General features: G+C 43.2%; 48 protein-coding genes, 5 tRNA genes and 1 pseudogene (2 of these 54 only partly in view). 18 read left to right on the top strand and 36 right to left on the bottom strand.

The features are described from left to right. The 10 genes from FNC98_RS06845 to dnaQ form a co-directional block, all read right to left on the bottom strand. On the bottom strand, positions 1-138 hold the 5' portion of the coding sequence (locus FNC98_RS06845) for a GNAT family N-acetyltransferase (protein WP_260680540.1). Its footprint begins 12 nt before the window's first position; the window shows 138 of its 150 coding nt (coding positions 1-138); the start codon lies at positions 136-138; its stop codon lies beyond the left edge, outside the window. Between the two features lie 36 nt (positions 139-174). Next, a complete protein-coding gene (locus FNC98_RS16780) occupies positions 175-339 on the bottom strand; it encodes a hypothetical protein (protein WP_185968086.1) in 165 nt (54 codons plus the stop codon). 36 nt (positions 340-375) lie between these two features. Further along, positions 376-1215: a phytanoyl-CoA dioxygenase family protein gene (locus FNC98_RS06840; RefSeq protein WP_143580540.1), complete on the bottom strand. Its 840-nt coding sequence runs from the start codon at positions 1213-1215 to the stop codon at positions 376-378. A gap of 468 nt (positions 1216-1683) precedes the next feature. Further along, positions 1684-3354, bottom strand: coding sequence for a glutamine--tRNA ligase (gene glnS, locus FNC98_RS06835; protein WP_143580539.1), 1671 nt, complete (start codon positions 3352-3354; stop codon positions 1684-1686). Positions 3355-3978: 624 nt separating this feature from the next. Beyond that, positions 3979-4055 (bottom strand) — tRNA-Asp (locus tag FNC98_RS06825). Between the two features lie 38 nt (positions 4056-4093). Further along, positions 4094-4170 (bottom strand) — tRNA-Asp (locus FNC98_RS06820). A gap of 38 nt (positions 4171-4208) precedes the next feature. Further along, positions 4209-4285: transfer RNA gene (locus FNC98_RS06815), tRNA-Asp, on the bottom strand. 26 nt (positions 4286-4311) lie between these two features. After that, positions 4312-4388: transfer RNA gene (locus FNC98_RS06810), tRNA-Asp, on the bottom strand. Positions 4389-4416: 28 nt separating this feature from the next. Beyond that, positions 4417-4493: transfer RNA gene (locus FNC98_RS06805), tRNA-Asp, on the bottom strand. 166 nt (positions 4494-4659) lie between these two features. Beyond that, positions 4660-5400, bottom strand: coding sequence for a DNA polymerase III subunit epsilon (gene dnaQ / locus FNC98_RS06800; RefSeq protein WP_143580538.1), 741 nt, complete (start codon positions 5398-5400; stop codon positions 4660-4662). Between the two features lie 144 nt (positions 5401-5544). Here dnaQ and rnhA point away from each other — a divergent pair, with 144 nt between their 5' ends. Then, the gene (gene rnhA, locus FNC98_RS06795; RefSeq protein ID WP_143580537.1) at positions 5545-6006 is read left to right on the top strand and encodes a ribonuclease HI; all 462 of its coding nucleotides are present in this window, start codon (positions 5545-5547) and stop codon (positions 6004-6006) included. A gap of 42 nt (positions 6007-6048) precedes the next feature. After that, positions 6049-6909, top strand: a complete 861-nt coding sequence (locus FNC98_RS06790; protein ID WP_143580536.1) for an MBL fold metallo-hydrolase — start codon at positions 6049-6051, stop codon at positions 6907-6909. Between the two features lies 1 nt (position 6910). Here the strand turns inward: FNC98_RS06790 and FNC98_RS06785 are convergent, their stop codons facing one another. Together FNC98_RS06785 and FNC98_RS06780 are read right to left on the bottom strand one after the other, a co-directional pair. Then, complete coding sequence (locus FNC98_RS06785; protein ID WP_143580535.1) at positions 6911-7426, bottom strand: DUF2919 family protein; 516 nt, start codon at positions 7424-7426, stop codon at positions 6911-6913. A 17-nt stretch (positions 7427-7443) separates the two neighbouring features. Then, positions 7444-8163: a DUF599 domain-containing protein gene (locus FNC98_RS06780; RefSeq protein WP_143580534.1), complete on the bottom strand. Its 720-nt coding sequence runs from the start codon at positions 8161-8163 to the stop codon at positions 7444-7446. A 255-nt stretch (positions 8164-8418) separates the two neighbouring features. Between FNC98_RS06780 and FNC98_RS06775 the strand changes: the two genes are divergently transcribed. Both FNC98_RS06775 and FNC98_RS06770 read left to right on the top strand, forming a co-directional pair. Then, positions 8419-9396 carry a carbohydrate binding family 9 domain-containing protein gene (locus tag FNC98_RS06775; protein ID WP_143580533.1) on the top strand — a complete coding sequence of 326 codons (978 nt, stop codon included), beginning with the start codon at positions 8419-8421 and terminating at the stop codon, positions 9394-9396. Positions 9397-9428: 32 nt separating this feature from the next. After that, positions 9429-10772: a hypothetical protein gene (locus FNC98_RS06770; RefSeq protein WP_143580532.1), complete on the top strand. Its 1344-nt coding sequence runs from the start codon at positions 9429-9431 to the stop codon at positions 10770-10772. 414 nt (positions 10773-11186) lie between these two features. Here the strand turns inward: FNC98_RS06770 and FNC98_RS06765 are convergent, their stop codons facing one another. The 3 genes from FNC98_RS06765 to FNC98_RS06755 form a co-directional block, all read right to left on the bottom strand. Further along, positions 11187-12542 carry an RDD family protein gene (locus FNC98_RS06765; protein ID WP_260680539.1) on the bottom strand — a complete coding sequence of 452 codons (1356 nt, stop codon included), beginning with the start codon at positions 12540-12542 and terminating at the stop codon, positions 11187-11189. Positions 12543-12711: 169 nt separating this feature from the next. Then, entirely contained in the window at positions 12712-13884 is a 1173-nt protein-coding gene (locus tag FNC98_RS06760) for a vWA domain-containing protein (protein WP_143580531.1), read from the bottom strand. A gap of 3 nt (positions 13885-13887) precedes the next feature. Continuing rightward, positions 13888-14727 carry an AAA family ATPase gene (locus tag FNC98_RS06755; protein WP_143580530.1) on the bottom strand — a complete coding sequence of 280 codons (840 nt, stop codon included), beginning with the start codon at positions 14725-14727 and terminating at the stop codon, positions 13888-13890. 311 nt (positions 14728-15038) lie between these two features. On the opposite strand from FNC98_RS06755, the gene cysK reads away from it, so the two are divergent. Further along, positions 15039-16007: a cysteine synthase A gene (gene cysK, locus FNC98_RS06750; protein ID WP_143580529.1), complete on the top strand. Its 969-nt coding sequence runs from the start codon at positions 15039-15041 to the stop codon at positions 16005-16007. A gap of 643 nt (positions 16008-16650) precedes the next feature. Here the strand turns inward: cysK and ggt are convergent. Together ggt and FNC98_RS06740 are read right to left on the bottom strand one after the other, a co-directional pair. Next, complete coding sequence (gene ggt, locus FNC98_RS06745; protein WP_144035490.1) at positions 16651-18351, bottom strand: gamma-glutamyltransferase; 1701 nt, start codon at positions 18349-18351, stop codon at positions 16651-16653. A gap of 162 nt (positions 18352-18513) precedes the next feature. Next, positions 18514-19104: a tRNA-uridine aminocarboxypropyltransferase gene (locus tag FNC98_RS06740; protein WP_143580528.1), complete on the bottom strand. Its 591-nt coding sequence runs from the start codon at positions 19102-19104 to the stop codon at positions 18514-18516. A gap of 56 nt (positions 19105-19160) precedes the next feature. On the opposite strand from FNC98_RS06740, the gene rrtA reads away from it, so the two are divergent. After that, the gene (gene rrtA, locus FNC98_RS06735) at positions 19161-19766 is read left to right on the top strand and encodes a rhombosortase (protein WP_143580527.1); all 606 of its coding nucleotides are present in this window, start codon (positions 19161-19163) and stop codon (positions 19764-19766) included. A gap of 311 nt (positions 19767-20077) precedes the next feature. Here the strand turns inward: rrtA and FNC98_RS06730 are convergent, their stop codons facing one another. Continuing rightward, a complete protein-coding gene (locus tag FNC98_RS06730) occupies positions 20078-22594 on the bottom strand; it encodes a S9 family peptidase (RefSeq protein WP_143580526.1) in 2517 nt (838 codons plus the stop codon). 293 nt (positions 22595-22887) lie between these two features. Between FNC98_RS06730 and FNC98_RS06725 the strand changes: the two genes are divergently transcribed. Both FNC98_RS06725 and FNC98_RS06720 read left to right on the top strand, forming a co-directional pair. Beyond that, positions 22888-25113, top strand: a complete 2226-nt coding sequence (locus FNC98_RS06725) for a YgiQ family radical SAM protein (protein ID WP_143580525.1) — start codon at positions 22888-22890, stop codon at positions 25111-25113. 294 nt (positions 25114-25407) lie between these two features. Continuing rightward, positions 25408-26646 carry a TIGR02281 family clan AA aspartic protease gene (locus FNC98_RS06720; protein WP_143580524.1) on the top strand — a complete coding sequence of 413 codons (1239 nt, stop codon included), beginning with the start codon at positions 25408-25410 and terminating at the stop codon, positions 26644-26646. Between the two features lie 127 nt (positions 26647-26773). Here FNC98_RS06720 and FNC98_RS06715 read toward each other — a convergent pair whose 3' ends face one another. Beyond that, entirely contained in the window at positions 26774-27058 is a 285-nt protein-coding gene (locus FNC98_RS06715) for a hypothetical protein (RefSeq protein ID WP_143580523.1), read from the bottom strand. A 93-nt stretch (positions 27059-27151) separates the two neighbouring features. Then, positions 27152-28042: a LysR substrate-binding domain-containing protein gene (locus FNC98_RS06710; RefSeq protein WP_143580522.1), complete on the bottom strand. Its 891-nt coding sequence runs from the start codon at positions 28040-28042 to the stop codon at positions 27152-27154. An 819-nt stretch (positions 28043-28861) separates the two neighbouring features. On the opposite strand from FNC98_RS06710, the gene FNC98_RS06705 reads away from it, so the two are divergent. Beyond that, positions 28862-29530 (top strand): NAD(P)H-binding protein, encoded by a 669-nt coding sequence (locus FNC98_RS06705; RefSeq protein ID WP_143580521.1) that lies wholly within the window; start codon positions 28862-28864, stop codon positions 29528-29530. A gap of 1264 nt (positions 29531-30794) precedes the next feature. Here the strand turns inward: FNC98_RS06705 and FNC98_RS06700 are convergent. The 4 genes and pseudogenes from FNC98_RS06700 to smc all read right to left on the bottom strand — a co-directional run bounded on the left by FNC98_RS06700 (position 30795) and on the right by smc (position 37880). Further along, positions 30795-31040: a DUF2164 domain-containing protein gene (locus FNC98_RS06700; protein ID WP_143580520.1), complete on the bottom strand. Its 246-nt coding sequence runs from the start codon at positions 31038-31040 to the stop codon at positions 30795-30797. A gap of 81 nt (positions 31041-31121) precedes the next feature. After that, positions 31122-33157 (bottom strand): annotated as a pseudogene (ligA, locus tag FNC98_RS06695) (NAD-dependent DNA ligase LigA). A gap of 73 nt (positions 33158-33230) precedes the next feature. Next, on the bottom strand, positions 33231-34385 hold the full coding sequence (gene zipA / locus FNC98_RS06690) for a cell division protein ZipA (protein ID WP_143580519.1): 1155 nt from the start codon (positions 34383-34385) through the stop codon (positions 33231-33233). A gap of 12 nt (positions 34386-34397) precedes the next feature. Next, positions 34398-37880 (bottom strand): chromosome segregation protein SMC, encoded by a 3483-nt coding sequence (smc, locus tag FNC98_RS06685; protein WP_143580518.1) that lies wholly within the window; start codon positions 37878-37880, stop codon positions 34398-34400. Between the two features lie 195 nt (positions 37881-38075). Between smc and cysZ the strand changes: the two genes are divergently transcribed. Both cysZ and FNC98_RS06675 read left to right on the top strand, forming a co-directional pair. After that, positions 38076-38825, top strand: coding sequence for a sulfate transporter CysZ (gene cysZ / locus FNC98_RS06680; RefSeq protein ID WP_143580517.1), 750 nt, complete (start codon positions 38076-38078; stop codon positions 38823-38825). A 216-nt stretch (positions 38826-39041) separates the two neighbouring features. Next, positions 39042-40082 carry an IS110 family transposase gene (locus tag FNC98_RS06675; protein WP_260680384.1) on the top strand — a complete coding sequence of 347 codons (1041 nt, stop codon included), beginning with the start codon at positions 39042-39044 and terminating at the stop codon, positions 40080-40082. Positions 40083-40555: 473 nt separating this feature from the next. Here the strand turns inward: FNC98_RS06675 and FNC98_RS06670 are convergent, their stop codons facing one another. Continuing rightward, positions 40556-41434: a RimK family alpha-L-glutamate ligase gene (locus FNC98_RS06670; protein WP_260680527.1), complete on the bottom strand. Its 879-nt coding sequence runs from the start codon at positions 41432-41434 to the stop codon at positions 40556-40558. A 201-nt stretch (positions 41435-41635) separates the two neighbouring features. Here FNC98_RS06670 and FNC98_RS06665 point away from each other — a divergent pair, with 201 nt between their 5' ends. Then, positions 41636-41983, top strand: coding sequence for a hypothetical protein (locus FNC98_RS06665; protein WP_143580516.1), 348 nt, complete (start codon positions 41636-41638; stop codon positions 41981-41983). A gap of 107 nt (positions 41984-42090) precedes the next feature. Then, positions 42091-42756 carry an OmpA family protein gene (locus FNC98_RS06660; protein WP_185968085.1) on the top strand — a complete coding sequence of 222 codons (666 nt, stop codon included), beginning with the start codon at positions 42091-42093 and terminating at the stop codon, positions 42754-42756. An 86-nt stretch (positions 42757-42842) separates the two neighbouring features. Here FNC98_RS06660 and FNC98_RS06655 read toward each other — a convergent pair whose 3' ends face one another. Next, complete coding sequence (locus FNC98_RS06655) at positions 42843-44654, bottom strand: M1 family metallopeptidase (protein WP_185968106.1); 1812 nt, start codon at positions 44652-44654, stop codon at positions 42843-42845. Positions 44655-44943: 289 nt separating this feature from the next. Here FNC98_RS06655 and rnt point away from each other — a divergent pair, with 289 nt between their 5' ends. Next, on the top strand, positions 44944-45642 hold the full coding sequence (rnt, locus tag FNC98_RS06650) for a ribonuclease T (RefSeq protein ID WP_143580514.1): 699 nt from the start codon (positions 44944-44946) through the stop codon (positions 45640-45642). A 26-nt stretch (positions 45643-45668) separates the two neighbouring features. Here the strand turns inward: rnt and FNC98_RS06645 are convergent, their stop codons facing one another. From FNC98_RS06645 to fadR, 5 genes are all read right to left on the bottom strand, one after another. Next, complete coding sequence (locus FNC98_RS06645; protein ID WP_143580513.1) at positions 45669-45902, bottom strand: hypothetical protein; 234 nt, start codon at positions 45900-45902, stop codon at positions 45669-45671. Positions 45903-46185: 283 nt separating this feature from the next. Then, entirely contained in the window at positions 46186-46593 is a 408-nt protein-coding gene (locus tag FNC98_RS06640) for a hypothetical protein (protein ID WP_143580512.1), read from the bottom strand. Positions 46594-46756: 163 nt separating this feature from the next. Continuing rightward, complete coding sequence (locus FNC98_RS06635) at positions 46757-47362, bottom strand: peroxiredoxin (RefSeq protein ID WP_143580511.1); 606 nt, start codon at positions 47360-47362, stop codon at positions 46757-46759. Positions 47363-47468: 106 nt separating this feature from the next. After that, positions 47469-47798, bottom strand: a complete 330-nt coding sequence (locus tag FNC98_RS06630; protein ID WP_143580510.1) for a Grx4 family monothiol glutaredoxin — start codon at positions 47796-47798, stop codon at positions 47469-47471. Positions 47799-47974: 176 nt separating this feature from the next. Next, entirely contained in the window at positions 47975-48685 is a 711-nt protein-coding gene (gene fadR / locus FNC98_RS06625; RefSeq protein WP_143580509.1) for a fatty acid metabolism transcriptional regulator FadR, read from the bottom strand. Positions 48686-49187: 502 nt separating this feature from the next. On the opposite strand from fadR, the gene nhaB reads away from it, so the two are divergent. Together nhaB and dsbB are read left to right on the top strand one after the other, a co-directional pair. Beyond that, a complete protein-coding gene (gene nhaB / locus FNC98_RS06620) occupies positions 49188-50774 on the top strand; it encodes a sodium/proton antiporter NhaB (protein ID WP_143580508.1) in 1587 nt (528 codons plus the stop codon). Positions 50775-50804: 30 nt separating this feature from the next. Then, on the top strand, positions 50805-51335 hold the full coding sequence (dsbB, locus tag FNC98_RS06615; RefSeq protein WP_143580507.1) for a disulfide bond formation protein DsbB: 531 nt from the start codon (positions 50805-50807) through the stop codon (positions 51333-51335). Positions 51336-51404: 69 nt separating this feature from the next. On the opposite strand, the gene FNC98_RS06610 is transcribed toward dsbB, so the two are convergent. The 4 genes from FNC98_RS06610 to FNC98_RS06595 all read right to left on the bottom strand — a co-directional run bounded on the left by FNC98_RS06610 (position 51405) and on the right by FNC98_RS06595 (position 55187). After that, positions 51405-51713, bottom strand: a complete 309-nt coding sequence (locus FNC98_RS06610; protein ID WP_143580506.1) for a DUF2845 domain-containing protein — start codon at positions 51711-51713, stop codon at positions 51405-51407. A gap of 352 nt (positions 51714-52065) precedes the next feature. Then, positions 52066-53439: an SLC13 family permease gene (locus FNC98_RS06605; RefSeq protein ID WP_143580505.1), complete on the bottom strand. Its 1374-nt coding sequence runs from the start codon at positions 53437-53439 to the stop codon at positions 52066-52068. A 29-nt stretch (positions 53440-53468) separates the two neighbouring features. After that, positions 53469-54503, bottom strand: coding sequence for a beta-N-acetylhexosaminidase (gene nagZ, locus FNC98_RS06600; RefSeq protein ID WP_143580504.1), 1035 nt, complete (start codon positions 54501-54503; stop codon positions 53469-53471). A gap of 60 nt (positions 54504-54563) precedes the next feature. Further along, a complete protein-coding gene (locus FNC98_RS06595) occupies positions 54564-55187 on the bottom strand; it encodes a TetR/AcrR family transcriptional regulator (RefSeq protein ID WP_143580503.1) in 624 nt (207 codons plus the stop codon). A gap of 808 nt (positions 55188-55995) precedes the next feature. Between FNC98_RS06595 and FNC98_RS06590 the strand changes: the two genes are divergently transcribed. Then, positions 55996-56529 carry a hypothetical protein gene (locus FNC98_RS06590; protein ID WP_143580502.1) on the top strand — a complete coding sequence of 178 codons (534 nt, stop codon included), beginning with the start codon at positions 55996-55998 and terminating at the stop codon, positions 56527-56529. A 166-nt stretch (positions 56530-56695) separates the two neighbouring features. Here the strand turns inward: FNC98_RS06590 and FNC98_RS06585 are convergent, their stop codons facing one another. Beyond that, complete coding sequence (locus FNC98_RS06585; RefSeq protein ID WP_143580501.1) at positions 56696-56944, bottom strand: hypothetical protein; 249 nt, start codon at positions 56942-56944, stop codon at positions 56696-56698. Positions 56945-57511: 567 nt separating this feature from the next. Here FNC98_RS06585 and FNC98_RS06580 point away from each other — a divergent pair. After that, positions 57512-57671 carry the 5' portion of a polysaccharide lyase family 7 protein gene (locus FNC98_RS06580; RefSeq protein ID WP_260680519.1) on the top strand. It continues 1097 nt past the right edge of the window, so 160 of the gene's 1257 nt are visible here — the first part of the coding sequence; it begins with the start codon at positions 57512-57514; its stop codon lies beyond the right edge, outside the window.

The raw sequence follows: 57671 nt of genomic DNA, 5'->3' as shown, positions 1-57671 counted from the left end.
GTATAATGCATAGGATTTTAACCACGCTAACATTTGCTGTCCAAAGCCCTGCCCCCGGCAATTTTCATCGGTAACTAAATCATCCAGATAGATATGTTTTCGCCAGGCAAGTTTGTCACTGATAACAAACCCTGCCAAAGTCTTCGGCTCGTTACCCTGCAATAAAACCGCTAATTAATAACCCTGCTGCGTCTGTGCCTTAATCGATGCTAATAGGGGTTGCTGACAATACTGAGTTCGTAGCATCCGCATAAGCTTGACGACGTCCTCTAACAAACGCTCAGAATGTCGGTTGATATTGTCTTTATTTAGTAACAAAAAGGAAATTGGTTGTGACATTACTTCATCCCTGATAATTAATAAAAGGTAACTCGTTTAATCAATGACCTTGTAATATTGTCTGGCACGATCAAACCACTGAGTACGGTCAATATAAGTCATATCTTTATCTTGCGGCAAGTGTTTGATATCAAGGTATTTAATCGTTTTCGAATGCGGGTTTCCAACACATAAATCCAGCGCTAATCGCTCTCCCCGACTATAGTTTCCACGATGAATCATATTGGCACTGAAAACCAGGGCATCGCCAGCTTTTAACGGGAGCAATCGTGCATTCGATAAGCTATGGTGGTTTTTCTTATCCTTTAATTCAAAACGCACGTCATATTCTTCCTGGTTATCCCATCGCGAATGACTACCCGGAACAAGTTCTATGCCCTCTTCATCCATCAAAGGAATGCGAATATGTAAACTGAGCATAGATTGCAAATAGCTTTGTTGAGTTGTTTCAGGCTCGCCGTTGTACTGTAGGTCGCGATGCCAATAGGGCTTACGGCGATTTTTGTAAGGATTAAAGAACAACTGGGTGTTATGAAAATACAGTTCATCGCCAAATACAGATTCCATGATTTCATGCAGTTTCTGAGGTATCAGCTTGTTAAATAACCCACCGCGTTTTCTATGATCAATACTTTGATTTTCAATTTGGAAATATTCAGGATCCGTTAATCCATGCATGTTGATTAGCGCATGATGTTTGTAATTAGAATAGTTAGCTTTCAACCAGAGTTGATAGATTCGCTGAACGTCCTCAATTAACGATGTTAACTGAGTATTAGAAAAACATTCGGATATCACAAAATAACCATCCTGCAAATAGCTTTGCCGATACTCAGCTATGTGGGGGCTGTTATTACCCTTTGCTTGCCCGGTCATTGTTTTGATTTACCTTCACTTGTCTCTATACACAATATCATCATCCATCTATTTTAAGCCAGGGTCCAGTCTTGCATTACAAGTACTTCAGCGATTACACCGTCATCTATCAAGACACACACTGTTAAACGCAACTTATCAAGACACCCATCGTTTGATGAGAACCATGGGTGTCTTAATAAAGCCAAAACCGGAGAATTACAGTGGGTGTCTTAATTAAGCAAAAACTAGAGAGTTACAGTGGGTGTCTTAATTAAGCAAAAACTAGAGAGTTACAGTGGGTGTCTTAATTAAGCAAAAACTAGAGAGTTACAGTGGGTGTCTTAATAAAGCAAAAACTAGTGAGTTACAGTGGGTGTCTTAATAAAACGAAAACCAGAGAATTACTGTGGGTGTCTAAATTAATGTTTGAATAAAAAAACGGAACCGTATAGGTTCCGTTTTTATTTGAGAATGTTGGCTGAAGAATTAGCCTTCGATCTTAGCCCAGGTATCTCGTAGTCCAACGGTTCGGTTGAATACCAGGTTATCCTTGCAGCCTTCCTTGCTATCCAGGCAGAAGTAACCTTGACGTTCAAACTGGAATGCTTGTTCTGCAACGGCATTTACCAGAGATGGTTCAACCTTAGCACCTTTAATCACTTGCAATGACTCTGGGTTCAATACGCTGTGGAAGTCTTCAGCTGCCGCCGGGTTTGGTACGGTGAATAGGCGATCGTATAAACGAACTTCCGCATCCAGGCTCTCGCTTGCACTTACCCAGTGAATTACGCCTTTTACTTTACGACCATCGGCAGGGTTTTTACCCAATGTGTCAGCGTCATAAGTACAGTAAATGGTTGTAATGTTACCATCTGCATCTTTTTCACAGCGTTCGGCTTTAATGACATAGGCGCCGCGCAAACGTACTTCTTTACCTAACACAAGACGCTTGTACTTCTTATTTGCTTCTTCACGAAAATCTTCTGCTTCGATAAATACTTCGCGGGTAAATGGTACTTCACGAGAGCCTTTTGAATCATCATTTGGGTGATTCTTAACGTTTAAAGTCTCAACCTTACCTTCATCAAAATTTTCAATGACTACACGAACTGGATCTAATACGGCCATGGCACGTGGTGCTTTTTCGTTTAAGTCTTCTCGAATACAGGCTTCCAATACGCCCATTTCAACGGTGTTGTCCATCTTGGTCACACCGATGCGCTTACAAAACTCGCGGATAGAGGCTGGTGTATAACCACGGCGGCGGAAACCAGCAATTGTCGGCATACGAGGATCATCCCAGCCATGAACCAGTTTCTCTTCAACCAAGGCATTAAGCTTACGCTTACTCATTACCGTGTATTCAAGGTTCAGACGAGAAAACTCATACTGACGCGGTTGAGTTTCAATGGAAATATTATCGATAACCCAGTCATACAAACGACGATTATCCTGAAACTCAAGCGTACACAAAGAGTGAGTAATCTCTTCGATGGCATCAGAAATACAGTGGGTAAAGTCATACATCGGATAGATGCACCACTTATCACCAGTTTGATGATGATGGGCAAACTTAACCCGATAAATCACGGGATCGCGCATACACATGAAACTTGAAGACATATCAATTTTCGCGCGCAGAGAACACTCACCTTCTTTGAATTCGCCGTTCTTCATTTTTTCAAATAAAGCCAGGTTTTCTTCAACCGGTGTGTCACGGTAAGGACTATTCTTGCCTGGTGCAGTCAAAGTGCCACGGTATTCGCGCATCTCTTCGGCATTTAAAAAGTCGACATAAGCCAGTCCTTTCTCGATAAGCTCAACGGCATAACCGTGCAATTTTTCAAAGTAATCAGAGGAATAACGGACATCACCAAACCATTCAAAGCCAAGCCACTTCACGTCTTCCTGAATAGAATTTACGTAATCAATGTCTTCTTTTTCAGGGTTAGTATCATCAAAACGTAAATTACATTGGCCTTTATAATCCTGGGCAATACCAAAATTCAGACAAATAGATTTCGCATGACCAATGTGCAGATAACCATTTGGCTCAGGAGGAAAACGGGTATGTACGCCAGTGTGCTTGCCTGATTCCAGGTCAGCATTGATGATCTGACGTATAAAGTTGCTCGGACGGTTTTCAGTTTCCGACATCTAATGAACCTCAAAAATATTTAAGAATATAAATAAATAACGCCGCATTATAGCAACACTGTTTATACCAATCCACGTTAAAAAGTGATCTATTCAGAATGTCAGCCGAGGGATTTATACAAGTCGGCGGTATTTAGGAATGGTTATTCCATTTTCAAAATTAGTCGAAATCAGTAACGCAGGAGAAACGCCTTTAAAACTCACCCGTAAGGAGTTTATCAGAGGCCCATTTACGGCCCTATATTTCATTAATATAGAATGACTATATCAATAAAATCTATGTTGTAACTGAACCCCGGCCCTAACTCTGAGTTGTGCACAAACTTAGTGGGATTGGTATAAGAATTTCGCCATGAGCTACCCCGCCTCCAGGCATATCGGGAATAATTTTTACGTCAGCATTTAATGCTTTTTGATAAAACTCGATGGCCTAGCGGGCGTTTTTACATATTAAATAAGGAGTAACCGAATGGTACCCTTGAGGAATCGCGTTAGCTGCCATGATAATAACCTTATTGCTTAATGAATAAGTTCAGTGAATAAGATCAAGAATAGCAAAGAAAACAAATAAATAGATTCGATTCTAGGAAGTAACAAAAGATAGTATGGGGAAATAAGAGATGTTGGCGGAGTGGACGGGACTCGAACCCGCGACCCCCGGCGTGACAGGCCGGTATTCTAACCAACTGAACTACCACTCCGCGCTATAGGGATTTGCATTCTGAATGTGCAGATATGTTGGCGGAGTGGACGGGACTCGAACCCGCGACCCCCGGCGTGACAGGCCGGTATTCTAACCAACTGAACTACCACTCCGCTAAGGATATCTTGCAATAGATGACATGAGAAATTGTTGGCGGAGTGGACGGGACTCGAACCCGCGACCCCCGGCGTGACAGGCCGGTATTCTAACCAACTGAACTACCACTCCACGTGCGCAATTTCTATTTGTATCGTTGGCGGAGTGGACGGGACTCGAACCCGCGACCCCCGGCGTGACAGGCCGGTATTCTAACCAACTGAACTACCACTCCACTTAGGATACAAATTTAAAGACAAAGTTGGCGGAGTGGACGGGACTCGAACCCGCGACCCCCGGCGTGACAGGCCGGTATTCTAACCAACTGAACTACCACTCCGCATCTCGGTCTTTGTTCAACATGTCGTTGAATGCGGCGGGAATAATACGGTTATGATTTGCATGAGTCAACACTTTTTTCAGATAAAACTTACTGACTGAACAAATGTCGAACAAAACGATTAAATAGCCCGCTAGCTTGCGTATTTATTAAGCTTTAAACGTCTCTATTCGGCTGTTGTTTCTTCAACAGATGAGCGCCAAACAGGAGAACTACCTTTGTTTTCAACAATATCTAATCGTTCTTCATGAGCCTGTAATTCATCCGCGCTTGCCATGATCACAGGTAACGGGACGCGATTTACATCTAAGCGACGAATTCCAGAGCTATCCCCTTCACTACCATCACCATGCTGTAAATTGAGGATATTTTGTTTTCTGGTCATTTCGATGTAAACGAAAGCCAGTAACTGCGCATCGATTAATGCGCCGTGATAGGTACGGTCGATGAGCTTGTCTACGCGATAATGCTTAGCGAGAAAGTCCAAGGTTTTCGGCGAACCAAATTCATCTCGGGAAACCGCTAAAGTATCGGTAATGGTACAAACGTCAGCGGTCATGGGTAGACCGCGATTAACCATCGCAAATTCGTGATCCATAAAGCCAACGTCGAACTTGGCATTGTGGATAATCAGTTCGGCACCGCGAATAAACTCGAGGAAATCGTTTGCAACCTGGTGAAACAAAGGCTTGTCGGCAAGAAAATCATTGGTCAATCCGTGAACGTCGATGACTTCCTGCTCCATCTCCATTTGAGGGTTGATGTAAACATGATAATTACGACCGGTGAGTTTTCGGTTGATCATCTCAACACAGCCTATTTCAACAATACGGTGCCCTGCTTTTGGATCAATACCAGTGGTTTCCGTATCGAGAATAATAAGTCGCTCTTGTTGCGTTTCTTGCACCTGATATACCTGATTAATTTTGAATAACAGACCTGGAAAATAAGTCTGGGCTTAAATTTAGCCCCGCCTGGTAAAAGCCAAGCCGAAGAATTAGTATGATGTTACACTGGCATCAGCAATAAGCAAAGAAACAATAAGCAGCCTATGAAAAAAGTTGATATTTACACCGACGGTTCCTGCCTGGGTAATCCCGGTCCCGGCGGTTACGGTGCAATCCTCATTTATAAGGAACATCGCAAAGAGCTTTCTCAAGGGTATAAACGCACCACCAATAACCGTATGGAAATGCTGGCAACCATTGTCGCTCTAGAATCGCTGAAAGAAAGTTGTGCTATCACCCTGACAACAGATAGCCAATATGTGCGCCAAGGTATTACCCAGTGGATCCACAACTGGCTAAAAAACAATTGGCGGACTTCATCCAAGCAGGCGGTAAAAAATGCCGATCTCTGGAAGCGACTGCATCAGGAAACTCAACGTCATAAAATCGATTGGAAGTGGGTTAAAGGTCACTCCGGCCACCCTGAAAATGAGCGTTGTGATGAATTAGCTCGAACCGCTGCCGAAGGAAAAAATTTACTCGAAGATGTAGGCTACACGGATTAAATGAGTTAAGTTATGGCTGTTTTTTTCGACTCAGGATGAATCATGAACCCGGATATTAAAGCATTTTTCCATCAGGCATCATTCACGTTAACTTATATCGTGTCCTGCCCTCAGACCAGGATGTGCGCGATAATCGATCCCGCTCTGGACTTTGATCCAGTAGCATGTCAGGTGAGCTCTGAATTCAGTGATGAATTAATTAACTATATAAAAGACAAGGATCTCAAGCTCGCCTATATTCTTGAAACTCATGCTCATGCCGATCATATCTCTAGTGCTACTTATATAAAGTCAAAACTCGGTGGTGAAATTGGTATCAGTACCAATATCAAGCGCACTCAATCCACATTTAAAGTTATCTTTAATATGGCCAAGCAGATAAACGAAAGCGGTCAGCACTTTGACCGTCTGCTTCGCGAGGGAGATAACCTAACTCTGGGGGCGTTGAATATTGATATCCTTGAAACTCCAGGCCACACTCCTGACAGCATCACCTTTGTGATCGGCAAACACGCATTTATCGGCGACACCCTGTTTATGCCAGATTCCGGTTCAGCACGTTGTGATTTCCCAGGCGGTGATGCCAGATTACTTTATTCATCAATCCAAAAGCTATATGCATTGGGAGATGATACTTGCCTGTACATGTGCCACGACTACCAACCGCAAGGGCGAGAGCTGGCCTTCCATTGTACGGTTGCCGAGCAAAAACAAGCAAACATTCAGGTACGGGAAGGTATCGACGAGCAGGATTATGTCAAAGTCAGAGAAGAAAGAGACGCCACGCTTGCCAATCCAAAGCTGATTTTTCCATCATTGCAATGCAATATTCAGGCAGGTAAATTACCCTCGCCAGAAGACAATGGCCAGGTGTATTTCAAACTACCTGTTAAAGTCGCCTAATTTACTTAACTGGCTTTTTGCTTTCTTCAACCTTGAAAGGAAACTCAGCCAGATTCAATCGAACCCGGGGAATAAATTTCCCCGCGGCTATCACCAGCAATGCAAACAGCCATTGCCAGTATATTTCAGCACCAATATCGCGCGACCAAACCACACTATAAATCGCAAATAATACAATTTCGCTAATCAATATGAATAACGCTAACCATATTATTTTTGGCCATAAAAATTTTACCAGTTTCGACGCCTCAGGTTTTCTGAAAAATACCACATAAGCAAACAGTAACGACGGTAACGAGATAACCAAAGCCGCATAAAAGGTTTCAGGTTGAGGGTAGGCAATTTTGATGAGTTGAAGTTTGTTCTGCAAATTAGCAAACGATAATAAGCCGACCAGATAAACTCGGTTCAGATAAATCATTACCAGGTAAAACCACCAGGAAAGCTTTAAGCACTGGTAACGATCAAAGTCTTTTACTGAGTAATTGGCATATGGATGTACCACTTTTCTATCCATGTCGAATACTAACGTAATTATGAATTGGGGAATAAATCAGAAAAATCTTTTTCAAGATTATTTATACCAGCTTTAATAGCCCGCAATGCTCGTGATTTAAATTCCCGATAATAAAGAATATAAACAACCATCAGGCTGGTGAAAATAAATAGTAATGGGTGATAAAACCAGCAAAGTGCCGCTAACGCAAAGTAATATGAGCGTAAACCATAGTTGTATGCGTGACCTGCCTGATCCTGGACAACCGCCATTTGCTTAGCGTAGTTAATCAGGTTTTGTTTCTTAGTGCCTTCCTCAAAAGGCGCCGCCCCCATCATGATATTAACAAATCCATATTGTCGCATTGACCAGGTAAACTGAAAGAATGCCATAACAAATATAATTACCAACAGGCTCAGTTTTATTTGGATCATTATCGGGGTTTTATTTGTGGCATAGGGAATGGCTGACAACATGTCTGAGACATTATCAACTTGCGTGAATAAGGTAAGAACACCCGCTAATACCAGCATTGTCGATGAAGCGAAAAAAGCTACATGTCGGTCAAGGTTCGACAACATAGCGGCGTCAGATACGCGAATATCATGATCGAAAACGTGTCGCATCCAGATAATACGCGTTTGATGCAGGCATCGCGACAGGCAGGGTGTAGTTTTCGCCTTAACTCGGGAAAACTGGGTATAGCCAACCCAACTGGCGATAAAAATAAATAATGCGAAGTAATCTAAAAGTGTCAACGGCTGTTCTCCTGATGTTTACCGCTTATTATGCCTAAATCATTGTTGATATTCGACTTTATCAACCAAAAACCCACCTTTAATTGACAGTTGAATACACCACAATGAAAGGTTAACTATGTGTTACTTATGGCATTTATATAACAACGTAACAGAAATTTACAATTTGACATAAGGTACTAATAAAGGTATAAAAAACCAAACGTTTTCGGTATCCCGGAAAAATAAAAATAACAGCAAAAATAGGATGTTTGAATGATTTTGCTTAGGGAAAACGTTAAAAGTCTCCTCCTTGGTGTTGGTCTTTTTCTCGTCTCTTTTATCACCTTTTCCAAACAGCAATTTTCTATCCCGCATATCAAGGAAGAAGTAACCCTTGATGGCGAGCTAACCGAGGCTGTCTGGCAAAAAGCAAAATTAGTCAACCTAGATATCGTTAACCACCCTTATAACAATACCGAAAGCCCGGTTAAGACCGAGGTATTCATCTTCGAAGATGGCGAAAAAATCAACTTCGCTTTTAAAGCATACGACCCCAACCCTGAAGATATTCAAGGTTTTTTGCGTGACCGAGATCAAGCGTGGGCTGACGACTTAGTTGGCATCAAACTAGATACCTTTAATGACCACAGGTTGGCCTACAAATTCTTTGTAAATCCATTTGGCGTGCAAAACGACGGTATTCAAAATGAAATGACCGGAGACGATAACGACTTGTGGGACGGCATCTGGTATTCCTATGGAAAGATCACCGAATTTGGTTTTGTTGTCGAGTTCTCGATTCCCTATCGTGAGTTGAACTTTCAACAGGGAGAGGACATCAAAATCTGGGGCATTGAGATGCTTCGATTGTATCCCCGTAATCAACGCCTGCGTATTTCCCATATAGAAATTGACCGTGACAATCCTTGCTGGATCTGTCAAATGGATGAGCTGCAAGGTTTTGAGCACGCGAAAACCGGAAAAAATCTGACGATAACCCCTTCTTTGGTGGCAATGCACGATCGAGAAAAAAGCGGTTATCTGGATAGCCAAGATACGTTCAATGAATCCGACTGGGCAAGTGAAAATGATGTAGAGCTTGGGCTAAACGTGCGCTGGGGCATTACTCCGGACACCTTACTCAATGCCACTATCAACCCGGACTTTTCAACCGTTGAATCCGATGCTGGACAACTAAGAGTAAACAAGAACTACGCGCTGTTTTTGACGAAAAGCGCCCTTTCTTTTTAGACAACTCTGAATACTTTTCGAGCCAGTACAATTTGGTTTATACCCGTAATATTGCCGATCCGGACTACGGAGCAAAACTGACAGGAAGAGAGGGAGATCATTCGTTTGGTTTCTTCACCACCCGCGATCAACAAACGAATCTGATTATCTCTGATAATATCGGTTCCAATCTAGCCACTCTTAATGAAGAGAGCTTCTCATCTGCACTACGTTATCGTTATGACGCCAGTCGCGACTTATCTTTGGGCGTTATCAGTACCATCCGTAATAGCGATAACTATTTTAACGTTCTCACCGGTGTCGATGGTAAATATAAAGTCACAGATTCGAATCAAATCACTGCGCAATTTATGTATTCGAACTCAGAATATGAACAAGCAGCTCTCGAGCAATTATGCTTTACTCCCCAAGACTCAGAGATTTATTGCATTAAATCGAGTCTGCTTGATAAAAATAAGGGCGAATTTTCCGACACAGCTTACAAGCTTCGTTATGATCACAATAGCGCCGATTGGAAAGCCCACATTAATTATGAAAACCTGGGTAAGGATTTTCGAGCCGATTTGGGGTACATGCCTGAAATCGACATCAAGAAATTTACCACTGGTATTGAACGGATTGTCTATGGTGATGACACCTGGTGGACAGACTTATTCTTTGGCACCAACTACCAAATTAAGCACAGCCAAAACAATGAGTTAATAGCCAAAACCAACGCCCTTATTTTTGGTATCTTCGGGCCAATGCAATCTTACGTTCAGCTTGAATACTTCTGGGAAGACAAAGTTGGCGACCGAATCAATGAGCAATCTCAGGATATCAGTGGCAACACCACCCTATTCAGCCTCAACAACATTAGCGCTTATGGTTTGGTACAGCCTTTAAGCGTATTGACCTTAGATTTATACATGCAAATTGGCGACAGTATTGATTACATTAATAATCGAGTTGGCGATGGCGTTTTGATTATCCCGAGTTTTACCTGGAATATGACCAAACAGGCCGAACTGAACTTTGCTTACAATTACTCTACTCTCGATGTCGATGGTGACTGGTTGTATAAAGAAAATGTCACCGATCTGCGTTTGGGCTATCAATTTAATATTAACAGCGCACTTAAGCTAAACCTGGTTTATACCGATAGTGATTTTAATGACAGGAATTACCTTGTACCTATCGGAATGTCAGAGACCGACGATTTATCGGCACAGCTTATTTACTCATATACCATTAATCCACAGACCCTATTTTTCCTAGGCTTCTCCGCAGGTAAATACGATATGTTCAGTCAGGATATTCAGCGTAACCGATTAATGAAGATGTATCAGCAGGAACAGCAAACGGCGTTCCTGAAACTAAGCTACGCATGGATGTAATAAGCAGAATAACCTGCTTAGTTAAAAGTACAATGTTGCTTAAAGTGGATATACAGACGCGGTGCTAAACTGCGTCCTGCTATTGTCACTAACCAGTTGATAGTGAGTGCCAAATTCTATCTGCTTTTGTGGGAATGACAATTTCCAAACCACATTAACAGATCCAGAACTGATATCTTTTTGTGATAATTCCCTGGTTGCAGCAATTAATTGCATTCCTTCAAATCGGCGCAATTGCGAGTAAATTTATTCAGTAATCCAGTAATTCAGTCCCTGAATACCTTCTTTGACCGTCTCCTTCACTAATATCGGCGCCATCTGCTTAATGACTGGCGACAGCAGCGGCATCAAGTCGTACCCAGGCATCTTGATAAGAACTTAAAATGCCTCTGATGCTATCGTCTAATTGCGAATTCAATTCTCTGATTTATGATTCTCTGGCGTTGCTTCAACGTCATGTTTTGCCCTTGCCATAGCCACTAATTCAGGTGCAACCGTTTTTCGTTCGTCGATAACCACGGTTGCCGAAATTTTATCTTGAATTGCCTGACGATTTGCATCCCAATATATCTGGAAAAAACCCAATAACCCTGTCGCCAGGCCAGCACCATATCCACCATAACGGCCAAAGCTATCCCATAAAGATAAGCGCGTGCCATCCAATTGAATCACCCGAATTCCCATCAGTTTCTTGCCCGGTGTTTTACCATTAAAAAGCGCGCCACAAACGGTGAAATAAAAGGCTGCCCAACCAAATCCGAGGCCTAAATCGCGGATTAGCGCTTTAAAATACTCAACAATTGAATAAATTGGTTTGGTGGCTTTTTCCTTGATTTTGCTGGCTTTACCAGGTTCATTTGAAGATTCAGAATGAGGGGTTTCATTTTCGACTGGTTCGGTTTCGACCTCGGTAATGACGTCGTCAGGTGCAATTGTATCTGGCGTTTGTTTAACTTCTTCGGCAGGAGTTTCAAAGCCCTTTTCATCAGTCTCACTAATTTCAGAGGCTGGTTGCTGAGAAGCCGAAGCCGTTTCTTGTGGTTGCTCTGGTGCTTCTTGTTTTTGTGCGAATTGCTCTGAATAAGATGCTTTTAAATCAGCTGCAAGGCTAGTGCGATCTTCGTTAGTTAATGGTAATTCGCTTACCAGATCGTCGAATAATTTTTCAGCCTGTTTTTGGCTTAATTCCAATGACAGGACTTGCTCAGGCACTTCTGACATCACCTCGCGCCAGCATTGTAACTCCCGATCACAACCCTTCTCTTTAACCTCGGTCACAACTTTTATGATAAAGCCTGTGAGTTCTAACGTTTTCGCTAAATCGAACTGAGTTTCTGCAGCTTCGTCGCCGGAGTAGGTTTTGCCAGTATCGTAGGAATTGTAATCGGTTTGCTCCAAAGGGTTATCGCCATTTAATAACGGGGGTAATAATTGCAATAACAGGACAAAAATTATAAAGGCGCCGAAAAATCGTAATGTCGCTCGCCCAACACCGCCATTGGCTTTGCCTAGTTGCTTGGCGCGTTTCTTACTTCCGAAACGAAATGCCGCAATGGCAATAGCAAGCGCCAGAAACTCCCCTCCTGCGGAAGATAAAATGGCAATCAGGATCAGATCAATAAGCATCGCGACGCCGCGCTTCCAGGGCGTGGCAATCGCCATTCCAAACAAGTTGTCATCAATCGAAAAAGCAAATGGGGTAATAACTGCCCGGGTTTCCCGACGGGTAAAGTGTTGTTGTTGCGTATCTTCCATGGGTAACGAACTCATCTGAATGTCGTATTTTAATTACTTTCCATACCTTAACGCGTTTTTTTACATTGATAAACTCTCCTGGTGAATCATCAATTTCGTCAGGATAAATGCGCTAATTGTAAATTCAGTTGCTGACGGTTCCGACCGATTTAATCTTTCATTTAAATACTCGTTTGGCCCTGCATTAAAGCAGGGACTTAATGCCGTTAGACAAGCCATCCAGAGTCATTTCATACATTTCGCCGGCCATAACCTGGTCCATCAATCCAATCGATTGATAGTAAGGCCAATGAGCCTTGGGCTGAGGGTTTAACCAAATGCAATGCTCAAAGTGATCGAGCAATCTTTGCATCCAAACACTGCCCGCTTCCTTGTTCCAATGCTCGACGCTACCACCTGGATAAGTGATTTCATAGGGCCCCATAGTGGCATCGCCAACAAAAATTATTTTGTAGTCTTTTGGAAAGGTGCGAATGATTTCCCAGACGTCTATCGTATCCTGATGGCGGCGCTCATTATCCTTCCATACCTTTTCATAAACACAATTATGAAAATAGAAATACTCCAGATGTTTAAACTCGGTATGAGCTGCAGAAAATAATTCCTCACAGGCAAGAATGTGATCATCCATAGAGCCGCCGATATCAAAGAACAACAAGACTTTAATCGCATTGTGGCGCTCTGGGCGCATTTTGATATCCAGGTAACCTGCGTTTTCGGCGGTCGATTTAATGGTGTTATCGAGATCTAACTCAGAAGCCGCGCCAGTGCGGGCAAACTGACGAAGTTTGCGAAGCGCCATTTTGATATTTCGGGTGCCCAGTTCAACATCGGTATCGAGATTGCGAAACTCACGCTTATCCCAGACTTTCGAAGCACTACGATTACGACTTTCGTCCTGACCAATACGCATTCCGCCCGGGTGCTCACCATAAGCCCCAAAAGGCGAAGTGCCGCCGGTTCCAATCCACTTATTGCCGCCCTGATGACGCTTTTTTTGCTCTCGCAACCGCTCGCGCAGCGTTTTCATCAGTTCATCAAGACCGCCTAATTGTTTGATTTTTTTGCGCTCTTCTTCGGTAAAAAAGCGCTCGAAACGTTTTTCTAACCAGTCTTTAGGAATGTTATCGAGATTTAAATCAATACTCTCTACGCCTTCAAAGTAATCGGCAAATGCCCGGTCGAACTTGTCAAAATGGCATTCATCTTTAACCAATATCACTCGGGATATCACATAGAAATCGTCGAGAGAGGCAAAAATTACCTTTTTCTCTAACGCAGAAATCAGATCCAGTAGCTCCTTTAACGTGACTGGCACTTGATAGCGCTTGAGGGTAAAGAAGAAATCGATGAGCATAAATTAGCGACCTGAGCGATTTAAGAACGCAAGTTTTTCAAACAAGTGAACATCCTGCTCATTCTTTAACAAAGCGCCGTGTAGAGGCGGGATAACTTTGCTTTGATTGCTCTCATGCAATACTTCAGGGCTAATATCTTCAGCAACGAGAAGCTTAAGCCAGTCGATTAACTCTGACGTTGATGGCTTTTTCTTCAGGCCAGGTACTTCCCGTAAATCGAAAAATAACGCCAGAGCCTCATCAAGCAAGCGTTGTTTAATATTTGGAAAATGAACATCAACTATCGCCTGCATCTCTTCTTTATCAGGGAATTTGATGTAATGAAAAAAGCAACGGCGCAGGAAGGCATCTGGCAGTTCTTTTTCATTATTGGAGGTGATAATCACGATAGGACGTTGTTTGGCGACGACTTTTTCCTGGGTTTCGTAGACAAAAAATTCCATCTTATCGAGTTCAAGCAACAGGTCATTTGGAAATTCAATGTCGGCTTTATCAATTTCATCAATAAGTAGCACCGGACGTTTATCCTGATCAAACGCCTGCCAAAGCTTACCTTTGACAATATAGTTGGCAATGTCCTTAACCCCTGCTTTGCCAAGCTGACTGTCTCGTAGCCGCGATACCGCATCATATTCGTAAAGGCCTTGCTGAGCTCTTGTCGTAGACTTGATGTGCCACTGAAACAATTCACAATCCAAGCTTGCCGCCAGTTCTTCTGCCAGCATGGTTTTACCCGTGCCCGGCTCACCTTTAATGAGTAATGGTTTTTCCAAAGTTACGGCTGCATTTACTGCTAATTGCAGATCCTGACTGGCAATATAATTTTGTGTGCCTTTGAACACGACCTAACCTCCAACAAGGCGCTGCAAGCAGCGCAATATTTTTATAATGAATAGAAATAAAGAAAATACAACTGAATGGAATTAGTTATAACGTTCTATTACTTCTTTGAAAAATGAAAACTGAGTAACCTACACTATACTACCAACATATTGTCAACTTTTGTGCCCGAACAACTAAAGTTCGAGAACAAAATATCGCTTACGAACAATCAGTTAACGAAGGCAATGTTGGAATGCTAATTGATAATCTGCGCCGGTAAAAAACGTCTTCGCGCAGCTTAAAAGCAAAGGATAACTCAAAGGATCATACCATGACCAACGTATATCAAGATAACCCGCAATCTATCGGCAAAACTCCGCTAGTTAAACTAAATAGTATCACTTCAGGTAACGTTTACGCCAAGATCGAAGCTCGCAACCCTAGCTTCAGTGTTAAGTGTCGTATCGGTGCCAACATGATTTGGGATGCTGAGAAAAGCGGAAAACTCAGCGCCGGCAAAACCATCGTTGAGCCCACCAGTGGTAACACAGGTATCGCTTTGGCTTTCGTTGCTGCTGCGAAAGGTTATGATTTGATTTTGACTATGCCAAGCACAATGAGCCTTGAACGTCGCAAGCTTCTTATTGCTCTGGGCGCGAAGCTTGAGCTGACTGATGGCGCTAAAGGTATGAAAGGTGCTATCGAAAAGGCCAATGAAATCGTCGCTCAGGATCCGGAAAACTTCATCTTAATGGGTCAGTTTGACAACCCTGCTAACCCGGAAATCCACGTCAAGACTACAGGTCCAGAAATCTGGGAAGATACGAGTGGTGAGATTGATATCTTTGTAGCTGGTGTAGGTACCGGTGGTACTATTACAGGTGTTAGCCGTTACATCAAAAACGAGCAAGGCAAGGCCATTCAATCCGTTGCTGTTGAGCCTACCGACTCACCAGTAATCAGCCAGAAGATGGCTGGTGAAGAATTAACTCCTGGCCCTCACAAGATTCAGGGTATTGGTGCTGGCTTTATTCCTGGCAACCTGGACCTGTCTCTAATCGACAGCGTTGAAAAAGTTACCAATGAAGAAGCGATGGAAATGGCGCATCGCCTAATGCGTGAAGAAGGTATCTTAGCAGGTATTTCTTCCGGTGCGGCTGCAGTTGCAGCGAAGCGACTTGCAGAAGATCCCGCTAACGAAGGCAAAACCATTGTGGTAATCCTGGCAAGCTCTGCAGAACGTTACTTAAGCAGCCCACTGTTTAGCGACACCTTCACCGATGCAGAATTGGTTCAATAACGCATAGACAATCGCGTTATTGAATTCTGGGGAAGCTGAAGGCGGGGTAAAACCCGCCTTTTTGCTATCTACAGCAAAACCATACCGCATCCCTTGCCCCACTTAGCCTTATTCCGAAAATTCGAATGAACAGCATCATCTTTTAACTTACCTATCAAGACACCCACATTAATGTTTATTGAAATCATATTGTTAGGCTCATGAATCGCCCGTTATCTTATTAAGACCCCACCAATAATCTCAAATTAAATTCTCCATTTATTAAGACACCCACCGTTTTGGGTTAATTAAATAACCAACATTTTCGAGTGTCAATTGACACAAACCGAGGGAGAATCAATTTTTTAATCCTCCTCTTATCAGGCTGTTTTTGGCGACCTGAAGAACTGTAACGGTGGGTGTCTTAATAGCGATTTTTAGCAAAACCTATTAAACCGCTGACTGGAGATGAGGTTGATTCTCATTTTTTTGAGGAGTGATTATTCCCCTTTATGCAATGAGAGAATTTATTTGTATTGCGTTCTCATCCAATCCTCCTTCGGTTACGAATTTGATTCTTCGAATCGGTATTTGTTTTCGAAACGATTATGGTGGGTGTCTTAATAAAAAAATCCCCGCGAGTGGCGGGGATTTTTCTAGGAGCTTATTCGCCGAGGACTATGCCTTCTCGGCGGGGGTCTGCGCCTCCAACAAGTTTATCGGAAAAAACTTCGATGCCATGCAGTCCGCTGTTCAAATCGCGAATACTGACTTTATGCCCCATGGCTTCCAACTGAGGTTGCAGGGATTCCAGTTCAGATCCTTTTTCTAGCGTCGTCACATCATTACGATGAGTGATTCTCGGCAAGTTAATCGCTTCCTGGATAGACATTCGCCAGTCAAGCACGCCAATTAGCGTTTGCGATACGTAGTTAATGATTCGGCTACCGCCTGGCGAACCGACAACAAGTCGCAGTGAACCATCGCCATTAAACACCATCATCGGCGCCATGGAACTGCGCGGTCGCTTATGTGCCTGAACTCTATTGGCTACTTTCACGCCATCGATAACTGGCGTTCGCGAGAAATCAGTTAACTGATTATTCAGTAAGAACCCATTCACCATAACCCCTGAGCCAAACGCCATTTCTATTGTTGACGTCATTGAAACAGCGTTGCCATCCTTATCAACAATGCTCATATGAGTGGTAGAAGGCAATTCATAGGCGTTGTCTTTTGCCCTGGCCAGATTCGCAAATTCTCCCGGACTTGCTTTACCCATATCTTTTTTAGGGTCAATCAATGCTCCACGCATATCCAGATAATCCTGCGACAGCATTTGGGATGTCGGTACCGTGACGAAATCAGGATCGGCAAGATATTGGTTTCTGTCGGCAAAAGCGAGTCGCGCGCTTTGGGTATATAAGTGCACCGCTTCAGGATCCGTTGCATTTAATTTGCTTAAATCATATTGCTGAAGCTGTCCGAGGATTTGCATCACAGCTATCCCACCAGAGCTCGGTGGAGCCATACTGCATAATTTGAATGAGCGATAAGGCGAGCAAATTGGGTCACGCTGTTTTGCCTGATAATTCTTCATATCCGTGACGGATAATCCACCTGGCGATATTGCAGAACCTTGCACAGCTTTTGCAATATCTTCCCCAATCCAGCCGTTGTAAAATACATCACTTCCCTTCTCAGCCACTTCTTTCAATACTTGGGCAAACTGAGGATTCTTTAACAACATCCCCTCTTGTATCGGCTTACCTTCCGGGAAAAAATAGTCGCTAGCGGCCTTTAAGTTTTTAATACCGGGATTAATCTCCAGTTGCACTAGTTTCGCTAATCGTGGAGAAACAATAAATCCTTTCTCGGCGAGATGTATTGCTTGCTCGAATAAGCTTGCCCAAGGTAATTTTCCGTGTTTTTGATGAGCGACTTCCATCATTTTGAACAAACCTGGAACGCCTACGCTGCGTCCGCCAACGACGGCCTCAATCCATGGAACGGCTTTTCCCTGTTCGTTTAAGAAAATATCTTCCCCTGCAGATGCAGGAGCCACTTCCCTGCCGTCATACGTCAATAAATCACCGGCCAATTGGTCGTAATACAACATGAAGGCACCACCACCAATACCGGAAGATTGTGGTTCTACAAGACTCAAAACCAACTGTACAGCAATTGCTGCATCGACAGCACTGCCTCCCTGTTTGAGAATATTGTAGCCAGCTTCCGTCGCCAGCGGATTTGCTGCAGTCACCATAAATGACTCTTTAACAACAGCCTGTTTTTCGGTAACCCCCGTGGCCGCTTCTGGCTCACCTTCTTCTCGTTTTTGCTTTGCCTGAGTCGCATCACTCATACAACCCGACAAAATAGCGAGACACAACAGTATCCCTGATAGTTTATGGATATATGTCACAACCTTATCCTTTTTCCTTATCGATTTGGTAACGGCTCAACGGCAAAATTCGGTCGAACATATCAATATTGATAATTTCGAAATTTTTTGCCCAGCTGGAATCTAATTGCCTCCAGTATGCGCAAGTCTGGATTGAAAATCATTAAATTGTTTAAAGCCGATGAGAATGTTCTGATATTTATCAGTATCGTTTTCTAATATCGACAGCGAATGAACAACCGACTCCAGGGTTGATAAACCACGAGGATCATGATGTTTTCGAATGTGATACTCACTAGTGAAATTTTCCGGCAGGGTTATTTTTGATAAACCATGCAAATTCTTGGAAAGCTGCAGCATTTTGTAGGCCTTTTTCCAGGTTCCATCGAGTACAACCAAGCGCACATTTCGCTTTGTTAGATCCTCTAAGGGAGCTGCAACATCACTGGCCTCTCCAGGGTACAACAGGAACGTTTCAAACCCCGGCTCGTTCAGTAAAGTATTTAATTGCGCGTCGTCGCTAAAATCTTCACCCACAAACACCTGGCACTTATCCAAGCCAAGCGCCAGCAAGCCAGCCGTGCCTTTGGTCCGTTTCTCTTCACTCTTGTGCTGTAAAATCAAGATTTCCACCTGGTTTGCGGTGGGATAAGTGAACTCGCAAATACAGGTGACTAGCGGTCGATGACACCTTGTGCAATACTGTCTGCTCATTGGCTAAGTCAATTGAATAATTAAAACAACACACATTATATGCGCGAAACTCCTCTATGTTGAAGTTATCTTTGCCACTGCAAACCAATGCCTGGCTTACTCCCCTTATCGTTCTGCTTACCTCTGTTATCGTTTTTTTGTTACCAGAAAGTGTTTCAGATACCTTAGTGTTCGATCGCACTGATATCGAAAACGGACAATGGTGGCGCATTTTTACCGGTCATTTTGACCATACAAATTTCAATCATCTGCTACTCAACCTGGCAGGACTCATCATGCTATGGGCATTGCATGGTGATCATTACCGACATGGGTTATTTACCGGGGTGTTTTTAATCTCCGTTATCACCACCAGCCTTGGAATCTATTATTTCGATACAGATATGAATCGCTACGTCGGCTTATCTGGAGTTCTGCACGGTGTTTTTGTATTTGGTGCGATCGCGGATATAAGAGGTTCAGATAAAACCGGTTATCTACTTTTAATCGGTATCATCGCCAAGATTATCTATGAACAGGTGGCTGGGGCCAGCGAAGATATGGTGGATCTCATTGGTGCCAGTGTCGCCATCGATGCCCATTTATTTGGCGCAATTGGCGGATTGATTGCAGGGCTAATCTGGCTCGCAATTACCAAGTCAAAATCGCCCAAACCCAGCTAATCGAGGTTCTGACGTGTAATTCAATCCTGCGTTGATGAATTCAGGCAGGGTTTATGTCGTTGCCAGAGCAACGGAGATATTGATGGTATTCATCAATATGCCGAGAACTTCAATACATTAATATCGAATGACTATATCAATGAAACCTATGGTGCAAAAAAAACTCACCTAACTCTGAGTTGTGTAAAAACTTAATGGAATTGCTGTAACTTTATCGACAAATAAACGTCAGCACGATCAAAAAAGCTACTGACCGGATAACGGCCAATAGCTTTAACTATATCGTTCAGGATTTAACTAACCTGTTAATTTTATAACGTTTCTTCAAACAGCTTATAAATACGGCGGTATTCATCTAACCAGCTGCTAGGTTGTACAAAACCATGAGGCTCAACCGGATAAATTGCCGTTTCGAAGTCTTCTTTTTCCAATTCAATTAAGCGCTGCACCAAACGCACTGTGTCCTGGAAGAATACATTGTCATCAATCATCGGAGCATTGATCAGCAGCGGTTTTTCCAGACCTTCAGCGAAGTAAATTGGCGAGCTACGCTCATAAGCGATAGCATCATCACCCGGCATATTCAGAATATTTGAGGTGTAGCCATGGTTGTAATAAGCCCAGTCAGAAACCAGACGCAGTGCCGAGCCCGATGCAAATACATCCGGTTCCTTAAACATTGCCATCAAGGTTAAGAAGCCGCCGTAAGAGCCACCATAAACGCCAATTTTATCGCGTTCAACACCGGCATTATCCACTAACCAGTCAACACCACTAAGCATATCCTGTACTTCAGGCTCACCCATGTGACGATAAATAGCTGTGCGCCAGTCTCGGCCGTAGCCTTTCGATGCCCGGTAATCCATATCGATAACAGTGTATCCCTGTTGCACTAACATTGAGTGGAACATGAACTCACGGAAATACGCAGACCAGCCAAGGTGAGAGTTTTGCAAATATCCAGCACCGTGGACAAACATTACCGCTTTGTTTTCACCGCCCTGTCCTGCTAACGCATCGCCCTGATAAACACGAGAGAACACACCTTGCTCTGTGTGTTTCGAAGGCACTTCAACAATGCTTGGAGCAATCCAAGGCATGGCTTTAAACTCTTCAGAAACTGTAAATGTTAGTTGTTTGGCTTTATCATCAGAGCCCAGAGTCTTGATATAAAGCTCTGGAGGCATGGTGGTGGTTGAATGTTCAATTAGCAACTTGCTTTCATCCGGAGACAAGGCGTATTGGTTCATGCCACCCAGGTCGGTCAATGCTTCGATATCACCACCGTCGCGAGCAACTTTGTAAATTTCATAGATACCCGGGTGTTTGACGTTACCCTGGAAATAAAATGAACCCTGATCTTTACCAACCGTTACGTTACGAACTTCGTAGTTACCTGAAGTTAGTGCCTGTACCTTACCGTCAACGGGTTTCACATATAAGTGCGAATAACCTGACTCTTCCGATAGAAAATACAAACTTGCTTCATCGTTCAACCAACCGAACTCATTAAACTCCCAGTTAATCCAGGCGTCATCGTGTAAACGATGCTGAGTAACCAGCTTCTTGTCTTCCAAATCTACCGTCGCAATCCAGCGATCTTTGTTATCCCAGGCTTCCATCATCACGGCTACTTGCGAGCCATCCTGATGCCATTTAATGCTATCGATAAAACTCATCAAGTGGATGTTACGAGGCGACTTTTTCGACTCGTAAGTTTTACCGTCGCGCTCATGGTTCTCTTTACGAACACTGGCTAAAACATCTTCATCAAAACCATCTAATGCATTGAAATTCAATAGGTACTGGGCATTATATTGAAGGTCTAATAAGTACAACTGCTCAGTATATTGACGGTTATCAGCAACGCGACGCCTTGCCGGTACCGAAGCAATGTTGCCATCGTCGGTAATGTAATTTGGCATGATATCGGAATCATTGCGCCAACTTTCGTTTTTACTGGTGCTAACCACTAAGTAGCGAGCATCTGGGGACAGTTTTGCCTGCACAATACGCTTGTCTTTGCCAAAATAAAACACTGCTTTATTAATGGTGTCGTTATCACTGCGAAGCGCGTTATTTTTCTTGTTTTGCAGGGCTTTGTTACGTTGTTGCAAGGCAACATATTCAATTAATTTGCTCTGCTCGTCAGCAAGATAGTTACTAGCACCATTGCCAGATTTCGGCGTATCCGTCATCTGCAGATTGGCAAGCTCTACTACCTGAAAGTTAGCTAAATCAAGGGCATAAAAACTGTTACCCTGACGATAAGCAATGCGATCATTTGTCAAAAACTGAACCGAAGACTCTGCGGCTGTGGTGAAGGTTAACTGGCGAACCTGCTGTTTTTTCAGGTCTTTTAAAAATACGTTATCTTCAAAGGTGTAAAGCTCTTTGCTACCATCTGGAGAAACTACGGCATTGCGATCGGCATACTGATGCAATTGCGCTAAGTTAACTAACTCGCCTTGCTCGTCCTGTAAACCATGAACATAAAGGTCACGAACGGGATTACCTTCACGCTTTTGTAAATATAAAACCTGATCACTGTCATCACCCCAATACCAATTGCTTGGAGTACGAGCAATCCAATCAGGATCTGACATGATTTTTTCCATGGTGATCACTGCGTCATTACCGGTATTGGCACTGTTGTCAGCAACAATGGTTGGTGTTGCATCAACATTCGTGGCTTGTGCTGAATCGGTATTTGCGTCTGATGACGTCGCACAAGCTTGCAAACCAATGACCATTGACGCGACTAAAGCGGCACGCACCGCTGCACGAGCGCTCAGTGACGTGGCACTCAATCGGTTAACTTTTGTCATTTACTTCCCATATATTTTTATCGATATAAACACCCATTTAACCAAAAACTTACCTTGCAGAGCAAACGGAACTTGTATCAACAAGTTAATCCGCACTATTTTTGCGGTCAGTTACTACCCAGATAAATGGTTTGGCTTATTAAAGCATATGGACACTTGGCTAAATCGCAAATTAATCACAGTCACTGAAATCTCGGTGTCAATTCGTTGCAAATTTATAAAACAAAGTTCGACATCTGCTAACCTGTGTTTGGTATAATGCCCTATTGTTTTAATTTTCATCGTCGTTTTCTATGATCCCACAACCGAAAGTCGCCCTGTTTGATTACCCTAAATACTGGGCTGAGTGCTATGGCACCGCACCATTTTTACCCATAAGCCGCAAGGAAATGGACGAACTTGGCTGGGACAGTTGCGACATCATTCTGGTTACCGGCGATGCCTACGTCGATCACCCAAGTTTTGGTATGGCCGTAATCGGTCGAATGCTCGAATCACAAGGCTTTCGGGTCGGTATTATTTCTCAACCCGAATGGCATTCAAAAGATCCATTCATGGAGCTTGGCAAACCAAACCTGTTTTTCGGTGTAACCGCCGGCAATATGGATTCAATGATCAATCGCTATACCGCCGAAAGACGGTTGCGCCATGACGACGCCTACAGCCCGAACAACGAAGGCGGAAAACGCCCTGACCGAGCAGTCTTGGTCTATTCACAACGTTGTAAAGAAGCTTACAAAGATGTGCCGGTTATTTTAGGTGGTATTGAAGCCAGCTTACGTCGTATTGCCCATTATGATTATTGGTCAGATAAAGTTCGACGCAGTGTTATTTTCGATGCTAAGGCAGATTTACTGATTTACGGTAATGCCGAACGTCCGCTGGTTGAAGTGGCCCACCGCATTGCCCGTGGCGAAACACCGGAAACCTTAACCGATGTTCGTGGTACCGCATTTATCACTAAACAGGCACTGCCGGGATGGCGCGGCGTTGATTCTCGCAGCATTGACCGACCAGGAAAAATCGATCCAATTCCAAGTCCTTATCAAGATATGACACCACAATCCTGTGCGACCGATGACAAGCCCGCTCAGGAAGATACTGGCGTACAGCAAGTTGATGTGTCGAAAGAAGCGGTGCCAATTCAAATCAGCGACTATCAGAATAAAAGCTGGGACAAGCGTTTTAAGCCCTGGGAAAAAACCTATGTGAAGCTGCCAAGTTTTGAGCAGGTTACCAATAACAAGGTTCTTTATGCCCACGCTTCAAGGATATTTCATCAGGAAGTAAACCCTGGTAGTGCCAGAGCGCTGTTACAAAACCATGGCGATCGCAGTGTTTGGTTAAACCCACCGGCCTATCCGTTGAGTGAAGCGGAAATGGATGGTGTTTTCGGCCTGCCTTATGCCCGGGTTCCTCATCCTGTCTATGGTGACGCGAAAATTCCGGCTTATGACATGATAAAAACCTCAATCAATATCATGCGAGGTTGTTTTGGTGGCTGTTCTTTCTGTTCGATTACCGAACATGAAGGACGCATTATTCAATCGCGTTCCGAGCAATCAATTCTTGATGAAATCGAAGACATCAAAGAGAAAGTGCCTGGCTTTACCGGGGTAATTTCCGATTTAGGTGGCCCAACCGCGAACATGTACAAGTTACGTTGTAAGAGTCCAAAAGCGGAAGCCACCTGTCGTCGTCCATCCTGTGTTTGGCCTGATATTTGTGGCCATATGGATACCGATCACACGCCAACCATTAACCTGTATCGCAAAGCGCGAAAAGTTCGCGGTATCAAGAAAGTACTGATTGCATCTGGCGTGCGCTATGATTTAGCAATTCAGGATCCGGAATACGTCAAAGAGCTCGCCAGCCACCATGTCGGCGGTTATCTGAAAATTGCGCCTGAGCATACCGAAGAAGGTCCGCTGGCGAAAATGATGAAGCCAGGCATGGGAACTTACGATAAGTTTAAAGAGATGTTTGATCACTATTCCAGGCAGGCGGGTAAAAAACAGTACTTGATTCCATATTTTATTTCGGCCCACCCGGGTACGACCGATGAAGATATGATCAATCTGGCGTTGTGGCTAAAAGAGCGCAATTTCAAACTGGATCAGGTTCAGAACTTCTATCCATCACCGTTGGCAAACGCGACAACGCTTTACCACACAGAAATTGATTCATTAACAAAGATCCGTAAAACCTCGGTATCGGTGCCGGTTGCCAAGGGCGGCCGTCAACGTCGTTTGCATAAAGCCATTTTACGTTATCATGACCCGGCTAACTGGCCAATCATACGTGAAGCCTTAACGAAAAAAGGCCTGGCGCGAAAACTTATTGGTAACGGGCCACAACATCTGGTGCCACCAGAAACCCGAAAAGAGAAAAATCAGTTTTATCGCCAGGGTAAAAATAACGCCAGTGGTTATAAAACGTCTCCTGGGCAGAGAAACAACCGTCGTTCAAAACCTGGGCAGAAAGGCCTGACCCGTTTCAGCAAGGACCAATTTAAGTAGCCGTTTGAATATCTGTATCGATTAAGCAGTGCTGCAGCTTCCCCCAGATATTCATCCGTTTTGCGGGCGCATCCGTATGAACGTTAGCGCCTTCATTTATCTGCGTTGTACCTCTTGCCATTAAACGTTAAGGTAACGTTATGAAAATTAGAGAAAACATCGAACTAGCACTATAATTTGAAAAAAACAACAAATAGCAAGTTGACAGGGTTATCGTTGCAAGCAGTACACGAGGTAATCTTGCCAGGAAGGCTGCTACGTTTGAAAACACAGACTGCAAAACTGGATAACAACTTGAAAAGTAAATTAATAATCTATCTTTGTGGACTGCTTGTTTTATCGGTAGGGTTGAACACTTATCAGTTTTTTTCCCGGGTAGAACAAGTTCATAGTCCAATCACCGCACTGGCAGAGTCACTGATTGTGCCGTCGTATACATCTTCGCCTGCTTCCGAGAAAAGTTCATCATCGAGCGACAACAGCCAGAATAATAAAGTACGCCTCTCTCTTGCCGAGACGCCAATCGGTGAAGCAACTGATGGCAATTTACAGTTATTGATTGCTACCGCGGAACAGTTTTTCAATGTTCGACAGTTCGATAGCGCTGCTGATATTTACGCTGATATTGAAATCCAGTCTGAAGAGGCGGCAACCCACTTGAAGAGCGAATGGTTGACGCAGGCTTATCAGTGGTTAGAGCAAAAGCAATTTACCCTGATCAACAATCTTCTCGAGAATTTCTTAGCGTATTCGTCGAACGACGAAGATTGGTTGCTGGTGAAAATTAATTACTTCGAAGCCATTGATAAAAAGCAGGAAGCAGTTTTTTTGTACTACGAGCTTATCCATAACTCCTTCGATTACGAGAAAGAAGAAATGTGGTTGAGCCAGATCCATCAGATTGCCGAAAAGCAGAGACGCAGTTTTGCTCATAATGGCGCATGGCACGAGCAAATCGACTTCTTTGAGCCTTTGCTTATGGAAGAACCAAATTATCCGCCTTACATTCTAGCGCTGAGTCAGGCTTTCATTCAATTGGAAGAGTTTGATATCGCTGATTCGTATCTGGATAACATTTCTCACCTAACAGCGTACCAGGGGCAGGTAGCAAAACTTCGCCGCCAAATGCACAGTACTCAAACAGAGTTACAGGCAATTAAGCTGAACAAAATTAATGAGCATTTTCTTGTCAATGCTCGCATCAATAAGCAATACCGAACAAACCTGATGATAGATACTGGCGCCTCGATTACGGTGTTGTCAGAAGCTTATTTCAATGCATTGAAGAATAGCGGAGACATTCAGGTCAATCGTCAGTTAGAAATCAACACCGCAGCGGGTAATCAAACTGCATATTCGGTTATCGTCGATCACTTCAACATCGGCGAACACCAATTGGAAGACTTTGAGATTGTGGTGATGGAATTGCCCGGCTTTGAAAAAGCCGATGGCCTACTTGGAATGAACTTCTTAAAACAATTCAAGTTTGAAATCGATCAGGAAAATTCTTTACTGTTTTTATCTGAGCCCTAATTACGTTGGCGAATCTTACAAACGCGAAAAGGCCCGTTGAACGGGCCTTTTTCATATTCATTCTTGTTTAAGTGGTCTAAGAGCATGTGGTATGCAGTGTCGCCACCTTTGCCCCAATTAAATTCTCTTAAGCTGCAGAGCGCTTTTTAACGTTTTTCGCACGAACCTTACGTTTAGGAAATGACAATAATGTGAATTTCATTTGACGTCCATGATCCTGTAATAAATAACTTGCAAACTGTACATCGACCATTTTCGCCAGAAATGCCAGTGCCAGGCAGGTTAGTGGTACATATACTAAGGAAACGATTATCTGCTCAAACCAAAGCACGTCTGCCAGTATTGGTAATGCGATAACCAGACATGCTGTTAAACGATATAACCATAGATATTGTGCTTTTGAACGATTCATTGTGAACTCCACAATTTCAGCTAACTTCGAAACTAAGAATAGAAAGCTTGAGGGTTCTCGGCAAAGGGAAAATATTCACGCTTCAGATGAATATTATTCACCTGCTATTAACATTTCCTTAACCCAATGGATAAATGCCTGAATTGCCTGGTTTTGTCGCTCGCTCTCGCGAAACACCGCATACAGCGACATGGGAAATTCAGCATTTTTTTGGAAAGGATCGACAAGGATTTTCGATTTAAGTAAGTAATTTTCGATAGGTTGCATCGCCAATGCGACGCCCAACCCCTGCTCCGCCGCCTGCAATGAAGCATCGTAATCGTTAAAGGTGAGCTTAGGTAACACTTTCAGCTTACCATTACCGACTGCTTTGCTCCAATTCCCCCATACATTGTCCATATCAGCAAGATCGATTAATGGCACATCGGCAATTTGCCGAACGTCCTTTAACCCATGTTGTTTTTGAAAGTCAGGTGAGCAAACCGCAATGATTCTGACATCCAGGATTTTCTCTACCGCAACGTCAGGCCATTTACCATCGCCGATGCGAAATGCCAAATCAATGTCCTCATAGCGCAAATCCAATAAGTTCATCGACGTTTCGATACGAATATCCAGTTCAGGGTTCTGATTTTGAAAATTGGACAGCTGCGGCAAGATGATGTTTCTTGATAACGAAGGAAAGGTAGATATTTTCAATAAATTAGATTGAAATTTAGTCTGCAACTGACGAGTAGCATGCTCGAGCTTTTCTAACGATTGGCTTACATACTTTAAATAGAATTGTCCGGCATTGTTTAGCGTCACCCCACGCTTGTCTCGCTGGAATAACTCAAAACCCAGAAACTCCTCTAATGAGCGTATTTGATGGCTGACCGCCGATGGGGTAATAAAAAGCTCTTCACTGGCGTGTTTAAAGCTTTGATGCCTGCCAGCGGCTTCGAACACCACCAGCAAATGCGCCGGGGGAATTTTACGGGCCATTGTTACCTATTGTTTGCTTTAAAGGATTACCAGCAACTATAACGGAAATTTTCTATTTCGCTTCGCTGGTTGTCGTAGCGAACCTGAATCTCACGGTGTCAATTCTTAACTTCAACGTATCTAGCCACACTCAAGATCAATGTTGATAAGTTTTCCTGTTCAAATATCCGCCATTACGAACAAATAGTAGACAACGATAGAATTACCGGAGGATAGTAGATTCGTTTCTCCGGTTTCAAAGCTGTTGCCTGGATATTGATTTAAAAGAAAAATCGAATTCGTTTTGGCCGGTATTTAAAGTATCGATCTAACTCTATGTTTATCATTAACTTTATTATATTCGCAAGCCAACCTTGTCTGCAGTAACCAAATTTCAATAAAATTATTTGAAAACTCGTTGAGCTTTATCAACGAAAATAAAAATATTCTCCTCCTCCGATCGCCAATATCAATTCATTCACATAAGACAAACTAAGCCAAGACAGCCTGTGGATAAATCTGTTAGCAAAATAAAAACCAATAAAATTAACGCCTAGAGACCAGAAATGCGAATTTAGCAAGTTTATTTTTTCAGCAAATGAGAATTTACGAAAATATTGGTGAAGAAATTTGAGGCCGTTATTAAGTTTTGCACAAAAACAGTGGATAACTTTTGCGGTGCCTTGCTGTATCAGCCCTCTGTTTTTGCAAGCACTTTTTTAAACTTTTTTTGCATATTTTTATTATTAAAAAAAACCTTGCTTTGGGTATCAATTTTGCAATGAGTTTGTACTAGTATAAGTAACAAATTCCCTCAGTTTACCAGACGACCTAAACCCAATGAAAACCGCACTCGTACTAGGGGCTACAGGACTCACTGGCTCTATTTGTATCGATAATCTCTTGGATGATGAAAGATACCAAAGCGTCATTGCCATAAGCCGCTCTCCCCTGCCGAAAAGTCATGCAAAATTGACCCGGGTGGAATTGAATGATGAACAATTGCAATCAATCTACCAGCAGTTCGACATTGATGAGGTTTATTGTTGCCTGGGTACCACCATTAAAAAGGCTGGAAGTCAGCAGGCATTTAAAGCGATTGATAAAGACTTGGTAGTCAAAATCGCTAAATTTGCCCATCAAGCGAATGTGAGTAACTTTGCGGTAATCTCCGCTTTAGGTGCCAATGAAAAGGCGATGAGCTTCTATAACCGTGTCAAAGGCGAGATGGAACAGGCGCTAATGAACATTGGCTTGGAGTATTTAGTCATTATGAGGCCAAGCCTCATTCTGGGCTCTAGGCAAGAATCCAGAACCGGCGAAGACTTTGCCAAGAGCCTTTACCGATTTCTTGCCCCTGCAGTTGATCGTTTGTGTCCAGCCTATCAGCCAGTCGAAGCTACGGATATTGTCAGGTCAATGATCGATGCGCTGAATCAGCCGCAGAAATCTGGCATCGAGATTATAGAGAACAAAGATATCATCAATGGAAAGCAAATAAGCGACTAGAGTTAAGTCATATAGGAGAGAAGACTACGTCAATTAGGACGTTGTCGTAGAAGACTCCGTCGGTTTTGGCCATGGATGGCTTATATGCAGAAAATGCACTAATACATAGAAATATGTAGTTAGAATAACGCACTAGTACAAGGATGTATGTAGGTAGAATAACGCAGGAGCAGTTATCGAGGAGCAGTTATCGAGGAGCAATTTTCTGTGAGGACGCTGTCGAAAGTTCGAAATTCGTCATTGCGGCGTCGGCCGTAATCTTGCTTTTCGAGCTGAAACTTCAAAGTGGCTGAATGACTCTAGTGTGCCACAAGCGGGAGTTAAAACTCCCTTAGTACGCATCGTGAACGAACTCCGAGCACGTGACGGAAAACGTCACTTCGGGTACACAATCAAAGATTGTTCCGGGTTACCGACATGGACGTTGGTATGCAGAATTTGTCTGGAACCGAAATTCTGTACCCGCGACACAAAACGTCGCTTCGAGTAAAAAGCAAAAAGCCTTTTGTCATTCCCTGATACTACAGGGAATCTTAGCCAGGGCCGAATGTTTCTAGTGTGCCAGCCAGAGTCATACGCTATCCCGTTGATATACTCCGTCATCCCCTGCTCCGACAGGGGACCTCCCTTCGTTTTACTGAGACTTTTTTACTTAGTTTTTGAGCTAAGAAGTTGAAATAAATAGGAACACAGGATGCGACAGGAGGTCCCGCATCAAGTGCGGGATTACGTTGGATCTTAAGAGAGTATAGTAGGTTCAATAGCTTTTACTCGCTCGCAGCAAACGCTCGCGACTGCCAATTATTCAGTAAATTACGTTATTTATATTGACGTCGAAAATGTGCAACCAACCTTCATTAATGACTTATTTGAATTAGCAGTTATAAACTTAAGCAGAGCCAAATAAGGCAGGTAAGAGGCAATAGTATAGGCACTATACTCATAGCAATAAAATCAGAAGTCTTGCCATGCCTTCGTGCTTTGAAACCATCCCGCACAGTAAGAACCACAACTACTAAAAATACTAGGCCAATATAGAAATGTGGCTTTTCAAAGTCCGTAAGACCAACCAACATGAACAATGGCCCGATTATTGAGCCAATCCATGCAAATGCTACAGTTTTAGCTCCTAAAAAAGTTACGTATGCGTCTTTCTTCATCTTTTCTTAATATTAAATGAGGGGCTGATTATAGCTCTCTAAAGTCAGATTCGTTCCTGCCATATCAATTGAAAGGGGCACATAATTTACAAGCAAGGACATAGCTAGCGGATCTCTTTTTCAATGGCATAGATTTCATCATCAATGGTATCCAGCTTTGCTGCGACTATGGTGCGTGCATCCTCTAAGCCTCGGTTGTAGTAATAGCTGCCCATTTCTTTGGAGACAAAATCAAGCAGGAACTCAGCATCAAACTGACCTATCTCCTGATCCAGTTCATTTTCAAAGTAAGTTTGCAGCTTCTCAACTAACACCGCCTTTTGTTCGTTGGTAAACGTTATCTCAGACATAATATCCCTTTATATCAAAAAGCCCCCTATCTCATGAAAACTGTTCAGGGGCTTATAAATCCAGATATTCTTTAGTTGTGGTTAAAGAACACCGTGCTCGGTTAGCAATGTAATTAACTGCTCTTCAGTTAACACCTCAACGCCAAGCTGAGTTGCTTTGGTAAGCTTTGATCCCGCTTTCTCGCCGGCAACCAGATAATTGGTTTTGGCAGACACACTGCCCGAAACTTTAGCGCCTAAAGACTGCAGATGACCTTTGGCTTCGGTACGTCCCATCTGGCTCAAAGTTCCAGTTAACACAAAAGTCTGGTCTTTTAGTGGCAGCTCTTTTTCGGCCTTCACTTCAATCGTTGGCCAGTTAAGTCCTACTTCTAATAGTTGATGAATCACTTCACGATTATGCTCTTCGGCGAAGAAATGCAGGATATGGTTAGCAACCACTTCACCAACATCAGCAACTTCAATTAGTTGTTCAAAGGTTGAAGATTGAATAGCCTCAAGGGTTTTAAAATGCTGTGCCAGATTTCCTGCTGTCGCTTCACCCACCTCGCGAATACCCAATGAGTAAATAAATTTCGCAAGAGTTGTAGTTTTCGCGGTTTGCAGAGCCGCTAAAAGTTTGTCAGCCGATTTAACGCCCATACGCTCTAACGTAGTTAGCTGCGTTTGATTAAGGGTAAATAGATCCGCAGGCGTCTTAATCAGCTGTTCATCGACAAGTTGTTCAACCAACTTGTCCCCTAACCCATCAACGTCTAACGCTTTACGAGAAGCAAAATGTTTAATCGCCTCTTTGCGTTGAGCACCACAGAACAGACCACCAGTACACCGCAATACCGCTTCGCCAATCACCCGTTCTACTGCAGAATCACATACCGGACAAGCGTCTGGAAAGACGATATCTTTGGCATCATCCGGGCGCTTATCGATAACGGCGCTAACAATCTGTGGAATAACATCCCCAGCCCTGCGAATAATCACCGTATCTTTGATTTTAAGACCAAGACGGTCAATCTCATCCTGGTTGTGTAAGGTAGCATTGGATACGGTAACACCACCAACAAACACAGGTTCAAGACGGGCAACCGGGGTAATCGCACCAGTTCGACCAACCTGAAACTCAACGTCAAGTAAAGTCGTTAACTCTTCCTGAGCCGGAAATTTAAATGCGGTTGCCCAACGCGGCGCTCTGGCGACAAATCCAAGTTGCTGTTGATCGGCAATGCTATCAACCTTTAATACCACACCATCGATTTCATAACTAAGCTGGTCCCGGCGGGTCATAATGTCCTGATAAAAATCCACACATGCTGATGGTTCGTCAACTTTGACAATCTCAGGACAAACCGGCAGACCTAATTCTTTCAAACGCATCAAGCGCTCATAGTGGCTCGCCGGTAACCAGGTATCACCATCCTCCACATAGCCGACGCTGTATGCGTAAAATGATAGATTACGCTTAGCCGTAATTTTTGAATCTAACTGACGTAAAGAACCAGCTGCTGCGTTTCTCGGGTTAGCAAAGGTCTTTTCACCTTTTTGATGGCCTGTTCATTCAATGCATCAAAGCTAGCCTTAGGCATAAAGACTTCGCCGCGCACTTCGAATACTGGTGGCAGGTTATCGCCGCGCAAACGTAGTGGAATGGCATTAATGGTTTTCACATTTTCGGTAATGTTTTCACCAACCTGACCATCGCCACGAGTTGCTGCCTGAACCAAAATACCATTTTCATAACGAAGGCTTACCGCCAGACCATCGAGCTTTGGCTCACAACAAAAACTTACTGCTTGTGTACGTCCCAAGCGGTCGTGGATACGGCTTATAAAACCCTGCCATTCGGTTTCATCAAAAACATTATCCAATGACAACATCGGGATCTGATGGGTAACCTGAGAAAACGACTTTAAAGCTTCGCCGCCAACTTTTTGCGAAGGCGAATCCGCTTGCTTGAGCTCAGGATATTGAGCTTCCATCTCCTGCAATTCGCGCATCAATCTATCGTAATGACTGTCAGGCACGGTCGGTGCGTCCAACACATAATATTGATAATTGTATTCGTGAAGCTCAGCGATGATTTCGCTCATCTTAGATTGGATTTTCGTTAGATCAGACATTGAATAATGTAACCTGGGTCGTGTAAATCTGAGTTAGAAAAAAGCCTCCGTCGGAGGCTTTTATTTTATATTTTTAAACGTTTGCGATTCGGCTCTTGCGGTCGAATTCGCGAATCTTGGTAAGATAGTGTTGCTCGGTCTGGCGCGTCATGACGCTACGCTGTCCATCAAGAACCTGACCACCAAATTCGCTGGCAAGTTGCTTCGCCGCCGACAACATTAACTTAAACACTTTGCTCGGGTCGCCAGCATTCGGCAGCGTCATAAACAGGGTTAGCCCTGTAGTGGCAAAGTTCTCCATATTGTCGAGGTCAAAGGTGCCCGGATTTACCATATTCGCTAAAGAGAAATGGATTGGCCCTTTACCTGAGTTATCTTGATGGCGATGGAAAATATTCATATCACCATACTTCATACCAAGGGTTAGTAAAGTCGGTAGTAAAGCGGCACCAGAGATTAGCTGGTTTTGTCCGGCAACAACACTAATTGCCAATACTTCCTGCTCGATATCCGCGGCTGGTTGATCGTCTTCTTCATCGGCGAAATCGATTTCCATCTGGTCACGACGAATTTGCGCTTTGGTTTTCTCAACACGACGCTTAGCCTGAGTATTTTCAACAACTTCCGGCGCCGCCTCTACAACCTCTTCTTCCGCTTCAAACGTCGGCTCAGTGAATCGCATCTCTCTTACCGACGGTTGTGCTTTAGTCGCTTCATGGGCTTCAAATATGCGTTCCATTTCCGCCATCGCCGGCTCGCTCGCCATATCCAGAGCAGGATCACTCATGTAGTCGTTATCAACGCTAAATGAATCTGACGGTAAGTCAGTGGTATCGACTGGTTCGTCACCAATCTCATCAAACTTCTGATTAGAAGACGAGTAGGTGTCGGTTTCTGCTGAATCAATATTGCTCAAACTGCTGTCAAAATCCGGTGTACTGTACGCATCACTGGAAAAAACCGGAGCGGAGAGATTCTCTGTTACCGGGTTAGTATCAGCTGCAGGGTTTTTCACAACCTTTTTCGGTCGGCCAACACCATCCTGGTCGAATCCAGAGTTGTCAAAGGTGCGTTCTTCGACATCATCTTTCGATTCAGAAGCCACAGATTCTTTTAATTTATAGGGATTTTTGCGGTCTTTGCGCAGGGTATACATTCCGTGAATGCAGAGTGCGGCAATCGCGAGAATACTGATAATGAGGAGAATATCTCTTAAATTAAATTCCATATTTAAGCCTGTTTAAGATGCTTGCGCCATAGCGACGGCTTCTTCGATATCCACAGCAACCATTCTGGAAACACCTGGTTCATGCATAGTCACACCGGTCAGGTGAGTTGCCATTTCCATCGCAATTTTATTATGACTAATGTAGATAAACTGCACCGTTTTCGACATTTCCTTAACCAACTTACAAAATCGTTCAACGTTGGCGTCATCCAATGGTGCATCAACTTCGTCCAGCATACAAAATGGTGCCGGATTCAATCGGAAAATCGCAAACACCAATGATAAAGCGGTTAGGGCCTTTTCACCACCGGAAAGTAAGTGAATCGTACTATTTTTTTTGCCCGGTGGTCTAGCCATGATAGTAACACCGGTATCCAATAAATCTTCCCCGGTTAAATCCAGGTATGCGCTTCCGCCACCAAATACCTTAGGAAACAGCGCCTTAAGATCATCGTTCACCTGATCAAAGGTCTGTTTGAACTTCGCCCTGCTCTCTCGATCGATTTTAGCAATGGCGGTTTCTAACGTTGCTAAGGCATCTTCTAAATCATCGTTTTGCTGATCAAGGAAGCCTTTGCGTTGTTGTTGTAATTCGTATTCTTCAATCGCTGCCAGGTTAATCGCACCAAGACTATCAATTTCTTTGGCGACTCTGGCAAGCTTGATCTGCCATTGGTTTTCCTTAGCATCAGCTGGCAATTCCTGCAGCACATCTTTCAGTGATTGCTGTAATTCATCCAACTGCTCGATAGCCGTATTTGCCCGAACCCGATAGTTTTCGCCATCAAGGGTGATTTTTGCCATCTTGTCTTTAATAAGACTGATGTTATTTAGCAAGCCTTGTTGGCTTTGATTAAACGCCATGATTTCATCATTGGCTTTTGATTGCTGTTGGTGCAATGCCTGTTGCTGTTGTTCAAGGTCACTGCTTCGGATCAATTTTTCCTGCAGCTGCTCCTGATCATCCAGTAACGGGATTTCCAATTCTTCCTGAGCAATCTGTAATTCCTGCTGTTGTTCGTTGGAAAACTGAATTTGCTCTTCAATGCGCTGAACCATTAACGCCAGGTTCTTTAACGTCGACGATAACTGCTCGCGTTTCACTAACTTTTGCTGCAGCTGCTGGTTAAAGTTATTGATACGACTTTGCCATTGTTGCAGCTCTTGTCCTGCACCAGAGCGCTGACGTTCAAGATCATCACCATCATCAGCAAAGTTTTCTAACTGCTCGGCTAGCTCTTCTTCAGTGAAAGCCAGGGTTTCTGCTTCTTCGGTTTTTTCTGCGATGCCGGCATCAAGGCTGATTAGTTCTCCTGAAACGCCAGAAGCTTGCTGCTTGAGTAAGGTCAGCTCCTGATTAACCAACTGCAATTGTTGCTTATGCGCGGATAACTGTTGCTCAGCCTGTTGCCATTGTTGTTTGGCTAAGACCGCGGCTTGCTTTGCCTGTTCCTGAACGCTTTTTGCTTGTTCAAGGCGGGATTCTAGTTCGGTAACGCAATCTTCTTGCCCCTGCACTTGCTGTTGCAATTCAAGCAGCTGGTTTTGTCTTGCCAGTTGTCCCGATTCACCCTGTAGCAAGCCTTTTTGCATCCAGTTTTTACTAAACCACACGCCTTCAGGGCAAATCACAGATTCGTCATTGTTTAACGACGCAATCATGCCTCTGGCCTGCTGTTCATTATCCGCAAGATGAACTTTACTCAATAGCGTCTGAATGGAATGCGGGTTTGAAATTTTGCTACTCAGGGTACCGCTTTTCGCTAAATTTTCAGAAACCTGTGAATCGAGATAAATCGCGCCTTGATTTAGTGGGAACCGTTCCGGTAACTGCGCAGTAACATTCGCTTGCAGCCAATGTCCCAACACCATTTCAACCGCCAGCTCCCAGCCCTTTTCCACATTAAGCTGTTCCACTAATTGGCTCTGGCTTTCCAGACCAAGTTCAGACAACAATGCCTGTTGTTGTTGCTGCCAATCGCTGCTGGTTTGGGTTACCTGTTGCAGCGCTTCAATTTGCGTGATGGTTTTATTTAATGCCGTTTGCGCTTGCTGTAATTGCCCGGCCAGATCCTGGTAATGCTGATCTTTTTGATCCGCCAGGTTTTGCTGCTGGCTATAGGTATCTTGATATTCTTCTACCTGTTCGGCAATAACCATGGCGTCTTCTTGAAGATCGCTTTGTTTCGTGGCAATCGCATCAATATCAAAGTCTTTTTGTTGTTGTAGCAATTTCTCACGTCGCATGCTCAATTGCTGTGCCTGTTGGCGCGCTGCATCGATTTGCGATTTCACCAGCTGTCGTTTTTGCATCAGCTCATGCTTTTGCTGTTGAAAGGCCTGCCATTTATCCTGCCAGGATTGTTGCTGTTCACTTAAACGCTCGGCTTGTTCTCGTGCTTGTTCAAGTTGCAATTGCAATTCTTCAATTTCTGGCTCGATATCACCAAGCTCAATATCAAGTTCCTGGCGTTTGGCCTGCTCCTGATGCAATTGATGCTTGTTTTCCTGAGCGCGAATTAGCAACTTATCGAGATCCTGAGACAAGGTTAACTTGCGCTGCTTGGCGTGCTTGATGTTTTCTTCAAGTCGGGTAATTTCAGTACTTAAACTCAGCTTTCGTTGACCAAGGCTGTTCAGCTCACTGGTACTTTGTTCTTGCGCCTGACGGGCCTTAACGATACTAAGTTCGCGCTGCCCCTGCTCGGTATTTAATTGCTCAAGTTGTACCGCAAGCTTTTGCTCGTCGGTTTTTAGTTTGTCTAATTTATTCTGACAATGTTGCCAGCGAATCGCCGCAATTTGCGATTTGAACAAGCGTTCCTGCTGCTTTAACTCTTTAAAACGCAACGCTGCCTGAGACTGACCATGTAATTTTTCTAGCTGGCTATGCAGCTCGTGACGTATATCGGTCAAACGGGCGAGGTTTTCCCGGGTGGCTTTTATCCGGTTTTCCGTTTCCCGACGTCGTTCTTTGTATTTTGAAACCCCTGCAGCTTCTTCAATGAAGATACGCAGCTCCTGAGGTTTAGATTCGATTAAGCGGGAGATCATGCCCTGCTCAATGATCGCATAACTTCGCGGCCCAAGACCTGTACCCAGGAAGATGTCGGTAATATCTTTACGGCGACATTTGCTGCCATTGAGATAGTAAGTATTTTGACTGTCGCGGTTTACGACTCGGCGGATAGAAATTTCGGTGCGATCGGCCATTGAACCGGTAATGCGCTGCTGCTGGTTATCAAACACTAGCTCCACACTGGCCTGCCCGGTAGGTTTACGAGCAGTGGAACCATTAAAGATAACATCGGTCATCGAATCACCACGCAGGTTTTTCGCTGAGCTTTCACCCAGAACCCAACGTACCGCATCAATGATGTTGGATTTACCACAACCATTGGGGCCGACGATGGCGGTCATCTCCTGTGGAAACGGCACATTAGTGACATCCACGAAAGATTTGAAACCGGCTAATTTTATCTTTTTTAAGCGCATTTAATCTTATTATTCTCAGGTAAGAAATAAAATCTGTGCAATCTGAAGTTCGACTAAAGATTGGTATTACCTTTCTAATATTTGATAATACCTGAATCAAGGAAATATTGAAGTGCTTTGTAACACTTAATCAGTTGCTAAGTGCGGTTCAATAAGTAAGAATCCAAAAATATTGATGTCTTTTGGAAAAATGGAATGAATCAAGCACAATTACAACAATCTGCAGCGCAAAGTGGCGCCAGTTATTTCATGCAGGGCTTTAAACTAATCCGTACCAAAGGAATTCGTCGGTACGTGTTTGTGCCGTTAATCGTCAACCTTATTCTGTTCGGGTTTGCTTTCTATCAATTGAGTTTTTATATCGATGACTGGATTGTGCAACTGGAGGCCTGGCTGCCTTCGACGTTAAGCTGGTTAATCGTAATTGTTGAGCCGCTTATTTATATCGCCAGTGTTATTGCCGCCTCGTTTGTATTTTCAACCGTCGCTAACTGGCTGGCCGCACCTTTTAACGGCCTGTTGTCGGAAAAAATTGAACAGCACCTTACCGGGCAATCCTTATCCGACGGTGGCTTTGTCGATATTATCAAAGATATCCCAAGAACCTTATATCGCGAATGGCGCAAACTGCTTTATTACATTCCGCGAGCCATAGGCTTTTTCCTAATCTTTTTATTTGTACCGGTTATCGGTCAGGTGATCTGGTTTGCCTTTATCGCCTGGATGATGGCAATTCAATACTGCGATTATCCGTTCGATAATCACAAAATCGATTTTCAGACCATGCGCTCTAGCTTAAGTGAGAAACGTGGAAAGTGTTTCAGCTTTGGTTTAACGGTGTCTTTGTTTGCCATTATTCCGATATTGAACCTGGTTTTAATGCCAGTGGCTATCTGTGGCGCAACAGCGATGTGGGTTGATCACTTCCGCCGCGCTCACGTTTAACTCCCAGACCTTAACGAGTTAGGGTCAAATCTTGAATTTCGCATGTTCTAGATCAGCAACGATTATTCACAGATGGGCTTAGACCAGTTTCCTTAGTTTTATTAACTTAGGGGTGTTATCTTTGCACGGATCAAGATCTGATAATCATATAGAAAGCTCCTCTTGTAATCGATACAGTTGTGTTGACCAAAACATAAACAGTATCGAGAGGAGCTTATGATGAAACTATATGGTGGAATTGATTTGCATTCAAACAATTGTGTTATTGCTATTGTAAATGGTAACGGTGAAAAGTTGTTGACCAAAAGGCTAGATAACGATTTAACGGTTATTCAATCATTCTTAAAACCCTACAAAAATGATTTGACCGGACTCGTTGTGGAGTCGACCTTTAACTGGTACTGGCTTGTCGATGCTTTGATGGAAGATGGTTTCCAAATGCACTTAGCTAATCCCAGTGCGATTCAACAATATTCAGGACTCAAGCACGCTGACGATAAAACGGATGCCCGATGGCTTGCTGAAATGCTACGGCTTGATGTGTTGCCTGAAGGCTATATATACCCAAAAGAAATGCGAAGCGTGCGAGACCTGATGCGCAAGCGAATGGATATCGTACAGCAATCGACAAAGAATTTGTTATCCATCCAAAGTTGCTATATGCGCCACCTGGGTTATAAACCAAGCAGCAATAAAATTAAGCAAATGGCCCAGTGCTTTGAAGAGACGAATATCGATGATATCAACCAAACATTCTCTTCGGCACATACCAGTACTGCCGTCTATTCAAACCTAGCGTTATTGCGCTGTGCACAGCAACAGATTAAGCACATAGAATCACAGGTTTTAAAGCAAGTATCGCTGTCTCCTGAATTTCGTTTACTGACCAGCATTGATGGTATCGGCAAGGTGCTTGCGCTGACCATCATGTTAGAAACAGGAACGATAGAACGGTTTGCAAGTGCGGGTAACTTCGCCTCGTATTGTCGCTGCGTAAATGGCAGCAGGACAAGTAACGGTAAGAAAAAAGGCTCCACGAATATAAAAAATGGTAACCGTTATCTAGCGTGGGCGTTTATAGAAGCGGCCAATTTTGCTATGCGATACAACCCGGCAATAAAAAAGTACTATCAGCGAAAACTGGCTAGAACGAATCGCAACATCGCCCTTAAAACGGTTGCTCATAAGCTCGCGAGAGCTTGTTACCACGTACTTAAAAGTAACGTAGCATTCGAGGATAACAAAGCATTCAGTTAATGACATTATGATGATTTAGGTTGATGCGTTGAGTTAATACTGGGGTTGGAAAAACCATAAGATCTGATTAGGCCTTCGCATCAACCGCTCAATATTGATTTGTTAAATATGCCCAACGCCGGGAGCCATTTAGGGTTGGATGCCATTACATAACCAAAGATTTGTTATTGAGCAGAGCTTAAGGCTTTGCCAGGAACTGGACCAGGGGTTGGTACTAAACGATGACTGAAACGCAAGTTAAGGGCCTTAGGCAAACATCATTGATGCTTGCCTAAATCGCCTAAATTCAGATGGGTGACTGGTGCATATTTACACCAAATAATTGTCATAAATTAGGTGCATATTCACTAATATCAATGAGTTGAAGCTTTAACCCTGTACTTGCCATTAAAAAGAGTAAGAAAACACGGCTGCGTTCTTGACCGGAGCTTTCTAATGGGTGACCCCAATAAATTCAATCGGGTTGGCGGCGATTAGCCCATGCGTTTTACGAAACAATCTACGAAGCGTTGCGCCGATGTCGGGTCCATATTGAAATACAGTGATGGTTCGATAAGCTCCGCTTCCATCATTGCAAAACCATCCTGATGACGAACGAAATCAAGGCGCGCGTACATAGGCATCGACGGCAAATTTTGCAGAGCGTGTTCAGCATGCGCTAACAACGTTGCTTCAGGTTCTTCAATCAATGCCAATCGGCCACCGTGTTCTTCCTGTACCCTAAAGTCATCCTGTTTCGGCGTTTTCAAAATGCTGTGGCTGTATTGACCATTGAAATAGAAACATGAAAACTCACCTTCAGATATCACATGTTCCATAAATGGCTGCACCATAAAATCACCCTTGGCAAAAGCGATTTCTAAATCAGCTATTGCCGCTTTAAAGTTGTCTTTTCGCAACCAGAAGGTATTTTCGGCATTGGCGCTTACACAAGGCTTAAGCACGATTTGTTCGGTTTCAAAATGCTGAAAGTATCCGGATAGCTCGCTGGCATCAAATCGCTGTTTCCAAAGGGTAGGAACAATGGTTACTTTCTTCTGCTCAAGTTCCATCAGGTATTTTTTATTGATATTCCAACGCACCGTTTGCAAATCGTTTTCTAAGATTGCTGACGAGGCTTCAATGCTTTCAAGAACCTCAATAAACTCCTGCTCATATTGCTGGTAATCCCATGGGCTGCGAATCAAAACCACATCATAAACATTCCAATCAATGGATTTATCATGCCAGTCGACCGTATGAGTTTGCCATCCAGCTTCTAAAAACGGCTTATCAAGAAGTTCATCGTATACTTCGAATTCTTCCAGGTTTGCCATCGACAATATCGCACAGTGTTTCAAATTAAGTCTCAATGATATTTAGGGTTGCCAAAGTGTACTCGGGATGAGCTTATTTTCGCAACAGTTCTACACACACGATTTAACACACGATTTACGTTTGCAAAGCAAATATGGCGAGTAAACACGTCCAAGTTAAGGAATTTACTTGACGCTCAAGCGTGAAAAATTTACATTGTTGAACGAAGATATTCGTGAAGTAACAGTGACTTTATAATGTTAAAAAGAATTTTTGTACTTTTACCACTCATACTAAGCTCCCCTTTTACCTTCGCGGAAGAAAACGAAGTTTCCGGATCCGTTGTTGATATTCCATTAACCAACGATGCGAAAGTTTTTTCCCGATATGATGACGATTTCCCTGCCATTTTGACGTTTTTCAGTCAATTAAGCGAAGCTGAAATCAAATCGTTTTATGACGAACAACTCGGCGCGCCGGTTTCTTCAGAAACTGTATATGGCCGTTTAGAATTAAAATATTCGCAAGACAACAAGTCTTTTCGCGTGATTATTGATTCCCTTCAGGAAAATCATCGCGAAGTAGACGTATTAGTGAGCGAATAAGCCTTTATCCGTGTCAGCCTCCTGACACAACACCTGCCCCCACAAAATTTTCAGTTACCTGACCTAGGTCGGGTGGTTATTTGTATCTGTTCAAAAAGGAATAAACCATGAAAAAAACCATCAAGGCGTCTGCCCTATCCCTTGCCATCGCATCCATTGGTCTTTCTGGTTGTGTAACAACTGTTGATCCATATAGCGGCGAAGAAAAAGTTTCGAATACTACCGTAGGCACAACCGTAGGTGCTGTTGCGGGTTCACTCATTGGTGTTGCCATTGGTGATAACAAAGAATCCGCCGCAATCGGTGGTGTTGTAGGCTCTGCGATTGGTGCTGGTATCGGTTACAACATGGATCAGCAAGAAGCAGTATTGCGTCAAAAACTGCAACATTCTGGTGTAAAAGTCGTTCGCCAGGAAGATGGCTCGATTAAATTGATCATGCCTTCAAACATCACCTTTGCAAACGATGAAAGTCAGGTTAATCCTGGATTTGTGCGCACCCTGGATGCTATTGCCGAAGTGTTAAAGCAAAACAAGAACACCAAGATTCGTGTTGTTGGTCACACTGACAGCATTGGCAAAGCAGAATACAATCAGAGCCTTTCCGTGCGCCGTGCTTCTGCTGTTGCAACAGAAATGCGCGTATTAGGCGTCGCTGCAAACCGCATTGTTTCTATGGGTATGGGTGAAAATCAGCCGTTAGCGGATAACAAGTATGCCAATGGCCGTGCATTAAACCGCCGCGTTGAATTATTTATTGTTCCAGCTGCGTAATCGATATACAAACTTGTAATTCAAAAAAGCCCGCTGCTTGTATGAGTAAAAACAGGCAGCGGGCTTTTTATTTGAGAAAATCTCGATTACTCTCTCAAAATTTCGTCGATAGTACCCTGCGCCAATGGATGATATCCCGGGCGAGCCTTGGCATATACCGGCTTAACCCAGACCAGACCAGCATCCGTTTCTGCAAGCTTCATATACAAAGGCACAATAAGCTTACGGCGGCCAATGCTAATTAAGTACTCTTCTAGCTGCGGCTTAATTACGTCATAACCATTGATTAATGCCAGCAAATACCAGGCATGGGCAATTTCCGCGTTTTGGCTCGTGGTTAAATCAAATGCTTTGTCCAATTCCTGCATTTTTTGCAATGCTAAATCTCGCGGTAATTCATTGATGAAATATAACCATTCATGGACTGTCCACTTGTCGGTAGGAATTTTATCTAACGACAAAGTACCAGCCTGCCAGGCTTTAGATTGAGTTTCCACTTTGGTAAATACATCCGATGTCGGGTTTGGTGTTGTTGCTGGTAAACCTTTACCAAACACCCATTCATCCACTTCTTTGTTACTGACAATACCCGGATATTTTTTGATCAGGTTATTGTTCATATACTGAAGAAAATCATCGGTCGTAATACTTTGAAATGCGAAATGATTAAAGTAAGCAAGCACGAACGGATCGAAACGTTCGCGGCCATAGCGTTTTTCCAGGAAAATCAGGAATAGCTGACCTTTAACATAAGGAATGTTGGAAAACGCCGCATCTGGATCGCGGCCTTTAAGGTCCAGATGCAAGATGGTGTCATCCGCAGGCAGGGTTTTCATATCGCTCTTTAAGCTTTCCACTGCCAAAACTTGTTCCATCACCGAACGCTCTTTAGAAAACACCACTTCCATAATGCGATTTTCCACATAGGAGGTGAAACCTTCGTTTAGCCATAAATCGCGCCAGGTAGCGTTAGTTACCAGATTTCCTGACCACGAATGTGCTAATTCATGGGCAATCAGATTCACCAGGGATTTATCGCCAGCAACCACGGTTGGGGTGATAAAAGACAAGCGAGGATTTTCCATACCACCAAAAGGAAAGCTCGGCGGTAACATTAACAAGTCATAACGTCCCCAACGGTACTCTCCATAAAGCTTTTCAGAAGCGGTTATCATGTCTTGCGTGTCATCAAACTCGGCCACGGAAGCGTCAAGAATATATTGTTCGGCATAGATACCGGTTTGCTCACTCATGGCTTTGAACTCTAAATCACCAACGGCGATGGCAATCAGGTAAGCAGGAATCGCTTGTGGCATGGTGAATTGATAATCACCATCACGCTCGGTGCCCGGTTCGTTATTGGCACTCATTACCGCTAACAAAGACTTGTCGGTATTGATTTGTGCGGTGTAGGTCATGCGTACCGCAGGCGTATCCTGAATTGGGATCCAGCTACGGGCATGAATCGCCTGGTTTTGACTGAACATAAACGGCAGTTTCTTACCTGCAGTTTGCTCTTTCGACAACCACTGCAGGCCAGATGCCTGTGGTTGAGATTTGTATTTCACTAATAACTTATCGGCTTGAAAGTCAGGCTTAATGGTTAACTTCGCGCCCATTACGTCATCACGCTTACCCAGCTTAAAGTTAACTTTTTGCCAGTCGCCCTCACCTTGCTTTGCTTTTACCTGGTCAACCACCAAATCCCGGGTATCGAGATACAAGGTTTTGGCATCTTTATCTGACCAGTCCAAGGTAAGCTCAGCAGAGCCAACCAAGGCCTTTTGCTCAAAGTCTACGGTTAAATCAAGATGAACATGTGATACTTTAACCTGATCATAGTTGGCGTAGGTAAGGTCATCGTCGACCTTGGCAAATCCTGGTACAACCAACATCATATTGATGGTTAGCACCGCTATTACTCGCTTAAAATAGCGATTTTTCAATAACAACATGTTTATGTAAATCCTTGAAACGACTGTTGATGTTGTTTTGCTTTGAGGTAAAGAAAACGTTAAAAGCAAAAACCATTGCGCTAAGTTTACTGAGGAAGTATCAGCTTGCAAGCTTTGTTAATGTTCACTAACTACGCAATTGAACAGAATTGTAAACAAAGCATTAGCCTTACTCCTTGTTTTTCTGCGATAATTGCCAGCCAGAAACAGATAGATTGAACGAAACTAAATCATGAGCGACACCCCCAAATCCCTATTTGCAAAACGCTTTCGTGGCTATTTCCCAGTTGTTGTCGATGTTGAAACCGCAGGCTTTAATGCCGCTACCGATGCATTACTGGAAATTGCAGCGACAACGCTGGATATGGATGAAGAAACCGGTGTGCTGTCGTTAAAAGAAACCTTTCACTATCACGTTAACCCGTTCGAAGGCGCTAATCTGGAACCTGCAGCGTTAGAATTTACGGGTATCGATCCTACTAACCCACTGCGTGGTGCAGTTGATGAAGAAGTGGCATTGAAAGCGATTTTTAAAGCCATTCGCAAACAGATGAAAGCGGCAGGATGTCAGCGAGCAATTATGGTTGCCCACAATGCTGCTTTTGATTTAGGTTTTGTAAATGCCGCCACTGAGCGCGCGTCAATTAAGCGCAGCCCTTTCCACCCATTTGTAACCTTTGACACCGCAACCTTATCAGGCCTGGCACTCGGGCAAACGGTTCTGGCAAAAGCCGCGGTAGCTGCCAATCTTGGTTTTGATAACCGAGAAGCGCACTCGGCTTTATACGATACCGAGAAAACCGCAGAACTGTTTTGTTATATTGTGAATCGCTGGCAGGAATTGGGCGGCTGGCCATTGCCGGAAGTAGAAGCCGACGAGTCAGACGGTGTTGCATCTAAAGAAAACGAGCCAACTGGCGAAGATAAGTAAACCCAAAATAAACCAGTTTTTGCGTTTTACACAAACGCTGCAGCAACCATTAGCAACAATAATGCAATGGTGATAAAACCGAACAAGCCAGCCAATTTTCTGTTGCTTTTCATACTCTGTTGATGATGTTCTTGCAGGGCTTTAATTTGCGTTTCATTGAGGCCTTTGCAGTGCTTGCAAACCTCGTCTTTTGCCGGATATTTCAAACCACATCTTGAGCATTTTCGGGTTTTACGAATTGGTATCAAAACATTGTTCATCTCTAGCTCCGTTTATCCAAATTACTTCCCGTAACCGTTGATAATGCTATTTCTGGTTGAGGATTTTCGGATTGCCAATACTTCGAGACATGTTTTCATTGCAACAGCCGATTAATTTTTATCTCCTTCAACTAACTTGTCGCTAACCCCTTGAAAAAAAATCAAATCAACCTCTTTATCATTACCTCATTGGGGATCTGTGTCATAGCGGTAATCAACACAGTCTGAAAAATCTTTTTCCAGTTTATCTATATCGTCTTGCCCCAACTGATTAATAAACAGACTAATATCTGGCGATACGCTTTTCACAATGCATTGCCCATTGGCTTAACGTTATCCATTCCCGGATGGTAAGGATTAATGCAAACAAAGCGATGGCAACGGCAAAGTGTTCAGGAAAGTACTTGGTAGACTCCATCGCGGTTAACAGACTCAGGGAAAGGATCGATAGCCGATATTTATAATTATTTTGCCCTTTGGCTTGGTATTTACGGGCGGAAGTGTTGCGACCCCAAGATTGACGGAACGCTGTCTCTATGTTGGCAAGAGTCCGGAGACTAAACAGATAAAATACGATAAAGAAAACAATCCCTAAGCTATGAAAAATCAGGTCCTGAGAAAAAATAATAAGGCTGGCACTGGCGGCAATCAGTATAAAGGCTTGGGTTTGTTCCTGACTGGTTGAAAACATTTGCAATTCTTCCTTGAAAAGCGCGAATAATGGATGTCTTCTTTAAGCCTAGTTGGTAATTTCAATTTTGCTTTCCTAATACCAATTCCACTAAGTGTTTTCATACGGGCAATAAAAAAGCTGCCCTGAGGCAGCTTTTTCAGATTTATTAACGATGACTACCTTATAAGTTGTCAGCGTTGTTAGACAGGTAAGATGCTACACCGTCTGTAGATGCAGTCATACCTGCATCACCTTTGTTCCAGCCAGCAGGACAAACTTCACCGTGCTCAGAGTGGAATTGAAGCGCGTCGATCATACGTAACATTTCATCGATGTTACGACCTAGAGGTAGATCGTTAACTACCTGGTGACGAACGTTACCTTCTTCATCGATTAAGAAAGAACCTCGGAAAGCTACACCAGCTTCTGGGTGCTCAACGTCGTATGCCTGACAGATTTCGTGCTTAACGTCAGCAACTAGAGGGTATTTAACTGGACCGATACCGCCTTCGTTTACTGGCGTGTTACGCCATGCATTGTGGCTGAATTGAGAATCGATAGAAACACCGATAACTTCAACGCCACGGCTTTGGAACTCTTCAAAACGCTTGTCAAAAGCAATTAGCTCAGACGGACAAACGAAAGTGAAGTCTAGTGGGTAGAAGAAGATTACCGCTTTTTTACCTTTGATGGTTTCGGTAAGGTTGAAGTTATCTACGATCTCGCCATTACCTAGTACAGCTGCAGCTGTGAAATCAGGAGCAGGACGACCTACTAATACACTCATGTTGTTCTCCATTTATTAACACATAGTTACTTTAAAAGTATGCTGACGACAGTTCCCCTGCCTTCAGCCAATCGCGCTGAACTTGCAGCACGATTAGAAAATTCGATTATTGTTCAGATTGCTTGGCGGCAACTTCTTTAATGAGTGGTTGCAGCTCACCCTGTTGGTACATTTCCATGATGATGTCACAACCGCCAATTAATTCACCTTCAACCCATAATTGTGGGAAGGTTGGCCAGTTAGCATAACCAGGGAGTTCCGCGCGGATATCTGGGTTTTGAAGGATATCAACATAAGCAAACTTTTCGCCACAGGCCATAAGCGCTTGCGAGGCTTGTGATGAAAAGCCACAACTAGGAAGTTTTGGCGAGCCCTTCATGAAAATAAGAATCGGGTTCTCGGCAATCTGTTGTTTGATCTTTTCAATGGTATCCATAAAATCCTCAAAATTAGCTAGCTATCAAAATATAAAACCTGAGTAGTTTACTCGGTTTTCATTTTAAATGGTATTACGGTGCATGTTATTCAAGGGTTTAATGAAAAAATAATTTATCAGGCAAAAATAAACCCTGAATTTCAGGGTTTATTGAGGATAAATTGATTGGCAAAGCTTTATCGAGCTAGCTCTCTAAGTACGTCTTCTTTGAGCTTGTACCAGACTTGACCGGATTCCACACCATATTTACGAACCACGTGAACCGATTCGTTGAAATGGCCTTTTTCAGCAACTTCAATCAGCTCCTGGTAGAAATTCAGGCTAAGCTTGCGGGCATCCTCGTGGGCAAAATACAAACCACCAAGACGAGAATACAGATTTTTGAAACCGTTCAGCACAAGCACATAAATTGGGTTAGAGGAAGCTAGCGCTAAATCGTGATGTAGCTGATAATCGTTTTGCGCAAACTGCTCACCATCACAGTCGGTATCAATACATTTATTGATTAATTCGATAACCTTTTCCGGGTTATTCTTGATTGCCGCACGGATGAAAATTGCACTTAAGTTGGTTCTCGCTGATAACAGGTTTTCAACCAAATCCGGGATACCTTCCTGATCAAGTTCAGCTAATGTGCTTAAGATATTAAGACCACAGGTTTCCCAAAAATCATTAACTTTGGTTGGCTTGCCATGCTGGATAGTTAACCAGCCGTCGCGGGCCAATCGTTGCAATACTTCACGTAAAGTCGTTCTAGTTACGCCGATGAGTTCTGACAACTCACGCTCTGCCGGCAAGATAGAACCCGGAGGGAATCCACCATTCCAGATAGATTCAACAATATACTGCTCTGCAAACCCGGCAGGACTCTGTGCTTTTATGATCATTTACAATTCCGTATAACTTACGTAAAGCGAATACTTAAAGATTCAAACTATTCTGTATATAAACTGATTGTACCAGAAGATGTCAAGAGCTTGTTGAAGGTTTGAATAAATCAAAATAAATCTGTACAAATAACAACCAGATATTAACCTGTTTATTACATATCTCCGCAATTCGCCGTAATTCGGCACATAAAAATTTAGTGGCCAGCTGCCATAAAGCATAGTCCGAATCTTCAAGGCTTTTCATTAATCTCTGCAAACAAACGCCCGAACAGGCCATTTCTAGAGCTTTAACCTGTCATTTATCTAACACATAGAGTATTCTATGCGCCGGTTTTGTCAGGTAGACGTTTTTTACCCGATTGAAGTGCAGTTTGATCAATAAATCAATAGCTTGAATTACCTTAAAGACAGTGAGCCGCAAACCAACAAGAAAATGAAAATTCCAAAGGCAATAACCTCGCCACCAGGCAAATAGAATAGTTCTTAAGGTAACTTAAAAATGCAGCAGTCATTTGCACATTCCCTCTATCGAAACTTTCTCGGTCAGGCACCAAAATGGTACAAAGCAACCTTAATTGGTTTTTTAGTGTTAAACCCAATTTTGTTTTTTTTCGTTTCTCCTTACGTCGCCGGTTGGGCTCTCGTACTTGAGTTTATTTTCACTTTGGCGATGGCGCTAAAGTGTTATCCGTTGCAGCCCGGCGGTTTGTTAGCCATTCAGGCGGTAGCAATTGGCATGACTACGCCACAACAGGTCTACCATGAAATTGAAGCTAATTTACAGGTGTTATTACTTTTAATGTTTATGGTTGCAGGTATTTACTTTATGAAAAACCTGCTGTTATTCCTGTTTACAAAAATCATCACTAAAGTCCGTTCCAAAACCGCGGTGTCCCTCCTGTTTTGTTTTTCCAGCGCATTACTATCGGCATTTCTCGATGCATTAACGGTTATCGCGGTTATTATCAGTGTTTCGGTGGGCTTTTATTCGGTTTATCACAAGGTCGCGTCTGGCAAGAAAATTCATCACAGTCACGATCACACCGAAGACCATGAGTTGCCGGAATACTCTCGAAAAGATTTGCTGCAATTTCGTGCTTATTTACGTAACCTGATGATGCATGCCGGTGTAGGCACCGCGCTTGGTGGGGTAATGACGATTGTCGGCGAACCACAAAACCTGATTATCGGTCAGCAGGCCGGCTGGCACTTTGCCGAATTTGCCATCCGTATGTCGCCAGTAACCATTCCGGTACTAATATTTGGTTTACTTACCTGCTTCTTAGTTGAGAAGTTCAAAGTCTTTAGTTACGGCGTAAATATGCCGGAAAACGTGCGCACCATTTTAGTAGAATTTGACCATCAAGAAACCAAGCGCCGCACCCAGTTAGACAATGCTAAATTGGTGGTTCAGGGTGTCATTGCGGTTTGGTTGGTTGTGGCATTGGCCCTGCATTTAGCCGAGGTTGGTCTAATCGGTCTTACAGTTATTATCCTGGCAACGTCTTTTACCGGCGTTATTGAAGAGCATCAGATTGGTCACGCTTTTGAAGAAGCATTACCCTTTACCGCCCTCCTTGCGGTTTTCTTTGCTGTCGTTGCGGTCATTATCGATCAACAATTATTTACGCCAGTGATCAATTGGGTTCTGACCTTTGAAGGTGATCTGCAACTGGTTATGTTCTATCTGGCAAACGGTGTCCTGTCGATGGTAAGTGACAACGTATTCGTCGGTACGGTATACATTACCGAAGTAAAAAAGGCATTGCTTGCTGGTCAAATTACCCGTGACCAATTTGATATGTTAGCGGTGGCTATCAATACAGGGACTAACCTACCATCGGTTGCAACACCAAATGGTCAGGCGGCATTCCTGTTCCTGTTAACTTCTGCATTGGCACCATTGATTCGTCTTTCTTATGGTCGTATGGTGTATATGGCATTACCTTATACCGTGGTATTAACTTTGGTTGGTTTTATCATGATTTATTCAGGGATCTTGGTTGAATACACCCAGATGTTTTACGATATGGGGATTATTCATCATGGAACCACAACACCATTAGCTCAACCAAACGGACACTAATCAGGGACTCTAAATCAGGAACACAAGCCTATGTTCAATGCGTTAAATCAATGGGTACTAAATACTAAATCCTGGTGGCTACTAGCTTTATCAGCACTGACACTAGAGCTTACCGCTCTGTATTTTCAGTACGGCATGGGGCTGGAGCCCTGCATCATGTGTATCTACCAACGTGTAGCTATTATCGGCGTTATGTTTGCTGGCATTATCGGAGCCTTGGGTAACAAAGCTTTTATTGGCAGAGCCTTAGCGTTTTCGATATGGGGCGTGAGTGCAATCTGGGGATTATTGATTGCTATCGAGCACGTTGAGATGCAATCTAATGCCGGCTCATTATTCTTTAGTTGCGACATCGTGCCTAATTTTCCGCAGTGGTTACCATTACACGAATGGATCCCAGCGTTGTTCGAAGCAACCGGAGATTGTGGTGAGATCAGCTGGTCGTTTCTAGGCTACTCAATGCCACAGTGGATGATCGTGGTTTACTCTGTTTACAGCGCAATGTTTGCGGTGTTTTTACTGAGCCACCTGATTAGCTTAGTTAGTCGAAACAAAGCTTAAAACTATCGTTTACCGATACAAAAAAGGAGCCCTCAAAGGCTCCTTTTTTTATATTCAGTCTTTCCCAAATTATGGATTCTTTTCGATAAGCGTCAGCTTGCCTTCCTCGAAGGTAAAGATAGTCAACGGTTCGCTTTCACTTGTTGAGAAGCGATAGACCATGCGCTCTACCTTTCTTTCATCCAAGGCCGATATCACTTCACGATCCAAAGGAGTACCACAGCGGTCGATAACTTCGAATTTATCCATTTTCAGCTTGGCAATGCCACCGGAGCAACGAACGGCTTTAATTTGCGCAGCTTCCGCCACCGATATCATTGTTAGCGATGAAACAGATAACATTGCTGTTAAAAGAGCATATTTAGCGTGTAACTTCATAATATTCCTCCATAAATTAAAATACCAATTCCACTAAGTGTTTTCCCACTCAGTGATAATTTAAAGGCTTTCAGGCAAGGCTTTGATTGCAGAGAACGGTCGCTCCGATGTCAAAGTCAGCCAAAATCAGTAACGCAGGATAAACGCCTTTAAAACTCACCCATAGGGAGTTTATCAGTGGCCCATTTACGGCCCTATATTTCATAGATATAGAATGACTATATCAATAAAATCTATGTTGTAACTGAGCCTCTGCCCTAACTCTGAGTTGTGCAAAAATTTACTGGAATTGGTATAGATCTACACTAGCAGCTTTGCCAACAATCAAGCAATAGAAAACTTTTCGTAGTCGTTAGACCAAAATCCAGTAGCAACACAAGGCAACGATGCAGGAAACCAGTAAGCTCAATACTGCGCCCTCTTTGACCATATCCAAAATCTCAATCTGCTTGGTACCAAAAGCAATCGCATTTGGCGCCGTTGCTACCGGCAACATGAAGGCACAACTGGCGCAGATTGCCGCAGGGATCATTAACACCTCTGGTGGCAGTCCCGTGGCAATTGCTGCCGAAGCTAATATCGGCATCAGTAAAGTCGCTGTTGCAGTATTGGAGGTAATTTCAGTGAGATAAGTAACCGATAAACAGATACAAAGTAAGGTTAGTAAAATAGGCAGGTTGGCTAATTCAACCAAACCAGAGGCCAGTAAATCACTTAAGCCCGATGCGACAAACGCTTTAGCAATAACGATACCACCGGCAAACAATAACAACATGCCCCACGGAATCGTTTTCGCTGTTTCCCAATCGAGTAGGCGCGACCCTTTACCATTAGGGATCATTGCCATAATAACCACAGCGGCAAGCGCAATGGTGCTGTCACCTACCTGAGGTAAATCAAACAAGCCGCTCCAGCCACCAAAAGGTTCTTTGCGGGTGATCCAGGCAAGTGCCGTCAGGCCAAATACCGCTAAGGTACGTTTTTCTTCGGTGCGCCATTTACCTGGCTCTGGCATATTAATTTTTTCATCGAGAGTGACATTTCGGGTTAGCCACAATCCCATAATAGGAATAGAGATCAGAACCACAGGTACGCCAATTTTCATCCACTCAATAAAACCGAACTCGGTTTGGGTGAACTGCTCATAAATGCCCATAAAGATAACGTTTGGTGGTGTACCAATTAAAGTACCAACTCCGCCAACACTCGCCGCATAGGCAATGCCGAGAATTAACGCGATTTTCAGCTTTCGATTCTCTATGTGGGATAACACTGCTAGTGCCATGGGTAACATGATTAGCACCGTGGCGGTATTGGATATCCACATGCTGAGAATTGCCGTGGCTAACATAAAGCCGATAACCAGACGACGGCCACTGGAAACACCCACAAGATTTACCATGTAAACGGCTAAACGCTCATGAACATTACTTTTCTCAAGGGCTTTTGAGAGCATGAAGGCGCCCATCAACAACAAAATCACATGGCTTCCCAGAGCACTGGATGCCTGTTTGTGATCGAGAATGCCAAACATAGGAAATAACGCAAATGGAAGTAGGCTGGTAACCGGTATTGGTAGAACTTCCGTTACCCAAAAAATAACAATCAATAAGGTTAAGGCTATGGTCAATGCCGGTTCACTGGCCATCTCAAATTGCAACAAGCCAAAATAGCAGGCAACACAAACAAGCGGTGCGAATAAAGTTATCAGAGAATTTTTTGTCATTGTTATTTTTATCAGTGATATTGAAATAATTAAAAATGCTTTTTGATCAGCTCGCTGGCTTTAACCCAGGTTTTATTTTTTTGAAATGTATCAGCATTCACCACAGGGCTGCTACTTAACATGCTTTTTACGCGAAGTTCGCTCATGGTGTCGGTCGCTAAGTTGGCGCCATCGAGCACCTGTTCGACGCCAGAGCGATCGTTACAAAGCAAAAGCATATCACAGCCGGCTTCTAAGGCCGCTTCACAACGCTCAATATAACCGCCGGCAACACTGGCCGCTTTCATCGATAAGTCATCAGAGAAAATTACCCCAGCAAAGCCCAGCTGAGATCTTAGAATATCTTTTAACCACACAGGAGAGAAACCTACAGGTCGGTGATCAACATCCGGATAAATCACGTGAGCCGGCATTACAGCACCAAGATTGCCATTAGCAATTAACTCACTGAACACTGTCATGTCATGGTTGAATATAGCTTGCTGTGAACGTTTATCCTCAGGCATAGCGATATGGGAATCTTCTTTAACGCTTCCATGTCCCGGAAAATGTTTACCGGTCGCCTTCATACCAGCCAGATTCATACCCGCAATAAACGCCTTAGCTAACTGAGTGACAACTTGTGGTTCTGCATCAAACCCTCTATCGCCAATCACATCAGAGATATCATCGACATCGAGAACCGGAGCAAAGCTGATATCTACACCTGCGCCCTGCACTTCGGTGGCCATCAGAAAACCAATTTGGGTCGCCAGTTCCTTGCCTAAATCGATGGATTTAGCATCCGTATTGCGAACCAGACGGGTGCGCTCGAGTATCTTGCCCATTGCCGGTAACTTGGTAAATCCCTGACGAAACCGTTGGACTCTGCCACCTTCCTGATCAACGGCGATCAAGATATTGCGATTTACCGAACGAATGTCTGCCGTTAACTGACGTAATTGTTCTGGGTTCTGGTAGTTACGACTGAACAGGATAATGCCACCAACACTTGGGTGGGCCAGTATTTCCTTGTCTTGACTGGTAAGCTCAAGTCCTGCGACATCAACCATTAAACAGCTCAAGAGCTACTCCTTAGGATAAGAAACTTGGTAAATAAAAAATGGTTATACCACTAGAAGTGATTAATGAGTTTTAGCACCCACACCCGATGCGACATAAGGTATCAGACGTCGGATGACCCCTTCAATATCTACTTCGGCATTAAAGTCATTTTCCGCGATATCGATAAGCGCTGAGGTCGAAGACATCGCAAAAACCGCTGTGCCCATTGTGAAGTGCAAGCGCCAGAACATATCTTCCGAGGACAGTTCCGGATAGGCTTTGTGAACCGCCATGACAAAATTGTCGATGATACCCGGATAGTTGCTGGTAATGAACCAACGCAAGAAACCCTGAGAGTCGGTATAGGAATGACCAAGTAATTGTAAGAAGTTACTGGTGCCCTGTTCTTTCAATTTGTTCAGAGTCAGTAATGGTTCAACAAATGCTTCAAACACCTGCTCCAGTGTCAGGTCATCGTTTTGCTCCATAACGGCTAATAACGAACCTTCCAGTTCAGGACTCAAAACATCTAAATAGCGCTTCATCAACGCCTTGATCAGCTCTTTTTTGGAACCGAAGTGATAATTCACCGCTGCCAGATTCACCTCCGCTGCACTGGTAATTTCACGCAATGACGTGCCGGTAAAACCTTTGTCGGCAAACAAATTTTCCGCAGCGTTTAAGATTTTTGTTTTAGTATCCATAACTTTAAACACCTAAATAAAACATGCGTTTAAAATGACAGCAAGTGGGTTAAGTGTCAAGAAATAAAGGCTTTGAAAAGAAATGAAACGTCACTTAAGATTTGAAATTTATCTGAAAAAACAAAGTTAAAAAAATGTAAAAAAAACTGACAAAAAATTGTGCGAATTTAAAAATCTCTACCATACTTAAACTAAGTATAACGATTCTCCCTGGACCCATTAGCTCCGATCTGTCAACTGGCTTTTGGGTCTTTTTTTGCCCAAAATTTAACATGCAAATGCTGCCCGTAACAGGCTTAACCGCTACACCCCTTATAAAACATAGGGTTACAAGGATGTTCAGAATTATCTCAAATTGACTTAGCTATTGAAAATAATGCCTTTTGCAATTCCCCCTTGCCGGTTCGCCACCGCCTACAAGGACTGAAAATCTATACAAAAGTTCAAAAATAAAGAATCAACGATTCTGTTAAAATTTTTCGAAAACATGCAGGAATACGCGATTGTAACGGCGTTTTCTTCACCCAGGATTAGAAAATCCACAGGTCACTTTGACTAAAAAGTCTCCAACCTGAAAAATTTGCCAACAACGGTTATTTAAACACAGCCTTAAAATATTTTCGGACCCAGTAAACAGAATGAGAGCCTGCGTACCTAAAGTTTGATCGTCATTGATTAGACTAACAAACTTAAGCTGAGGCCAGAATTTTAAACTTGTGAATATACTTTTATTTAGGATAAAAGCATAAGTGATCATTTTTACCGATAGTCCGTAATAATTAGGAAGGTAATTAGTGAGAGGCTTGTAATGACCATAGATTTTGAAAAAGTCGCCCGAGATAAGCATATTTTTTATCTGCCCAACCTGCCTTTGTTCACCATTTACGATGATAACTTTTTCGTTCGTAACGATTACGACATATTGTCGGTGGGTCAACGCCAGTATTTAATCCGATTTTTCACAGACCAGGGGTTTAAGCAAACCAGCGGTAAATTAATGGTGAAAGATGATATCCAATTACATTTTCCAAAGCCCAATCGTATGCTCGCGCAATCGGCATTCAGTGAGGGGTATTTACGAGAAGACCATCACAACTATTTTTTCATCACACCGTCAACGTTTGCAGAAGTGCTGTTTCACCTTGGATTAAATGAAAGCCAGGAAGATTACTTGAATTTAGTGAAACAATTGATCAACACCTGCCCTATAAATTTGGAGCTTATTCGCGACATTAACATCTGTAATGACCTCGGCCCCTTCATTAACAAAAGTTATAAAGATCTTGAGCATTACCAAAAGCAGATCATTGAACAGCAATACAAGAAGAAGAAAGCTCTGTAAGAATCTCAAAACTTTAGTGATTTAAGGAAAAGCTAGGGAGTTTAGCTGCGGGCTCACTCACCGCAGTGTAAAAAGCGTTGTTTCATTACACAATCACTTTCACAATATACTGAAAGGGTCACCGTATTAGCCGTGAATAAGGTGACCTTGAATTTGTTTGCAACGTTTAGAGTTCGTGATGAACGTGCAGCTCCGGCATGTGCATTTCAAAGACAATATTATTGTCTGCCACTTTAAATGGCCAACGCTCATGCATGGTCTTTTCTCTGCTATATCCATCACAACCATAATGAGTAGACCAGGTATAATCAACCGTAACTTCACCCTTATCCTGGTCTAATTTTACATCAGAGACTTTCAGGCTATCCGTTGATACCAGTGCTCTTAGGTCATACAACTGACATACACGAGACATGAATTCATGCAGTTGTTTTCTATGGTGATTAAAATGCCCGAGAATTAAATCTCTTAATACATTATTACTTGATAAATCGTGTCCATTAGCATCGATACTAATTAAAACCTTTTCAGTCACGGCTAATCTCTCCCAGTATTTTATTACTCTAATTTTCTATCTTTACTAAAAACCGTAAGTTATAAACGAAAGCAAAGATAATGTAAGTTTAACTGTAAACTTTCACATTGAACACCATTTCGTGTAATTAGCGTGTAGATATAGCGGCAAGTTTATTGGACGAACATTAGTAAACAACCCCCTTAGCTGTGAATTTATCGGAAACATAAGAATTGTCTTTACTCTAATAATGACAAATTAAATCCCGTGCCTGGCCAACAAACCAACCATATTACCAAATCGTTTTACAAATAGTGTATTTTTGGTAATGATAAGAAGCATATCAATTCGAATAAGACCTCAAATATGAGACGTTTCACTCCTTTATTACTATTGTCGTTTTTAAGCCCTTTGATCATTTCATGTGATTCATCTTCCGTTCCTCAAGCTCCAGAAAGAGACGATTCGGTGTTCACTCCACAAGAGATTAGTTGTACGCCACTAGGGCGCCTTGAACAGATTTCAGCGAATGCAGATTTAAGTTTGCAGTCCAATACCGCCAGCAATATTGTCGATGGCCAGCATTTTGGTGCTTCCAAATGGATTGGCGAAGGCAATAACCGCGAGG

The organism is Thalassotalea sp. PS06, assembly GCF_007197775.1.
Classification (GTDB): domain Bacteria; phylum Pseudomonadota; class Gammaproteobacteria; order Enterobacterales; family Alteromonadaceae; genus Thalassotalea_A.
The sequence above is the reverse complement of the archived record's forward strand: the minus strand, read 5'-3'. Positions and strand labels throughout refer to the sequence as shown.

Excerpts from the sequence above, each read along its gene's own strand:
- FNC98_RS06605 (WP_143580505.1), bottom strand. The coding sequence starts at position 53,439 with ATGACAAAAAATTCTCTGATAACTTTATTCGCACCGCTTGTTTGTGTT.
- FNC98_RS06610 (WP_143580506.1), bottom strand. The coding sequence starts at position 51,713 with ATGAAGTTACACGCTAAATATGCTCTTTTAACAGCAATGTTATCTGTT.
- FNC98_RS06775 (WP_143580533.1), top strand. The coding sequence starts at position 8,419 with ATGATTTTGCTTAGGGAAAACGTTAAAAGTCTCCTCCTTGGTGTTGGT.
- FNC98_RS06665 (WP_143580516.1), top strand. The coding sequence starts at position 41,636 with ATGTTAAAAAGAATTTTTGTACTTTTACCACTCATACTAAGCTCCCCT.
- FNC98_RS06715 (WP_143580523.1), bottom strand. The coding sequence starts at position 27,058 with ATGAATCGTTCAAAAGCACAATATCTATGGTTATATCGTTTAACAGCA.
- cysZ (WP_143580517.1), top strand. The coding sequence starts at position 38,076 with ATGAATCAAGCACAATTACAACAATCTGCAGCGCAAAGTGGCGCCAGT.
- smc (WP_143580518.1), bottom strand. The coding sequence starts at position 37,880 with ATGCGCTTAAAAAAGATAAAATTAGCCGGTTTCAAATCTTTCGTGGAT.
- FNC98_RS16780 (WP_185968086.1), bottom strand. The coding sequence starts at position 339 with ATGTCACAACCAATTTCCTTTTTGTTACTAAATAAAGACAATATCAAC.
- FNC98_RS06765 (WP_260680539.1), bottom strand. The coding sequence starts at position 12,542 with ATGAGTTCGTTACCCATGGAAGATACGCAACAACAACACTTTACCCGT.
- dsbB (WP_143580507.1), top strand. The coding sequence starts at position 50,805 with ATGTTCAATGCGTTAAATCAATGGGTACTAAATACTAAATCCTGGTGG.
- FNC98_RS06635 (WP_143580511.1), bottom strand. The coding sequence starts at position 47,362 with ATGAGTGTATTAGTAGGTCGTCCTGCTCCTGATTTCACAGCTGCAGCT.
- FNC98_RS06790 (WP_143580536.1), top strand. The coding sequence starts at position 6,049 with ATGAACCCGGATATTAAAGCATTTTTCCATCAGGCATCATTCACGTTA.
- FNC98_RS06630 (WP_143580510.1), bottom strand. The coding sequence starts at position 47,798 with ATGGATACCATTGAAAAGATCAAACAACAGATTGCCGAGAACCCGATT.
- rnt (WP_143580514.1), top strand. The coding sequence starts at position 44,944 with ATGAGCGACACCCCCAAATCCCTATTTGCAAAACGCTTTCGTGGCTAT.
- FNC98_RS06785 (WP_143580535.1), bottom strand. The coding sequence starts at position 7,426 with ATGGATAGAAAAGTGGTACATCCATATGCCAATTACTCAGTAAAAGAC.
- FNC98_RS06595 (WP_143580503.1), bottom strand. The coding sequence starts at position 55,187 with ATGGATACTAAAACAAAAATCTTAAACGCTGCGGAAAATTTGTTTGCC.
- nhaB (WP_143580508.1), top strand. The coding sequence starts at position 49,188 with ATGCAGCAGTCATTTGCACATTCCCTCTATCGAAACTTTCTCGGTCAG.
- cysK (WP_143580529.1), top strand. The coding sequence starts at position 15,039 with ATGACCAACGTATATCAAGATAACCCGCAATCTATCGGCAAAACTCCG.
- rrtA (WP_143580527.1), top strand. The coding sequence starts at position 19,161 with ATGTTGAAGTTATCTTTGCCACTGCAAACCAATGCCTGGCTTACTCCC.
- rnhA (WP_143580537.1), top strand. The coding sequence starts at position 5,545 with ATGAAAAAAGTTGATATTTACACCGACGGTTCCTGCCTGGGTAATCCC.
- FNC98_RS06740 (WP_143580528.1), bottom strand. The coding sequence starts at position 19,104 with ATGAGCAGACAGTATTGCACAAGGTGTCATCGACCGCTAGTCACCTGT.
- fadR (WP_143580509.1), bottom strand. The coding sequence starts at position 48,685 with ATGATCATAAAAGCACAGAGTCCTGCCGGGTTTGCAGAGCAGTATATT.
- FNC98_RS06590 (WP_143580502.1), top strand. The coding sequence starts at position 55,996 with ATGACCATAGATTTTGAAAAAGTCGCCCGAGATAAGCATATTTTTTAT.
- FNC98_RS06645 (WP_143580513.1), bottom strand. The coding sequence starts at position 45,902 with ATGAACAATGTTTTGATACCAATTCGTAAAACCCGAAAATGCTCAAGA.
- FNC98_RS06705 (WP_143580521.1), top strand. The coding sequence starts at position 28,862 with ATGAAAACCGCACTCGTACTAGGGGCTACAGGACTCACTGGCTCTATT.
- FNC98_RS06840 (WP_143580540.1), bottom strand. The coding sequence starts at position 1,215 with ATGACCGGGCAAGCAAAGGGTAATAACAGCCCCCACATAGCTGAGTAT.
- FNC98_RS06675 (WP_260680384.1), top strand. The coding sequence starts at position 39,042 with ATGATGAAACTATATGGTGGAATTGATTTGCATTCAAACAATTGTGTT.
- zipA (WP_143580519.1), bottom strand. The coding sequence starts at position 34,385 with ATGGAATTTAATTTAAGAGATATTCTCCTCATTATCAGTATTCTCGCG.
- FNC98_RS06730 (WP_143580526.1), bottom strand. The coding sequence starts at position 22,594 with ATGACAAAAGTTAACCGATTGAGTGCCACGTCACTGAGCGCTCGTGCA.
- FNC98_RS06725 (WP_143580525.1), top strand. The coding sequence starts at position 22,888 with ATGATCCCACAACCGAAAGTCGCCCTGTTTGATTACCCTAAATACTGG.
- FNC98_RS06640 (WP_143580512.1), bottom strand. The coding sequence starts at position 46,593 with ATGTTTTCAACCAGTCAGGAACAAACCCAAGCCTTTATACTGATTGCC.
- FNC98_RS06585 (WP_143580501.1), bottom strand. The coding sequence starts at position 56,944 with ATGTCTCGTGTATGTCAGTTGTATGACCTAAGAGCACTGGTATCAACG.
- glnS (WP_143580539.1), bottom strand. The coding sequence starts at position 3,354 with ATGTCGGAAACTGAAAACCGTCCGAGCAACTTTATACGTCAGATCATC.
- ggt (WP_144035490.1), bottom strand. The coding sequence starts at position 18,351 with ATGAGTGATGCGACTCAGGCAAAGCAAAAACGAGAAGAAGGTGAGCCA.
- FNC98_RS06760 (WP_143580531.1), bottom strand. The coding sequence starts at position 13,884 with ATGCTCATCGATTTCTTCTTTACCCTCAAGCGCTATCAAGTGCCAGTC.
- FNC98_RS06655 (WP_185968106.1), bottom strand. The coding sequence starts at position 44,654 with ATGATGTTGGTTGTACCAGGATTTGCCAAGGTCGACGATGACCTTACC.
- FNC98_RS06710 (WP_143580522.1), bottom strand. The coding sequence starts at position 28,042 with ATGGCCCGTAAAATTCCCCCGGCGCATTTGCTGGTGGTGTTCGAAGCC.
- FNC98_RS06660 (WP_185968085.1), top strand. The coding sequence starts at position 42,091 with ATGAAAAAAACCATCAAGGCGTCTGCCCTATCCCTTGCCATCGCATCC.
- FNC98_RS06700 (WP_143580520.1), bottom strand. The coding sequence starts at position 31,040 with ATGTCTGAGATAACGTTTACCAACGAACAAAAGGCGGTGTTAGTTGAG.